Below are 48,149 nucleotides of genomic sequence, written 5' to 3'. Positions count from 1 at the left end.
AATACAAATAAAGTTTGTGTGGATTGGCGTTTTCGTACAGAAGACGCTAGAGTTAAGCTTTCAAAAATTTACCCAACCCAGCAAAATTAATGCGATAGACCACTAGTAGTCTATCGCATTAATTTTGCTAGGTAAACTCATTTTCGATTTCTCTTCTTTTCTTCTTCCTTAGCGTTCTTTGCGTCCTTTGCGGTTCGTTATTTTACCCCTCATAATTAATGCGACGAACCACTAGCTTTGAGAAGGCAGCTATGCGGAGGGCGAAGGTTTTATTAAGAAGGGGATTCAAACCCCTCCAAAATTCGAGTGACCAAATTAAAGATTTGGTCGGGGTTTTAAAACCTTGCTCATTTTGGTCACGCTTCTAGGTCAGAAGTCAGAATTCCATAAAAGCCTTCTGCCTTTCTTCGATAATTTCACACTCTGCATATTTACATCACTTGCATACGATTTGTGTGTCATTCTTTTGGCCACTATTCTATTGCTTTAAAAGCAATTTTCATTTCTAGCGATCGCCTGATACAATTTCAGGAAATGGCTGATACAAATGATTGGTCTTTAATTCTTCCCAACTGCTCCCTATTTGTATTAATCTTCAAGTGAAATCGTATTACTTTGCTCTGTTTACATTTCTTTAGAGACAGCCTCTTAAAAAAAAACTGTAATCTGCATAAATCTCTGAACTACAACCGATAAGTTAACCAAGTTTGCAATTAGGGACACCTATTGCATACTTTGATAGCTGCAACACCAAGATGAATTTGATTGTTGCAAATTTAGGTAGTTTTTTAGCTTAACTAGTTTTTCTGAAAAAAGCTGCATGTATCGAAATTTATGGTTAAAACAGCTGTTTTAATTGAAGAGATTTCCCCAAGTTACAAATGTCCTGATTGTTGTGCGTTATTGCAGCAATTGTTAGATGGTCAATCGCTTACAGTTTCTCAAGCTGGGGATTTAATGTACGGTTGGCTAACAGAAGCTATTCCTCCTGTGTTGTCAGGTGCAATTTTAGCCGCAATTCAATCTAAGGGAGTGTCAACTGAAGAATTATTGGGTATGGTCAAGGTTCTATACTCCCAGTCATTAAAAGCTACTTTGCGCGATCGCGTTGTTGGTACATCACCACTAGTTGATACTTGTGGTACTGGTGGAGATGGAGCATCAACATTTAATATTTCCACAGCTGTTGCCTTCGTAACGGCCGCAGCTGGAGTTAAAGTTGCAAAACACGGCAATCGTTCGGCATCCGGTAAAACAGGCTCAGCAGATGTATTAGAGGCTTTGGGTTTAAATCTCAAAGCTAGTAGTAAGAAGACTCAAGAAGCTGTTGAGGCGGTTGGGATAACTTTTCTTTTTGCACCAGATTGGCATCCAGCTTTGAAAGCGATCGCACCACTACGAAAAACCCTCAAAGTGCGAACAGTTTTTAACCTTCTTGGCCCGTTACTCAATCCCTTACAACCAACAGGACAGGTTGTTGGCGTCAATAACCCAGCAATGGTTGAGACTTTTGCTCAGGTTCTACATCAACTTGGAACTCGGCGAGTAATTACACTATACGGACGAGAAAAATTAGACGAAGCAGGTTTGGGAGATAAAACTGACTTAGCAGTAATATCCAACCAACAAATGCACCTATTGACAATCGATCCCCAAGATTTAGGTCTTAACCCAACCCCCATCAGTGAACTCAGAGGTGGGGATGTCCGAGAAAATGCCGAGATCCTCAAAGCAGTCTTACTTGGTAAAGGTACTCCAGCTCAGCAAGATGTAGTGGCTTTAAATACAGCTTTAGCTTTGTATGTAAGTGAGTCATTACCTGAAAATAGTAATTATTTTGATACGCTCACTAAAGCTATCATTTTGGCCAAAGACATTCTCAAAAGTGGTATTGCTTGGGAAAAATTGGAACAACTCGCTCAGTTCCTTCAGTAATAACACGTTTAGTGTTGGTATTTTTAAATAGTAATTTGCAGGACTTAGAAAATGGACACCAAGACAATACTTCATCTGTGTAAAATCGCAAATTCCCAAGAAAGCAAGCGCATAACCATTCTAGGGGCTGGCATTGCAGGTTTGGTAGCAGCTTATGAGCTTGAGCGCTTAGGTCACACAGTCGAGATTATAGAAGGCAGTTCGCGCATTGGGGGTAGAATCTGGACTCACCGCTTTGGAGACGATCCGAAGGCTCCTTATGCAGAACTCGGAGCTATGCGTATTCCCAGCGAACATAAGCACGTCCTACACTACATACACGAGATGGGACTGGATAAAAAACTGCGTAAGTTTGTCACAGTATTCGAGGAGCAAAATGCTTTGATGAATATCCAAGGAAACATCTTCCGTATGAAGGATGGGCCTCGGATATCCCAGCAACACTATCAAGGAATTTTTCTAGATACTCGCTACAGTGAGAAAACTCGGCTATTTGGAGCCTGGCTAAAAACTATTGTCAATACCATATCTCCTGGAAATTTGCGCGAAAGTCTAGATCGAGACTTGAACTCGCACTTAATGGATGAACTAGAAAGGTTGGATTTGGAGCCTTTTTTCAGTGAAGATGGCGAAAGCATTGATTTTCATGGATTCATCAAAGCCAACCCAGGTTTTCGAGCTAGGTGTAGCAAGGCACTTGATATGTTCTTCAGCGACATCCTCGTTGAAACTAGCCACGATTTATTGCAACTTGAAGGAGGTATGGATCAGCTCATCCACTCTTTAGCAGCCGCAATCAAGGCTCCGATTAAGTGCAACCACAAGGTAGTAGGTTTGCATGTGCAGGAAGATGGGGTTGAAGTGTCTTGGTTAAAAGATAAACAACTGCATACACGTCATTGCGATTATGTCTTATGTACAATCCCGTTCTCAATCCTACGCAAAATGGATTTGAGGGGGTTTGACAAAGATAAACTCACTTCAATTGACAACACTATTTACTGCCCAGCTACCAAAGTTGCTTTTCACTGCGCCCAACCCTTTTGGGAAAAGCATGGAATTAAAGGCGGGGCATCTTTCAGTGGTGAGGGCATCCGCCAGACATATTACCCTTCAGTGAATACCAACTCCTCTTTAGGTAGTGCTTTATTAGCTAGTTACACCATTGGCGATGATGCCGACCATTTAGGGATGATGTCCGAGCAAGAACGCTATGGCTACGTCAAAAAAGTAGTGAGCCAGATTCACCCTGAAATTGAAGCACCTGGCATGGTTATGGACATGGCTAGCATCGCCTGGGGCAACTACGAATGGAGCGATGGAGGATGCTCTATACCTTGGGGTGACGATGTATCTAGTGAATCCAATCACCATATTCATTATTTAGAAGCTGCTAGACCGCAGAATACACTCTTATTTGCTGGCGAACATTGTTCTAGGTTCCCGGCGTGGATTCAGGGAGCTATTGAGTCAGCACTGGAAGTTGTGTATGAAATTGTCACCCATAAACCATTGAGAGAATCGACGACAACACTACCAATAATGTCTGCAAAGAAGACCAAAACCCCTACAGTTCGAGAAACAAGCAAAACAAGCAGGTAGCTTTGGGTAAAATATTGGGGAATTGAGGGTTGAAATTTAAACGCAAAGGTACGCAAAGGTACGCAAAGGTACGCAGAGAATTCGCTACGAATTAATTGCGAATTGTCTTGAGGCGGGAATTGTGTAAACAAATATAAAGTTACTTGCAGGTTGCATAAATTGTTAGATTACCTCCGATAAGTACGCAAAGGTTTAAATCAAGCCTGGTACGTAGCCTTTAACTCGTTAAGCATGAAAGAAGGCACATCTAAGAGCCTCGCCTGCGTCCTGCTTTGTTAGAAAGTTATTCACTTTCAAAGTGGCATTCTGTAATGCCGACAGGAAAAGCCAGGTCACGCAAATATCGCCATTTCTTTCTCAGGAATCTGCTATGAGCATTTTGGATTTTCCCCGACTCCACTTTCAAGGCTTTGCCCGCACTCACGCCCCTACAGGACACAAAAATGGGCTGGTGGATCTCACTACCAATACAGTGTATATGAATGGCGATCGCTTCGATCCCCACCGTTCTATATCTGAGTACCACGAACACCTCTACCAATTGGGCCCCCGGTTTAACAGTGAAGGTCATTGGGATGAAAATGGCCCCTTCAGTATGGCGATGGGATGGGACTTCGGGGGAAATGGTCATTTTGCAATTGAAGCACAAATTGTCAGCGCTCAAAGAATGCCGGGACAAGTTGACCAGCACGACCCAGCGGTGGGACGCAGCGTCGATATGTGGGGTCATTACAACGAATATCTAGCGACTACCTTCAATCGGGCCCGCATCTTTGACTGCGATCCGGCCTCCAACTGGACTAGCACAATCATGGTAGGTCAACTAACCTTTGGCCGCCTTGGTGGCTCCCACGAAGTCTCAAATATGCTCTCAGCACCTGTGGAGGGCGTGCAGCCAGCGCGTTGGCAGAACTTTAACCACATCCACGAATTGTCTGCACACTGTCTGAACAATGAGTTTGGGCGTGCAGCTGTGCATCAGTTTACCATCTCCAAAGCTGCGACAGATTTATTGTGGGGCGAAGAAGCAACGCTTTCACCAACAGTTTCCTTATTGCGCGAGGCAATGACTAGGGACGATGTGTTGGGGCTAGTGGTGCAGTTCGGCTTGAGCAACATGTCAACACCGCAGCAACCAGACTCGCCTGTGTTCTGGGAACTGCACGGAACCATCGGTTTGTGGTGTGAGGGAGAACTTAGCACCTACCCATATGGCCGACTACTGACTCCCCGCCACTTGCCAGGTAATTCAAAGACACTATCCAATCTTACTGTCCAGGTGACTCCCCAAGGGGCAAGCCTGAATATGGTTACAGCAGTGCCGTGTCTGGGGCGAACGACAAAACCAGGCCCTGGACCAACTCATGCGATCGCTGCTAAGCTTGACCTTGGCGAATTGGAATTGCGTACACTCAAAAGTCTGCGGCTAGTAGCACGAATCCCTAAAAATGCCTATCAGCAAGCAGCACATCAACTTACCAGCGGCATTGTAGACGTACCACTAGCGGCACCCTTTGAAGACCTGGCTGATGAAATTTTACAGCAGGGTTTATGCATCATTGCAATACAGCCTGATGGACAACCACAGATTTTGCTTCAGGAAGAGGAGATTAACCTCCAGATAGATCCAGCCTGCTTGTTCGTGGAATTCCCCGATTGGCAACGGGGCGAAGACTATGCTGTGGAACTGGAGGTGCGGTCTTTTGTGCGGGGGCGTCCTGCGCCAGTTGAGACCGTCTACCTGCAACAGTTCTACAATCCGAAAGCATTGCCTCATCTACGCTACGAATTTGAACGCGACCCCGCTAACGTTGGTCAGGCTTTCCACTTTCCCCACAGTTGGGAACTGGAAATTGTACATTTCAAACCAGGGAAACGGCAAGCAGGCGGCGAATTCAGCCCTACTTGTGTTGTCTCCACAGATGATAAGGGATGCGGGTGGGTAACTTTACGTGGTGCCCAACCTGGAACTACGCGAGTGTTGTTGTCGGCTCGACCCGATGAACGACCTAGCGATCGCAATCAACTAGACGAGGCAATAATCGCCTACGATAACGATGATTTACTCGGCTTTTGGTCTGGTGCCGGTTCCTTTGCTGTGCGAGTGTTGACCAACGATTGGCACTTAGAGGAAATTGAGGATGAGAAAGTAGATTTTCACCTCATTTATGAGCAAATCCTAGCTTACTACGAGTTGGTCTTCTCCTTTATGAAAGCCGAGGTTTTCAGCCTCGCTGACCGTTGCAAGGTAGAAAACTATGCGCGGTTGATGTGGCAAATGTGCGATCCCCGCAACCAAAACAAAACTTACTATATGCCACCAACGCGGGATATGTCCCGACCCAAAGCTATGCTTTTACGTAAATTCTTGGCTAATCAACAGCGAGTTGGTTACATTCCCAATGCAGTACCAGAGCCAAAGCACACCCAGCGCACTATCCAGACCCGCGATGAATTAGTTGTTGCTTTGCGACATGCTGCGGAACTGGAGATAGCAGTCATGCTGCAATACATCTATGCGGCATACTCCATCCCCAACTACGCAACAGGTCAGGAGTACGTGCGTCGGGGTTTGTGGACAACCGAGCAGCTGCACCTAGCTTGTGGTGACGGTAAAGAAGTGCGTGATTACGGTATGCGGGGTGTATTACTGGAGATATCCCGTGAGGAAATGATTCACTTTTTGATGGTGAACAACATCCTCATGGCCATGGGTGAGCCTTTCTATCCAGCGACCCCTAACTTCAGCACCATCAATCGCCGTTTCCCTATTGAAGTAGACTTTGCTCTCGAACCCTTAAATGCTAGCACCCTACAGCGATTCATGCGTTTCGAGTGGCCTGACTTTTTGGAAGAAGACCTCGTTGGCGAACCTGTCTTGAACGATCCCACAGTCGATCGCCTCCACGGTTATGGTTCTTTAAGCGAACTGTACCGTCAAATCCGCTCGGCGCTGGAGACAATTGGGGATTTAATTGTAGTCAAGAAAGGTCGTGTTGGTGGCGAACATCACTTGTTTTTGCGTGAGGATTTTAACAAAGTTCACCCAGATTACCAATTCCAAGTAGACGATGTTAACAGTGCGCTGTTTGCAATTGATTTAATTGTTGAGCAAGGCGAAGGATGCGACTCATCCTCACCTAAGTTTGAAAAATCCCACTTTCAGCAATTCCGACGCATGGCTGAGGCTCTGGTTAAACAGCAGGTTACTGAAGCTGGAACTAGCCGCCAGGTTCCCTGGAATCCAGCATACCCAGCGATGCGGAATCCCACATTGCAGCATCAAGATTACAACACCAATATTGTCACAGTTTCCCAAACTCGCAAGGTGATGGAAATCTTTAATGAGTGTTACTTGTTAATGATGCAGATGATGGTACAACATTTCGGGTTAACGCCCAATGGTAGCCTACGGCGATCGAAGCTGATGAATGCTGCTATTGACGTGATGACAGGTATGATGCGCCCTCTAGGCGAGTTGCTGATGACTATGCCTTCAGGAAAGCGAGGCAAAACCGCAGGCCCATCCTTCGAGGTCGCAACTCCACCCGCGTATATTCCCACACCAGAAATAGCATATCAGGCGATCGCTCGTCGGTTTGAGCTGCTGGGCAATCAAGCTAGGGAATGCGAGGCGATCCACAGCACTGTTTATGAAATGTTCGATTTCTATACGAACTTCTTTGAAGACCTAGCTAAAAATCACGAGTAACTGTTTGACATAAATGTGAGTACACCTACACAAATGCTACTAAAAAATTCCGCCCAAAAAACCAATTTGTTAAAAATTAAATCAAAAAATTGAGACGCTCATGAAAGTTGAAACAGTTGAAATACTTAATGAATTTGACTCGCAACAAATATCAAAGACTCTCTTAAACCAGTATGAAATTGAGGAGTATAGGCGTAGTTTTCTTTGGCATGGGTTCTTTCTATTTTTTCTCGGATGTATAATCCCCTTATTCATTCCTTTGTATACTAATCCACGCGCAGGACTAGCCGCCCATACCATTGGACTTTCGCTGGGAACTTTTTTAATCTGCGTTGGTTTGGCGCTTCCTTATATCCAGCTTTCAAAATTGCTTGCCAAACTGACGTTTTGGTTTCTGCTGTTGAGTTCCTATGTTGGTCTTGGTAGTCAAGTTTTAGGAGCAGCAATTGGCTTAACAAAGACCTTATTGATTACCGCAAAGGGGTTTCCTCAAGGTCCCTTGTGGATAGAGACCAGTGTGGAAATAGCCGTAAAGGTTATTACTAGCTTCGTATTTTTAGCTTGTATTATCATCCTCTTCGGTTTAAGGCGAGTCAAAGTTGAGCAACGTTGAGATCGTCTGAAAAGTTCAGTTAATAAGTGGTCGCTCAACACAAATTTTGCAAAAGCTATTAATCAAGTAGCAGCAAAGCTTTCAAACTTCCATACACCATCAAGAGTTTTGTATTATTAGGAGTTCAATCAAAATGGTAAACGACGTAACTCTCAAAAACGACTGGCATGTAGTAGCGAAATCGGAAGATGTCACACCAGGCAAAGTTCTTAGCGTTCGCTTGTTAGGGGAGGATTTAGTGGTGTGGCGCAGTGGCGACCAAGTTTTAGCTTGGGAAGACCGTTGTCCACACCGGGGAGCCAGCTTTGCACAGGGATGGATTAAGGATGATAACCTTGTTTGCCCTTATCACGGTTTTGCCTTCAACAACTCAGGAAACTGCGTACACGTTCCGGCTCACCCAGATTGGATACCATCAACACGGTCACGGGCTTGTGTGCAGACATTCCACGTTCAAGAGCGCTACGGGTTGGTGTGGGTCTGTTTGGGAACACCACAATATGAATTACCTGCTATTCCAGAGTTGGATGACCCTAGCTACTACAAGTGTTTCTTCGGCCCCATTCACTATCACTCCAGCGCTTTTCGTGCTATAGAAAACTTCCTAGATTTCAACCACATACCCTTTGTCCATGACGGACGTTTGGGCGAATCTAACCATGCAACCATAGATGACTATAAAGTAAAAGTTAATTCCGATGGGATTCACGTTACCGATCTCAGCGTTTGGCAACTTAATCACGAGACTGGACAAGGAGAATACGTCAGTGCCAGTTATGATATTTTCCGCCCTTTGACTGTATGCTTACGTGTACGTAGCAAAGTCGTCGATGAAATTATGACGATGTTCTTCACAGTAACACCTGTGGAGGAGGAAAAGTCCATCGTTTGGAGATGGTCATGTATCAATTATGCTGACAAAGTTCCAGAAGATGTGTTCAGAAACTTGGCACATATAGTTTTCGATCAGGACGTTGCGATCGTCGAGTCTCAACGACCACGGCGTATACCGTTGGACTTGGAAGCTAATTTTCATGTGCCAAGCGATCGCTCTTCCATTACCTACCGCAGATGGCTAAAACAGCAGGGTGTTACTTTTGGCACTGTATAAATTTATAGTCTATATTCCGTTTTAGCTACGCAAAACATTACTCAATAAAACTTTCGGGAGATTTTTCCAATGGATAACCAGCAAGTAAAATCGTGTTTCAATTTGGTTTCGGATAGCTATGATAAACTCGCACTACGTACTGCATCTGTATCTGCTCAGCACTTAGTTGAGTTCGCCAGAATACATACCGGACAAAAGGTTCTTGATGTGGCAACCGGTACGGGAAATGCTGCGATCGCTGCTGCATATGCTGTTGGTGAAAGTGGAGAAGTCATAGCAGTTGACATAGCTGAAAATATGCGTGAAGAAGCACAGCGAAAAGTGTCTGCGGTGGGTCTGACAAACGTTAACATTCGTGAGGGAGATGCATTAGCTTTGCCATTAGGTGACAACAGTTTTGATGTAGTCATCTCTGCTTCAGCCGTCTATTGCTGGCCTGATATACTTACTGGTTTACGAGAATTGCAGCGTGTTACTAAACCTGGTGGACGAGTTGCGTTCTCTAGTTGGGGGGAGATCGGCGACAATTCCGTGGTTGGAGTTTATAAAGCATGTCTGCAAAATTTTGGTATTGCACTTCCACCAGTGATGCCATTGCAACGAGTTGATACTCCTGATAAGTGTCGCCAATTATTACAGGACACGGGTTTAGAGAACATTGAAATATTTACCGAAGAATTGGGCTATTATGTCGAGAGTGTGGAAGAGTGTTGGGATTTTATCTGGTACACTGGCAACCGTATGCACTTAGCACAACTAGAGCCTGAAAAAATAGAGCAGTTTAAGGTTGAATTCCTCAAACAAGTCAAAGTGTTAAAAACAGACAAAGGGATTTGGATGGATAGTCCAGCTATATTTGCACTCGCGCAGAAATCCGTAAATAGTTAAGCTGAACCCCCAATCTTTATTCTCAACATATAGCGATTTTTATTTGAGTAGAATACACCTTTGTGTACCTTCTAGTCTTACCTCCTAGTTTAAAATCACAAGGATTGTATTCTATTTGAGTGAAAACCGCTATATTTTTGACCAACACAACCTTTTTGACTAGTGGTTAAAAATTATTCTCCTTACCAACCTTGCATAATACTATATGAAGCTCTACTATGCCCCGGCTTCATCCTACTCCCAGCGAGTCCTCATCGCCCTCTACGAGAAGAACATAGATTTTATACCCATCCAGGTGAATCTTTTCGAGGCGCGATCGCGCGAAGATTACATACAAATCAACCCCTTTGCTAAAATTCCAACGCTAATCGCAGACTCTGGGCAAGTACTTTTTGAGGCTTGTATCATCATTGAATATCTTGACGAAGACTTTAAAAACGAACCTCGTCTGATTCCTGATGACTCGAACCTGGCTTTAGAAGTCCGTTTCTGGGAGCGAATTCTGGATGTATACATCAATTCGGGACGCGAGGCGCTGTTTGCCGATACCCAACGTCCGGCCGAGGAGCGAGGCAATAAAGAGGTTCTCAAAGCAAAGCGGCTATTGGAGACGGCTTGCACTCTCCTAGATGCGCGGCTTCAGGGGCGTACTTGGCTGGTGGGCGAACAGTTTTCCTTAGCCGACTGTGCAGCAGCCCCGATTTTAGCCTACCTACGTATGGTTTACAACTACCAGCACCTGCCTCTGCTAACAGATTACGTTAGGCGTCTTGAGTCCAGGCCATCTGTAGCGCAGGTACAGCATCAGGGGAATGAGCAGATGAAGCAGATGCTAGCTACGTTAAAGTATCCACTTGATTTAGTGCCTATTGATACTTATAGAACCAGTGTTATTGCATGATTAACGGAAATTCTGAGTTTTTGAGTAAAAGCTAACGCTATTTTTAGGCTAAAAGACAAATACATTTTCTCAAAATTTTCCAGATATAATTCATTCCCAAAATTGGTTTTAGGAGAAATAATTATGTTGTCAACAGCTATTGTTCAAACAAACATCAACAATCAAAAAGACGCCACGCCGCCTTCAGCAATAATAATGCAAATGCTGAACAGTCATTACCTAACTCAAGGAATTTACGTAGCAGCAAAACTGGGTATTGCTGATTTACTCAAAGATGAGGCAAAAAGCATTGACGATCTAGCCAAGTATGTAGAAGTTGATGCCCAATCTTTATATAGATTACTACGCGCCCTAGCAAGTCATGGTATCTTTGCCGAGATTGATAATTACTACTTTGAATTGACACCACTGGCAAAATGTCTTCAGACAGACACTCCTGATTCAATGCGCTCTGTGGCACTTTTGGAAGGTGAGGACTGGCTGTGGCAATCTTGGGGAAATATGTTCAACGCTGTGAAGACAGGAATTTCTGGATTTGAACATAAGTTTGGCATGAAGGTTGGTGACTATTTTGCTCAGAATCCTGAAGTTAGTAAGAATTTTAAACAAGGGCTGAATAAATATTCTGCAATCATCAATAATGCTGTCTTAGAAGCTTATGATTTTTCCTCATTTTCTTACTTGGTTGATGTTGGTGGTGGATATAAAACTCTATTGCCTACTGTCTTAAAGGCGCATCCTGCCATAACGGGTGTTCTCTTTGATTTACCATCTGTGGTTGAACGCTTCAAAGAAGAACATAATTTACAGCTAAAAGAACTTGTGGGACGATATCAAATACTAAGCGGAGACTTTTTTGAGTCAGTACCCAGTGGGGGAAATGCCTATATTCTTAAACAAATGATTCACAATTGGGGTGATGACCGCGCAATTGAGATTTTGCAAAACTGTCACCAAGCCATGCCTGAAAATGGAAAACTGCTTGTAATTGATCCAGTAGTTTACTCTAATTCTGAGCCATCTTTTGCTACGTTCCTAGATTTGCAAATGCTGGTAACTAACTCTGGGACACGTATTCGTACTACAGATGAGTTTGAAAAACTCTTTACGAAAGCAGGCTTTCGACTGACCAACATCATCCCCACCAAATCGCCATGCAGCATTATTGAAGGCAGTAAAAGCAGTTAGATAACACTAGGACTTTTGTATGATTGAAAGATTAAATCCGTTTCTACCTGAAGTCATCGCAGATCCCTACACAGTCTACCGTCGCTACAGAGAAGAAGATCCTGTTCATTGGGGAATCTCCTCTAATCCCAAACTACCAGGTGCTTGGTATCTCTTCCGTTACCAAGATGTGATGCAGGTGCTTGAAGATAATAGGTTCGGCCGTGAAGTTCGACGAATTCGTGAGGACGGCGAAGGCGCACCAGTACCAGCAGCTTATAAAGGATTTCGCTCGATGGTTAGCAACTGGATGGTTTTTCGAGATCCTCCAGACCACACGCGACTGCGTTTGCTAGTGAACAAGGCTTTTGCCCCAAGAGTGGTAGAAAACATTCGTCCAACTATTTTCAAGATTGCAGACAACTTGTTAGATCGGGTTCAGTTTCGTGGAGAAATGGATTTGATAGAGGAGTTTGCTTTTCCTCTGCCGGTTATGGTAATTGCCGCTCTGCTGGGTGTCGATCCTGCGGATCGCCCGTTATTCCGACAGTGGTCTGTGGCCTTATTGGAAGCTAGCACCTCACGTTTATCAGCAACACCAGAAACATATAATCGGGCCGAAGAAGCAACCCGATGCTTGATCGATTATTTCAGCACGGCGATCTCAGAACGGCAGAAACAGCCGCGCCAGGATCTGATCACGGCGCTGGTAAAAGCTCAAGATCAGGGCGACAAACTCAGTGAAGAAGAAGTTCTCTCAATGTGCATCCATCTGCTGACAGCAGGCCACGAAACGACGGTCAACCTGCTTGGCAAAGGCACACTGGCATTGCTACGGAATCCAGATGCACTCAAACTGTTGCGTACTCATCCCGAACTTATTCCTGCGGGAGTTGAAGAACTGTTACGTTACGACAACCCAGTCCAGTTAGTGACACGGTGGGCTTTTGCAGATGTCGAGATTGGTGGCAAACTGATTCGACAGGGGGACAGTGTGGGATTGATGCTTGGCTCCGCCAACCGAGATCCTGCAATCTTTCCAAACCCCGAAGTTCTAGATTTCCAGCGCCAGGACTCCCGACACTGCGGTTTCGGCGCTGGTATCCACTTCTGCATTGGTTCAGCACTAGCCCGCGCCGAGGGTCAGATTGCCTTAAATATCCTACTCAACCGTTTGCCCGATCTTTGCCTGATAGACGAGAAAGTTGAATGGACAAACAATATCGTGTTTCATGGGCCAAAACACCTACAGGTGGGCTTTAGTCGGCCTAATGTTTCCATTAATAGTTTTCCGCTTTTGGTCTAATTCCGTAATTAAAGTTAGTTCGGTATCTGATGCTACAGTTGCGGCGTTGAAATTAACTTCGATTAGACATGACTTTACTTGTTTAAATTTGAACTGTTCTGGTATGCAATCTGTTTTATTGGGGGTTATGCTTAAACTGCTGGAACACTTGTGCAATATAGATTTTGGCAGTTTTTGACCCCTATTTTTTATTCTTTGTGAGAAATCCGGGCTTAGTAGCCTAATTCATCTCTCAACAAGAGCACCAACCTGCACTTGATTCTTTTGGTGAGTTTGATACTCTTTGGCGATCGCCTGTGTAATTACATAGACTGTTTTCCATCACAAGCATCCCTAGTAGTCTGCCAAGGAAACTTTGCGTTGTGGTCAGCAGAGGAGCAAAGGGGCAGAGGGGCAGGGGGGAAAGACTTACTGCAAGTTTCTTCCCTGCTCCCTTGCTTGGCTCCACGTAGCAATTTTGCGTTGGTACACTACTAGCGCCAGAGCCAGTTTCTTGGTTGTTGGGTTAATTGACCTCAGTTTGCTGGATCGCATGAAAAGTATATCCTCATCATTTCAAAAAAAATTGATTTGTAAACTATTTATATCTATATAGTTGTAAATTAAGAGACTTAATATTTTACTAAGAGTCATAGCAGCGAGAAGCAGGTAATATCGGGCTAAAGCGACGGAACTCTGCTAAGTACTGCTCTAGAACAACAAATTGCGGCAGATTAAGGCTGTAGTAAATCCAGCGCCCTTCTTGTCTAGAGCGAACTAAGCCAGCTTCTTTAAGCGTTTTCAAGTGAAAAGACAGTTTAGACTGAGTAGTACCAAGATGTTCACATAAATCACACACGCATAGTTCTTGAGAGCGCAGCAGTTCTAAGACCCGAATCCGCAAAGGTTCAGACAGGGCATGAAAGCCAGTAGCAATAATATCTGGAGTGAGAGTGTAAGCGGAATCCATCAAGATTTATTTAAACGTTACTTTTATGTTAACCAAACTAGATTAGATTCAGTTCAATTTTTATTTCACTTTTAGTAGATAGCCTTAACTACAGCCGGCTTGAACTAAGTCATCAATCTCAAAAATCGCTCTTATATATTATTCTGTCACTACTTGCACCTCCATCAAGATAATCACTATCTCCACCAGTACTATAGTCAAAATCTGGAAATCACCACTAGATTGTGATGGATTTTTATTCATACTTGTTATTTCTAACGGTACAAGACAAATCACTAAAAATGGTGCAATTTAAGAGTAGTGCAAATATCGTAAATTATGGACGCTGCAAAACGCCTTGCCACTCTAAATCGCATCCGCAAACTCAGCCGCTTGATGGATACATCTATACGCATTCCTCTAACAGGTTTTCACATTGGAATAGACCCAATTATCGGTTTAGTTCCAGGTGCTGGAGATTTAATCAGTACAGCGTTTTCGGCTTACATAATATTTTTAGCTACTCGCTTCAGCATCCCACGCCAAGACTTAGCCAAAATGATTTTTAATGTTGGTTTGGAAACAGTTGTCGGTACTGTGCCTTTTGTGGGTGATTTGTTTGATGCTTTTTATAAATCCAATATTCGTAATTTGGCAATTTTAGAGCAACATTTAACAGTGGTTGAACCAGAACTTAAAGAAGTGTCTGATGAAGTTTACTCTCGTCAGTTCAGCGAAGTTTAAGTAGGAAAGGACATAGAGTTTTCAATAAAATCACTATTGATTTATCAAAAATAGCGCTCACTTAACTAGAGTGAAGCGCTAGTATTTTAATTAAATTCAAGGTAAAATATAGTGATATCATGTTCGATAGAAGACTTACCATTAAGACTGACGCGGAAAGATTTTAATAATAAGTAATTATCCGAACTTGATATGAAATCTATTCCCTAGTTGTTACTATTAATTAATTACAATTTAATTTTTTAGATTGCACTGCGAAATTTAAGGAACGCTGGACTACAACACCTGTAGAAAGCAGTCACTACACAACTGTGGGGCGGGTTGTGCCCATCAATACTGCGATCTTGGAGGTACGGGTGCGATGGGGCGATCGCCTGTCTGCTAGATTTCCTCTAAGAACAAAAGCAGCGATCGCTACCAATAATTCGAGACAAATTGTACAGTGAAAAATAAAAAGTCACTGTACAAAAATAAAGGGCAGAATTCCTAACTCAACAGTCAACACTCCCATCCAAGACGTTAAAACTGTTAACAAAACTTCAAATTTTTACTTAGTAGCTAACATCTGTACAATTTTGTCTAGACGATCTAAGTCTCCAACAATTCGGCGAATTGGGTGAGGCCAAACCTTAACAAGAGTAGGAGTAGCAGAAACCTGATTAATTTCTGCTTGTTCTGGATGAGTTAAAACATCAATCACCTTTAAAGTATAAGGGTGTCCGAGCGATCGCTCCAACAATTCGTGTAGATTCTGAAGGATGCGTTCGGTAGTTCCGCTATGCCCTGCAACAAACAACCGCAGGACATAGCCTTGTGTGGTTAATTGCTCTTTTTGTGCTATTACTGGCTGGCGATATTTTGGCACAGGTTCAGAAAGATCTAAACGTACAATTAAATCGTGATCTTCCCAAAGTTGCGGGAATGAGGAACGATAAGTAGATAGCACCATGCGATCGCACAATCCTTCTTGCCAAGGAGCTGCTTGCCATACTAACTCCTCTGTACCAAAAATGGCATTTAACAAAGGTTGATATCTCATCACAGCCGGATAAGCTTCAGCAAAAGTTCGCACTCGTTGAGTACGCGGATCTAACCAGTGGTCAATAGTGGCAGTATAACAAGGCACTAAAAAGTGCGGAGGTTCTGGTAAATCTAGAATTTCCTGCAAAGCAGAACACAAATGCAAATGCCATCGACCTTGCTTGCTAGGATCGATGCAGTAAATTAAATCTCCTCCAGGTGTAAATAGCGCAATGCCTTTGAACAACTGGGGTGTAGATAGTTTGTTTGTCGTCAAGTTATTCACAGGAGGCTAAGGAACTAAAAAGTAAAAAACTTTCTCTTTTACCTTTTACCTTAGCGATAACTGCAACCAGGAACACAAAGATATTTGAGTATGGGGCATTGGGCATGGGGCATTGGGTATTGGGCATGGGGAGGTGTGGGAGGTGTGGAAGGTGTGAGAGGTGTGGGAGGTGTGGGAGGTGTGGGAGGATGGGGAAGAAATCTTTCCCCCCACACTCCCCACACTCCCCCATCTTCCCAGTCCCCAGTCCCCAGTCCCCAGTCCCCAGTCCCCAGTGTTAAACCCGACCTCGGAGAAATTGTGCCATTTCGTTAGGAGTTGGTGACATTTCTAAGGCAATTTCTTCAGTAATGCGACCGTCTTGATAAAGATTGAGCAAGGATTGGTTCATTGTGATCATGCCGTCAAAGCTGGCTTGTTTCATCAATTCGGTAATTTCATCATATTTACCATCTTTGATCCATTCCTTGATTGCCTCAGTGTTAATCAAGATATCGTGGAAAGCAGCCCGCTTGCCGTCTGTTGTACGGCACAAACCTTGGGCAATTACAGCCACTAAAGACTCAGAAATTGCCACGCGCATTGCATCTTGTTCTTCACCAGAGTAGAGGTTGAGTATCCGCTCAATGGTTTTTACAGCGCTATTGGTGTGCAACGTTCCCATTACCAAGTGACCAGTTTGAGCAGCTTTGAGGGCAGTGTTGACTGTTTCTTTATCCCGCATTTCCCCCACCAGAATCAAATCTGGGTCTTCCCGTAAGGCTGCTTTCAAAGCGTTGTCAAATTTCCGGGTATGCATTCCCACTTCCCGCTGTTTGACTAAGGACTTACGGCTTTGATGGACAAATTCTATGGGGTCTTCAATGGTAATGATATGCTTAGCCATCTCTTTATTGATGTAGTCAATCATCGCCGCCATTGTTGTGGACTTACCAGAACCAGTCGGTCCGGTTACCAAAATTAAGCCTTTGTGATGATGACAAATATCCCGAAAAACTGGAGGTAATCTCAACTGTTCCATAGTTAAGATTTTCAAGGGAATCAACCGCAACACCATTGCAGGCCCTTTTAGGGAGCCAAAGACGTTAATCCGCACACGAGCAAATTCGTACTGAGTTGCTCCATCAAATTCTAGATGTTCTTCAAAGCGTTGAATTTCTGCCTCCGTCATCACCTCCCTCAACCAACTCATCAAAGTCTCTTTATCCGTTTCTGGATATTCTGTTGATTGAATTTCTCCTCGGTTGCGGAAACGGGGTACTTCGCCTACACCCAGGTGAATATCGGAATATCCTTGATCGTAAGCTTCCCTGATAATCTGTGCTAAAGTCAGTCCCGGAGGGCTACTTTTAGGGCGAGCTGAACTAGGTATTGGTGGTGGTGTACCTGGACGATGACCTGATACAGGCGCAGAATTAACAGCAGGATTAGCACTCATATCCAATGTTTGTGTCATTTGACGTTGCGTACTCATGCCTGGTGGTGGTGGTGGTGGTGCTGGTGGTGCTGGTGGCATATTACGACCGGCAGCAGAGTTAGAATTTAATGGAGACTGTGATTCTGTCATATATCTTCACATTTGGCAGTTCAGAAGTTGAATTAGTGAGAAGTCAAGTAACTTTCTGAGATGAGTTCTGAAAGACGCTGGCATATAAGCTCTAAGGGCAATGCAAGGCGATTGAAACTCTAGAACCACGGTCAATACATTTCATCCCCCTGGACTTGTATCTTTTTTATCGGGAATTTGACTACTCATAAGTTTTATAAAAACTATTTAGCCTGTATAACCTGGTTTAACACATGCAAGGCTACACGCTACCTCAGTAAATACTCTAAAATAAAAGTTCTATAAAGCACTAAAAAGCTAGAAAGTAAATATTCTAATTTTATTAAATGAGAAATTTATTGCAACTATCGAGTTTAATTGCTAGCAGCTAACAACACAAACATTAGCAGTTCATGAATTCAGCGAATCTTCCAATTATGAGAAGAAGTCCTAGTTTTTATAAGAAATGTTAAGTTGAGTCGGAATGATGCCCTGGGGATCAAACTTGAAAGCTTATGCCTTTTACCTTCTATTCCTGAAGACAGATGAAGTAAGCAAGCTTTTTGAATAAAAAGCAACTTGACTTTACATTCATAATTACAAAAAATTAACTGTAAAGTTTAGTAAAAAAATGCTCATTTTACTAATTAGGTTTTATATACTGAACTTCACTGAAATGATTCAGTTTATTCGCAAAAAAGCGTAAAAAAACTGAAAATTAAAACTTGCTGTGTATTTTTGGGAGGAAAAGTCATGGTTTCGGCTCAGAGCTCTAATCTAGGAAAGACCTACTCCTTGATGATGATTAAAAGCTTTTTAATATGGACTTTCACATTGGGAGTATGCTTGCTGGTTGTCGGTTTTCCATTAGTTGTTTTGATGGCTACGGTCGGATGTCTGTTGTCGATTGTTTTGCAATCTGTAATGCCTGTTAGTGCTGTTTTGCTGGTTGCAGGCGCTTTAGTGATGTTCAATGTTATGGCAGTTGTATTTGCTGCGGGTGTGCTAACTGCTAAAGGAGTTCATCCTAGCGATGTTAAATGGTTAAGCTGGCTGCATGGAGAGGCAGACCAAGCGCAGACTACTGTTTACGCATCTTGCCCTTTAACCTGTGAGATTAAAATCTAATCATTACAATTTAATTCGACAAACAGTGCGTCTGCCCGGTTAAGCCGGGTTTTTTCATTTTTAATAAAAATGTTGATGGTTGACTGTTGACTGAAGAGTTAGGAGTATTAGGTGCAGATTAACTCAGAATCTCTGTTAGCAAGGAAGTCTTTTCCTAAACCTGCCCATACAGGGATTAAGAATTATTCTCCTAGTCTCCCTTGTCTCCCCATCTCCCTCATTACATTTCGCCAGTGAAGCCAGGTTTTTTGATATTTTTTATGATTTATACTTTGATATTTATGGTTTGTGTGATGATTGGCAGTTAACTATTGACTATTGAGCATAGACCGTTGACCATAGCTTTTGACAAGTTACAACGGACAAATGACTAATCGAAAGCAAGTTTGCATTATTTTGGGTACACGTCCGGAAGCGATTAAACTAGCTCCGGTAATTCAGGTCTTCCAAAAATGTTCAGATTTTGAGTCCCAAGTAATTTTAACTGGACAACATCGCGAAATGGTTGAGCAAGTCATGGAACTGTTTAATATCAAAGCAGATTATGACTTGGAAATTATGCAAGCTCAGCAATCTTTAAATGATATTACTTGTCGCAGTTTACAAGGTTTAGAAGCATTATTCCACCAGAAAAAACCCGATTTAGTGGTGGTGCAGGGAGATACTACCACGGCTTTTGCCGCAGCTTTAGCAGCTTTTTATCAAAAAATTCCTGTTGGTCACGTAGAAGCAGGGTTGAGAACTGATGATATATTCAATCCTTATCCAGAAGAAGCTAATCGGCGGTTGATTTCTCAAATTACTCAGTTACACTTTGCGCCAACTCCTTGGGCTGTAGAAAATTTACAGCGTTCTGGTGTTTTAGGTGAAATTCACTTGACTGGTAACACTGTAATTGATGCTTTGTTGAATGTTGCAGCAAGCCAAGTTAGCTGTAATGTACCAGGCTTAGACTGGAATTCACATCGTGTTTTGTTAGCAACGGTGCATCGTCGGGAGAATTGGGGAGAACCACTAGAAGCGATCGCTGCTGGTTTTTTACAAATTTTAGACAAGTTTCCCGATACAGCATTACTGTTACCATTACATCGCAACCCAACAGTACGAGTACCATTACAACAACTTTTAGGAAATCATCCCCGAATTTTCTTGACAGAACCTCTCGATTATGGTGAATTAGTGGGAGCAATTGGGCGATCGCACCTTTTACTGACTGATTCTGGTGGATTGCAAGAAGAAGCCCCCAGCTTAGGAAAACCAGTACTCGTTTTAAGAGACACCACAGAAAGACCAGAGGCTGTTACAGCAGGTACCGCCAAACTTGTGGGAACTGAGAGTGCAAATATTTTTGCAGCTGCTAGCGAGTTACTCAGCAACCAAGCCGCCTATGAAGCAATGGCAAATGCTATTAATCCTTTTGGCGATGGTCATGCAGCAGAACGCATCTTGCAGATTGTTCAAAATTATTTGGGTCTTTGATTATTAACATCAATTTAGGAAGCTAAATTAAATAAAATCCTAAGTTTTTAATTTATTAGGGTGCATTCTTCAACACCGTCAGTCAATGAAAGCACTCTCGTATAGTGCGTTAACTTCATAACATGCTATATGAGAGTGCTAATTTATGCGGATATGATAAGTAGTTCAACTAAAATAGGACTTACGCGCTGAAGCCTGAAACCTAGATCCCCCCTAGCCCCCCTTAAAAAGGGGGGAACTTCTAAAGCCCCCTTAGAAAGGGGGTTGGGGGATCTGAATGCGTAATTTTTGTAAAAAATGTAACATGTAACCTGAGTTCGGGATAAGCTCAAACCCTGATTCTGTTGTGAGCTTCATTTAGCTGAAAAACGCTGTATCTCGTAGAAATAATAGAAAAATAGCCTTAACTCAAACTGACGTTAAATACCCAGAGCTAATCTAGTTTCGGGGCCGACGACACCATCTACAAGTAAACCTTTACTTGCTTGAAAATTTCGTACTTGACGAACAGTTTCTGGGCCGTAAATTCCATCAACTCTCAGGTTACCTAAAGCTGTTTGAAGGTCTCTGACAAGCTGACCTCTAGAACCAGGGGTGAGAATAAATGAACCACCAACCCCACCAGGTCTACTGATAGTCGGACTATTAGGTTTATCACCAACCCATCGGGCAAAAACATATCTACCTGTAGACAGCCTAGCAAAACCGTTTTCATACCCTTGAATTGCTGGAAGTGGCGTTCCATTTTTTACACAGTCTACATAGGAATAGCTAACGCTTGGGCCTGTACGAATACGTAGACAACTGCCGTTAGTTCTGACATATGCTGCTGAAGCTATTTGAATTTGGTTGACAGCAATAAGTAATACACCAACACCAGCTAAAGCTAACCAAGCGGAAGATTTAAGGAGTTTTTTCCAATTGAATTTAGACTTGAGCAAATTAGATTTGCTGTTTGTAGACGCGTGTTTTTTAGTAATAACCACAGAAGAAGATTTCAGAGGTTTTTGCCAACTAAATTGAGGTTTAGGAAGTTTATATTCAATGTTTCTAGATGCCTCTTCTTGAGCAATAAACATGTGAGAATAAGCAAGATATTCCATAATGCGCTCCTGTATATGAAAAAATGAGTGCTGACAGAGAGTTACTTGTTTTGTCTCTGTATTTATTCTTAGTATATTTTATAGCAATTACTATAAAAAATCTTTTACTGGTAGTAAAATTCACAAAAAATAAAATTATTAAAAGGCAATAGGGGAATCCCTATAATCAAAATTAAGGGATTTTAAAAAAGACGCATTAAAACATATAAAACATATACAGAAGATTGCAATTTGGTGAGGTACAGATCATCGTAGGGGCGCACAGCTGTGCGCCCCTACCCATGTACTTAATTTACCTGAAAAACGCTGTAGATAAGGCATCTCGTATCAAATGCTTAATTTTATCCCTAATTAAAATTAGGGATAAAGAGTCCGATTATTCGGGCAGGTTCTTTTCCCCATTGCCTATTCCCTATTCTTAATCAAAGAGGTAATTTCATGTAAAAACTGCTGCCTACTCCTACGGTACTTTCAACCCACATTTGTCCGTTGTGTTGCTCTACGATATTGCGGCAAATAGCTAGACCTAAACCCGTTCCCCCTTGTTTGCGGGAATCCGAGGCATCTACTTGATGAAAACGCTCAAAAATAGCTTCTATTTTGTCAGCAGGAATACCTCTACCCCGATCTTGTACCTTAAATAAAGCAGATGCAGTTTCAGCGTCCTTTGCTGGGATTTTTTCTACTGCCATACATACAGTAGAGCCTGGAGGGGAGAACTTAATGGCATTACTCAGGAGATTTGTGAGAACTTGAATAATGCGATCTTTATCAACTAACAACTCAATTGATTGAGGAGAAACTGATAAATTAATTTCAGCTTTTTGGAATATTATTTGCATCAAATCTGCTGCTTGTAATAATAATTCACTAGCATCAATTTTTTGCTTATTTAAAGTGACTCTTCCTGATTGTAATCTCTCTAAATCTAAAATTTCGTTAACTAATCTAACTAAGCGTTCGGCATTCTCTGATGCGATTTGAATAATGCGCTTACCTTTATCGGAGTCAAGTTTTACTAATCCTTTGGCTAATAAATTTAATCCTCCCTGAATTGAGGTCATAGGAGTACCAAGTTCATGGCTAACAACTGATACAAACTCGTTTTTAATTTTATCTAATGCCTGGCGTTTAGTAATATCTTCACCAATAGTCATAGTACCGATGATTTGCTCTTGTGAATCTCGCAACAGTGTATTGTTCCAAGCAATTACTCGTGGTATTTGGGATTTAGTGAGAAGCGAACTTTGATGGTGAGGATTTAATCCTTGACCTAACATTTCTAGAAACAATTTGTGTATTTGCTGTTGTTGGTCTTGTGGGATAAAATCTCTTATCCAATCCTTACCTAAAACTTCTTCTTGGGTATATCCAGTCAATTCTAAAAAGAAAGGATTGGCATATTCAACTTTACCTGTGCTATCAAGTCCTACAACTAACAACTGGACATTTTCTAATAAGCTACGCCAACGACGTTCTGCTTCACGCAATTGAGCTTCAATTTTGGTCTGTTGATTAATAGTTGTTGTTAAAATATTGATTAATCTATGTAGGTGTGTATTTGCTTGTGATAATTCAGCAGTTCGTTGTGCAACTTGAATTTCAAGTTCTGCTTTGGAACGTTGTAAAATTGCTTCTGCTTGCTTGCGATCGCTAATATCCATAACAGTACCAAGCATCCGTACTGCTTGACCTTCATCATCATAGAAAAATTTGCCTTTACCCGCAATCCAGTGCCGGCTACCATCAGGCCAAATAACTCTATATTCGTGATAATAATCGCATTTCTTGTTTTGAGACAATATAATTCCTTGCTGAAGTGCTTTTCTATCTTCTGGATCAATGCAACTAATAAAAGCTTTATAGTTACCCACAAATGTACCTGGTACTAGACCAAATAACTGCTCATGTCTAGTTGACCACTTGATTTTGTTAGTGAGCATGTTCCAATCCCAAGTTCCCATTTGAGCCGCTTCTAAAGCCAACCTTAAATGCTCCTCACTTTCTTTTAAAGCAATCTCAGTTTGCTTTTGCTGAGTTATTTCTTTCAAAAAAATTGATACACCATCTCCAGAAGGATAAATGCGATTTTCAAACCAACGCTGACTTGATGGATAATATACTTCTAACTGAACAAAACTTTTCTCAGTGAAAGCTTGAGCATAAGCTTGGTAAGAATGCTGTCTAAATTCTTCACTAACTTCTTGCCAAATATTTTTACCAATTAAATCTTCTGGTTTTCTACCAAAAATTTCTGCTGCTTTTTGGTTAACGTAGGTGTAACACCATTTACTATCTACAGCGATAAAAGCATCACTAATACTTTCTAAAATATTTGATAAGTGTGTTTTAGTTGCTTCTGCATCTGCACAAGCAGCTTGCTCGCGCATCACCATCTGTGCCATTTGTTCTTCTATTTGTTTGCGCTCGGTGATATTTGTCAATGTCACCACACTACCAATAATCTGGTTTTCTGAGTCTAATAGTGGGGAAGCACCCAACAATAAATCCAATTCTGTGCTGTCTTCTCGACTTAATAATACTTCTATTCCTTCAAAAGATTGACCTTGCAGTAAGCTAGATAGTGAAAATCCTTGTAAATTTTGCTTTTGAGATACTGCTTGCTCATGACTAAAAAAACAAGCTTCTATTTTTTGAAAGCTACTGCAATGATTACATTGCAGAGGAAATACCACATCAAATTGTTGAAATAATGGATTCTTGCCACACACTTGCTGTGCTGCTTGATTGGCGCGAATAATTTGTCCATTTCCATCGCATACAATGATTGCTTCAGCAGCTTGTTCGAGAATCGAAGTTGCTAGCCTTTCAGAAGCAACAATTTCTGCGTGAAGTTTTTGCTCCGTTAAATCTGTTACTACTAAGCAAGTCACTGTTACATTGTCTATTTGCAATTCTTTAAAAGATAAATAAACGGGTATTTGGATCTCATCATCAGTAATTAAGTTTAATTCACCGCGATTAGCTGCTGGCTTTTCTTGCTGAAATAACCGTCTAAACACCTGTTTTTCTAATGGTGCTATGTACTCTTCAAAATTAGAACCAATAATTTTCTGTAGTGGCTTTTTGAGCATCATTGCTAAATGGTGATTACAGTAAAGAATTGTTCCATGCTCATCTAAAGTCACAGCACCTTCGTGCATTTCTTGGACAAAAACACGGTAAGGATAATCAGCATCTTCCAAGGTGAAAACTCTTTCGCCTTGAGGGCTAGATATAACTAAAGCATCTACTTCACCCATTTTGATGGCTTTAAACATCTCTTCTAGAGTTTGTATTTGCTGACGTAGAGCTATATTCTCATTTTCAAGTTCTTGGACTGTTCTCACTGTCATCAACCTATTAACCTACAATCGGACATCAGAAAATTTTGAACAAGAAAGAATTCAGGAGTCACGAGCCAGAATTAATTTTAGAGGATGTTTGAAAAGTCATAATTAATGTATCAAATATTTTTTACCCCTCCCTAGCCCTCCCCTTGTGAAGGGGAGGGAACCAGATTTTCCTTGTTTCCCCCCTTTATAAGGGGGGATTAAGGGGGGTAATAATGCGATTAAAATCACACCAAAAAACTTTTCAAATAACCTCTTATATGACTGACGGATTGATAACCGATGAAATACCACGCCAAATTTAAAATTTTAAATTTGGTGGTCTAAAACTAGTAGCGAATTTAAATTTTACACTAATTGATTCTGAATTGTGTTTTAAGCAATATCTAAAGCAACGATTACTTTATCAACATTTGTCAGATCGCCAATTAACTTCTGTAAAGGTGGTGGTAGCTCTTTGATCAGAGTAGGCACAGCAAATACATGGTCTTTTTCTAAAACTTCAGGCTGTTGGTATATATCAATAATTTCAATTTCATAATGTCCTGACAAGTATTTTTCACAAATTTTTTTCAACATGGCAATAGCACGCATAGAACGGAGACTATTACCAGCGACATACAGACGTAAAACATATTTTTCTAAATCTTTTTTTGCTATCATTTTTTCAAATTCTTCTGTAGATTCTATAATCATCTCATCATAATTCTCATTGCTTTGGTTTAAATTATTCATGGCTCACCTTTGCTTAGATTTACAGAACATGACGCAAGTCCAACCCTACTAAAACTTTTTCAGTATTGGATAAATCTCCAATAATTTGCTTTACAGGCTCTGGGAGTTTTCGCACTAAAGTTGGGAGAGCTAGAATTTGGTCTCCCTTAGCTAATTGGGGATTTTCTATGAGGTCAATTACTTCAATGCGATATTTACCTCCAAGATGCTCTTCGCAAATTTTCTTGAGATTGGTAAATGCCTTTAGAGATTTAGGAGTTTGCCCAGCTACATACAGTCTTAACTCCCAAGTATCTATTTCTGCGCTGCTAGATTTATCTTGGTAATCTATGGACTCCATGATTAAATATCACCTTAATAATTAAGAGTCAAGTTGACGTAGTTTTGCTCTTTTATGTTTTTCTGCCATTAAAAAACTTTGTTGATTTTCTTCGATCTCAATTAGTCTTTCAATTTCTTTCTGTTCAATTTCAAATTGGGCTTCTATAGCTTGAATCTGCGCTTGCATTAAAAAACGTTTGCGTTCAATGTCACGCTGTTTTTGCTCAATTTTTTGCTGCTGGGCTAGGGCCGCAGCTTTGTCTTTCGCTTCTTGTACAATTCTCGCTGTACCTGTGAGTACTCCTTCTGCTCCTAGATAAACATCTAATAATTGCACTCCTTGATTTGTCAAAAGAAATTCCCGCACTTGGTTAGAGTGTGATGTCCCGCGAGATTTTAAGATATGAATTAAACGGTTGCGCTCACCATTGCTTTCTATGGCTCGTAGTAATATCCAAGTATCTGCTAAAGAAGAAACTCCTATTTCTGTATATTCTACGAAAGCACTATTACCTTCGTTTAAATTGGTAAATATTGTTGTGATGTTTTTGCTTTTTAAATAATCAATTAGGCGCATCATAAACGTTTTAATCTGAATATCATTACTGCCGAATGTGAGATTAGATATGGGGTCAAGAATAACTACATCAGGTTGAAATTCATTAACTATACTGAGAATATTTACGAGGTGCATTTCTAAGCCGTAAAACGTCGGACGTAAAGCTTGAAACTTTAGTAACCCATGATTAACAGCAGCTTCTAAATAAATCCCAATGGAACGCATATTGCGAATAATCTGTTGTGGAGATTCTTCAAATACGAAAAATAGGCATTTTTCTCCCCTTTGACAAGTAGCATCAGCAAAATGAGCAGAAAATGAACTTTTTCCAGTTCCAGCCGTACCAGAAATTAAGATGCTACTACCACGAAAGAAACCTTTTCCTCCCAACATTTGATCTAGGCGTTTGATACCACTAGAAATCCATTCGTTGGTGACTGAATAATCTAAGCCGACTGAGGTAATGGGAAGAACAGAAATCCCATTTTCCTTAATTAAAAATGGATACTCGTTTGAGCCGTGCTTAGAGCCACGATATTTAATAATTTGTAACCGCCGAGTTGAAAGTTCATTAACGACGCGCTGATCGAGCTGGATCACACAATCGGAAACATATTCTTCCAAGCCGTGGCGTGTGAGGCTATTGTCGCTACTTTCGCTGGTAATGATGGCTGTGACACCTTTGGATTTCAGCCAGAGAAATAGCCGCCGTAATTCCGATCGCACGATCGCCGCATTATCCAACCCACCAAACAACACTTCTAGAGTATCAATAACAACTCTTTTAGCAGCGATCGCATCAATTTCAAATCCTAATCTAATAAATAGTGCTTCTAAATCGTATTCCCCTGTTTCTTCAATCTGACTACGTTCGACCCGAATATGATCGATGGCTAATTTTTTTTCTTTGATTAGTTCTGCTAAATCCCACCCTAAAGAAGCAACATTTTCTGTTAATTCCTCGGCAGTTTCTTCAAACGCCATGAATACACCCGGTTCGTTAAACTGAGTAGCACCCCGCACTAAAAATTCCATTGCCATCAGCGTTTTGCCACACCCTGCTTTACCACACAGTAATACTGGTCTTCCTTGTGGCAACCCTCCAAAAGTAATTTCATCTATCCCTTGAATTCCTGTCGGGCATTTGGCGAGCATGGTTATTTTTGTTTGTGTATCAGTTTTTGCTTTATTCATGTTCAGCTAAATACTTATTGGCGAGAAATAACAATAAATACTCAGGATTGAAGTCGTTACTATAATCGAACTCACTCTTCCACGGTTAACCTATACAATTTTTGTGAAGAATTTGTGAAGAAATACATTGATTTACAAATCTCAAATTTTATGATGAGATAAATATCTGATTTCGTCCTGCTGCTTTTGCTTGATACAATGCAGTATCAGCAGCATGATAAAGCATTTCCACACTATGGCCATCTTTGGGATACTCTGCCATACCTCCGCTGAAGGTTATACCAAAGGTTTGATGATTATTCGTGTTAAATTTTAGTTTCTGCACAGTTTCTAACAAGTCATTGAGTCGTTTTAAGGCATTTTTTGAGGTGATGCCATAAAATCCAATGACAAATTCTTCTCCTCCCCAACGCGCCACGACATCTTCACTGCGAAATGACTGCTTTAGGAGTTTTCCTAATTCACTTAAAACGCGATCGCCGATGTCGTGACCATACTGGTCATTAATTTGTTTAAAGTGGTCTAAATCCAAAATTACAAAATAGAAAGGTTTACCTTGTCGTTGTGCTAAATGCAGCAATCGGGTGATATCCTGCACTGATTTGCGACGATTAGAAATTCCAGTTAAGGGATCGATTTCTGCCAATTTACGATGAATTTGGCTGCGTTCTAACCGACATAGGACACGAGCTACTAATTCCGGTTCGAGAATTGGCTTATGGATATAATCATCAGCGCCAGCCGCAAATACCTGTTGTACTGTCTGAGCATCTGTCTGTGCAGATATAAATAGCACAGGTAAATTGCTCCAACGGGGGTCATTTCGCACCACTTGACACAAATCGATACCACTAAAGTTTGGCATTTGTGCATCGAGAATTAACATATCGGGGGCCGATTTTTCTAAGGTGTCCCAAAACTGGCGCGGATCGTCTAACAGATAAAGTGTAAATCCCCAAGGTTCTAGTAACGTGCGGATAATATCTAATATTTGTGCGTCGTCATCTACAACCAAAAGCTTGCCTTCTGGTGCATGAGATTTTTGGAAAATAGAAGCGATCGCTTCCATAATTTGAGAGGGAAATACAGGCTTTTGTAAAAAGCTTTTGCCCCCCATTCTTGCTACTTTCACCCGTTCTGCGAAACTTTCTTGAGATGTAATTACTAATACAGGTACAGGTGGATGCAAGGCTGTTAATTCTGCCAGCAATGCAAAACCATTTTCTGCGGATTCTGGAAAGCACAAATCTAACAATACTACATCTGGTCGAGCGCAAACAATTTCTTCTCTAGCCGCAGATATACAATCAGCAATTACAGATTCGATTCCCCAAAGTTTAGCTTCTGTGGCTACTTGTTGGGCTAATGTGGTATCGTCATCTACAATTAGCAATCGATATTGCTGGTCTAAATGAGAGCGTTGAATTACTGGCTGTTGTTGAGTTTCTGTCAGTTGTTGCTCCAATACTTGGCGTAATTCTAAAATCAGTGCTTGCAGATTTTGTGCCTCTAGTTGACCTAGTTTTGCTTCTGATTTCAAAATGTTTTCCATCTCACGACACAAGCGGGTAGCACTATCAAAGCCGAAACTACCTAAAGATCCTTTTAAAGTGTGTGCTTGTTGCTGTGCTTGTTGTCGCAAATCTTCAGTTAAAGTGTTTTCTAACAAAGATGTTGCTGCTTGCTCAATGACAGCCATCCGAGCCGCATATTTATCCTTAGTTCGTTCCCAAATCGCAGCTAATTGCGAGGTCTTTTTTTGTTGATCCCTACAATTAGCGATGGGGACTGAGTGTTTCAGAAAAGAGGAAACTTGCTGCTGATTTGTTTTTTTACTAGCTGTTTTTTGTTCTGTTGCTGATTTTTTGAGTTCTTTAATATTTAACCGATACCCAAATCCATAGACCGTTTCAATTAAATCGCCCTTAGCTCCGGCTTCCCTTAGTTTGGCTCGCAAACTTTTGATGTGCGCTCTGACAGTATTTTCGGTTGGAGCTTCATCGAAAGACCATAAATTCTCCAGTAGAGAAATTTGGCTAAATATGCGTTGGTGATTGCGTAAGAATAGTTCTAATAAAGCGTATTCTTTAGCAGTCAGAGGCAAAAGTTTTCCTTGATAAGTTATCTGACAGCCAATAGGATCGAAGCGCAAAGCTCCTAATTCAATTATCGGCGTGGTTATGTCACTACTTCGGCGCAGCAAAGCTCTGATTCTGGCAAATAGTTCCTCCAAATTAAAAGGTTTGATGATATAATCATCAGCCCCAGCATCTAATCCAGTTATTTTTTTTGTATTACTATCTTCAGCTGTTAATAACAAAATAGGCGTTAGACAACCTTGGCTACGTAGTTGTTGGCAAAGAGTTATACCATCAATTTCTGGTAGCATGACATCCAGCAGAATTAAATCGTAAGCAGAGGCTAAAGCCATTTCTAAGCCTTTTTGACCATCATTGGCTACCTCGACTAGATAACGCTGGTCTGTCAGTTTTTTCCTCAGCAGATCGAGAATATGTGTATCGTCTTCTACTACAAGAATTTTCAAAGTCAATTTAGGTTAAATTCTCAGTTTTGATTAATATTTTGCCATTAGCGATCGAGCTTCACAACTATTTCACAATTACTATTTACTCTTTTGTAAGTATAGGAATCCGATTTGATTAATGAACATACTTGTGTCGGGAGGGAACAGGCAACAGCAAAGGAGACAGGTAGAAATGTACTGAGTTTTTTCATGCAATCAAATACGAGTCCTATAGAACAAAAGTAAGGCTTTTCGGCTTTTATGAAGTGAAGTAAAAATGTAAAGAATAACTAGTCTATTTTGAGTTAAATTTCCTGTTTTTTGCCCCAAAAGTCTGGTTAATGAGGAATAACAACATGACAAAACGAATTTTAGTAATTGATGACGAAGATGGTGTAAAGGAAATTATTCAAATCTGCTTGGAGTCAACGACTAACTGGGAAGTGTTAACAGCATCTTCTGGTAGAGATGGAATAAAAGTTGCCCAATCTGAGTATCCTGATGCTATTTTGTTAGACGTGATGATGCCCTACATGGATGGCCCAACAACTTTTAAGCAGCTACAAGCAATTCCTGGAGTTTCTGATATTCCTACTATTTTGGTGACAGCTAAGGCTCAAAGCTATGAACAACAGGAGTTTCTTGATTTAGGTGTAGCAGGGATAATTACGAAGCCCTTTCTTCCTGAAAATTTAGTAATTGATATCTGCAAGATTCTCAACTGGAATGACGTGGACTGTATAAACGAAAACTAACATTTTTGTACCTAACAAGCTAGGGCAGTTTTAGCGTTTGTATTACCAAGTGCCAACTTTCTAAATAAAGTTGTAAGTTGCGTTGAAACAGAATCTTCTTACTTCTTATTCACGTACAAATGTGTTCGATCGCGTTTGTACGTATTACCTACTCCCAGCTTACTATACTTTGGCTGCAACTTCGTATCATTTCATCGCCAATCACAAAACTAGCTTCTGTACTAATGCAAGCATTAGCACTATAAAGATTTATTAAGACTTAATTTTAGAACAATCTTAAGACTTTCTGATATACTACTGTAAATAGACTGGCTTACCGTAGTATGCACTCAGGCTAAAAAAGTCCATATCCACAAAAACTTCCTTAAAGCAAGTATTTTGTATTACATTTTTTGATTTTTTATTGCTCCGGCTTAGCTTACTTATGTGATTAATTTATGCAAGAATGAACAGCTACACTGCTTTAATACTTACTGTAGATTGCTTTACCGTTATCTCAGAATTATGCCTGTTTTTGCCGTTGAAATTCTGCATGGAAATTCTAGCACCCTCAGTTTATTAACGGGAGCATCGGGACTTAGAGCATTATGTAGCGGTATTTATTTGAGCTATGGAAGAAGTGCAATAGAACTTGAGAAAATTATTGCGATCGCACCTGTTATATTTGGCATAACACTAATTACTTTTTCACTCTCAAATAATTTTGGATTTTCTTTAATGACCATTACAATAGTTGGATATTTAGGCTGTATTATTAATTCGATTATTTTTTATATAAAACTATCAAAAATAGAAAAAATTATACTAAAAATAGCATATTTATGAAATAATTTTTTAGGAAAAATAATCAAAACACTTCCCTATCATTGAACTGAAAACTGATACAAGAATATGAAGTACAACCAACTTGGTAATAGTGACTTAAAAGTTTCTGAAATCTGTCTGGGCACTATGACCTATGGACAGCAAAATACCATTGAAGAAGCACACCAACAGCTAGATTATTCTATTGGTGAAGGAGTCAATTTTATTGATGCGGCTGAGATGTATCCAGTTCCTACAAGTGGTGAAACTTATGGATTAACTGAAACTTACATCGGCGAATGGTTAAAGCATCAACAAAGAGATAAACTTATCATCGCTACTAAAATTGCCGGGCCTGGTAGAGGCTTTAAATGGGTGCGTGGTGGAGCCAAAGCAATTGACCGTGATAATATCAAACAAGCTGTAGATGATAGCCTCAAAAGATTACAAACAGACTATATAGATTTGTACCAAATTCACTGGCCCGATCGCTACGTGCCACGGTTTGGACAAACGGTTTTCGATCCAACTCAAGTAGGCGAAACAGTTCCCATAGCCGAACAGCTAGAAGTTTTTCGCGATGTGATTAAAGCAGGTAAAATCCGCTATATTGGTTTGAGTAATGAAACTCCTTGGGGAGTCACCCAGTTTAGTAACATTGCCAAACAGCTAGGATTGCCCAAAGTTGTTTCAATTCAAAATGCTTACAATTTACTCAATCGAGTATTTGACGGACACTTAGCAGAAGCAGTTTATTACGAAGAAATTGGGTTACTAGCTTATAGTCCTTTGGCGTTTGGCTTCTTAACTGGCAAATATTTAAACGGCAAACCAGAGAAAGCAAGAGTGACTTTGTTTGAAAATTTTGGTCAGCGCTATCTAAAACCAAAAGTCAGCGAAGCAGTAAAAGCTTATGTGGAAATTGCCAAGCGCTATCAACTGAGTCCAGCACATCTAGCTTTAGCATTTGTGCGGAGTCGTTGGTTTGTGGCTAGCACAATTATTGGTGCCACAACACTCGAACAACTCAAAGAAAATCTTGAAAGCGTTGATGTAGTTCTCAACAAAGACATTTTGGAAGAGTTAGATAAAGTTCATTCTCTGTCACCGAACCCAGCACCGTAAGGGTGGGGAGATGAGGGAGACATCGTTGTAGAGACGCTGCGCTAACGTAATACTCGCCAAGGCGTGAGAAGCAAGCTATGTAATTCGTAGTTTTTGGGTTTAAATCTCCACCAAGAAAGACTTTCTTGGTTGTCTGGAATTAGTTGGAGTTTAAATGGCCTGCGTTATAAATTACGAATTAATTTAAAATTTGGGATGTTGGATTAAAGTTCAATTCTCAATACTGCTCAATAAGTCCTAATTTTCAAAGGAACTTAAAATGGCTGAAATCAAACTATACAGTGCAGTTGTTTGTCCTTATGCTCATCGTACCCGCTTGGTACTTCAAGAGAAAGGCATTGATTTCGATTTGATTGAGATTGATTTGCAGAATCGGCCGGAGGGCTTTACGAAGGTTTCGCCATATGGAAAGGTGCCGGCAATCACTCATAATGATGAGCGAGTTTGGGAGTCAGCAATCATTAACGAGTATCTAGATGAGGTATTTCCTAATCCACCGCTGTTACCCAGCGATCCTATTGCTAGGGCCCAGGCTCGTATCTGGATTGATTTTGCTAATACCAGGTTTGTTTCTGCTTTTTCTGACCTGCTGCGAAGTTCAGATGTCCAAAAACAAGAAGAAGCTAAGCAGCAATTATACAAACACTTGGAATTTATTGAAAACGAAGGTCTAGGAAAACTATCTGGGGAAGGCCCCTACTGGTTTGGTGAATCCATCAGTTTGGTAGATTTGACCTATTTCCCGTGGTTTGAACGCTGGGCTGCGCTCAAAGAGTATCGTGGCTTTAGTTTACCCGCTGAATTTACGCGTCTGAAACAATGGAAGCACGCCCTCAAAGAACGTGAGTCTGTAAAAGCGATCGCTAACTCTAAAGAATTTTACATCCAGCGATATGCTAAATACGTTGCACCTACTCCTGTTGGTGTTTAATCATTGACACTCTCGCCACCATACTCTTCAGGTGTGGTGGCAGATTCTTGCTTCATTTTATGTGCTATTTTCAAAAATCAAAGCAGATTAATATAGTTAAAATCTAAAAATTTTCAGAACGAATTCGACTGCCATTTTGCCACACTTCTACTCTTTGATGAGTGACTACATAAGAAAAACTACCATTATCTGCTTGATATTTATCTTTACCAACATTCCAAGCAGGTATTTTTATAGGCTGATTTGGGTTTTGTTTCATCTGCCCAATATAAAATAACTGACCATTTTCTTCGCAAACTTTGACACGAAGTTTTGCGGTCTCGCCTCCAATAATCGTAACTCCATTGCATTCAGTATTACTATTTAAAGGCGCAGAATTTATTGTAATTCCTTGTGAAGGTGAAACTTGCTTTGCTACTGGAAGTGTTGAGACTGGGCGGTTAGAGTTGCCAACTTGCTGAACTTTAGAAGCAGGAGTAACATTTGCGGTTGAGGATGCAAATAGACGAAGCGGATCGACTGCAATTCGACCTTGTGGATGAAATTCAAAGTGGAGATGAGGTGCTGTACTATTGCCTGTAGATCCCATCTCGGCAATAATTTGACCTTGAATAACTTGTTGGCCTTTGCTCACTAATAAACGGCGATTGTGACCATAAACAGTAACACTGCCATCAGAATGTTTAATACTTATGGCATTGCCTAATCCCCAATTATCCCAACCTGCTTTAATAACTGTACCGGATGCCGCAGCAACAATAGGAGTCCCGGATTCCCCAGCTATATCGATTCCTTCATGTTGATATTTACGAAAGCCTTGAGAAATAAAGCCTTGAGTCGGCCAGATAAAGTTATAAGCAGGGATGGAATTTTCTTGAGTTGGGGAATTGCTGACTAATTCTGTTAGGGCAGATGTAGTTGTACTTAATACGGTGGTTAAGGATATTAACCCAATTAGTCCATAATTACGGTATTGATAAAAATTATATTTTTTCATAAATTACGTTTTATATGAATTCAGGAGGCAGAAGGACGTTCGCGCAGCGTCCCGTAGGGAAGGCAGGAGGAACCCACCCTTAAAAACGTGGCATTGAAGCAAGGATATTTTATACTTATAGCGATTCCCAGTTAAGTGAGGTATGGAAAATGTTTTTAACGCAAAGGGCCCCAGAGTCAAGCGCAAAGGTACGCAGAGATTATTAGCAATGTATTCAGTACCCTGTTTTTATTTGTAAAAGATATGATTAGGCTTAGTTTGAAAATATTGTTTACTGTTGACTGTTGACTGGGAAAGAAATATTTTTGTGCCTTGTTTGTGGAATTTTCCCATGATTAGCTACCTTGAAAGTCGGGAGTTATTAATGGGTCGATACTCGATTAATCACGTCTGTACGGAAATTGATATATTTGAAAAGCTTTTTACGCTTTCAAGGGATTTACTGTCATCCGTGATGCTGCTGGATTGCAGCTATCAACTGATAGTGAAACCCTGATATCAATAGACTTTGTTTGCCTATTGCCTGATATATAAAAAACTTGCGATCGCATTTTTCAGGCATCAAGCTAATCTGAAAATGCGATCGCGAGTCACAAAAAGTAGTTATTTAGGGGGTTGAGGAATTACTAGTAGCCACTGCCTCGTTTAATACCAACTCTGGCTGTGGTGTTTCCTCTTCTTCTGGCAAGCCGTAAATTGACCTGTACAATTTCACGTACTGCTTTGCAGATTGATACCAGCTAAAGTCTTCACTCATGCCCCGTTTTTGTAGTTCTTCCCATTGGGGTTTGAAACGGAAGGCTTCCCAAGCCCGAATCATACAGGTGAAAAGGTCTAGCGGTTCGTAGCGGTCAAAGCAGTAACCGGTGCCTAAGCGATTTATGGGGTCGTTGTGTGATACGGTGTCAACTAATCCACCTGTGCGGCGGACAATGGGCACGGAACCATAACGCAAAGCCATCATTTGGCTAATACCGCAAGGTTCAAAACGGCTAGGCATTAAGAAGGCGTCAGTGCCGGCGTAGATGCGTCGAGACAAGGCATCGTTATACAGCAGGTAAGTTGCCATGCGTCCGGGAAAGCGCGACGCTAATTGCCACATCTGAGTTTCATAGTAGCGATCGCCTGTTCCTAACAGTACAAACTGTGCATCGGTATAGGCCATAAAGCGATCGAGAATTTGCAATATTAAATCGATGCCTTTTTGTTCTACTAATCGCGTGACAATCCCAATTAAAAATGCACTGGAATTAACTTCTAATCCTACTTCTTCTTGCAAGGCAATTTTGTTAGCTTTGCGTTTCTCCAAAGTATCAGCGGTGAAGTTTTGGGCAATGTATTTATCATTTTCTGGATTGTAAACTTCGACATCAATCCCATTAATAATCCCAGATAACTTACCGCTAATAAAAGACAACAAACCTTCTAATGTTTCACCATAGGCAGGTGTCTTGATTTGCTCTGCATAAGTAGGCGAAACAGTATTTACTTTATTGGCAAATTGTACTGCTGCTGCCATTGTGTTGTGTCCTTGCATATACCAAGGACACCAAGTAATTTTTTCTAAATACCAACGCCACGGCCCCTGATAAGCTAAGTTATGAATCGTAAAGACGGTGGTAATATCAGGATCTTGGTGCATCCATACAGGAATCATTCCTGTATGCCAATCGTGGCAGTGAATAATTTCTGGTTTCCAGTAATTCCAGGCAAACTCCGCTGCACCATTGGCAAACAAGGTGAACCGCCAATCTTCATCTTCTCCTGAATAAATGCGGCGGGGCATGAAGGCGGGATGTCCAAATAAGTATAAGGGAACATCAGTACCAGGCAAAACACTTTCGTACACTGCAAAGTGCTGGAACATGGCATCTCCCCACCAAATAGGTTCTTTGGGAATTTCCATTTTGTCTGGCAAGAAGCCGTAGTAAGGCATGAATATTCGTACATCATGCCCCATTGCTCTGAGGAATTTGGGCAATGCACCAACAACATCGCCCATTCCGCCTACTTTGGCAATGGGAGCTGCCTCTGCTGCAACAAATAAAATCCGCATGGTAAGTTTTGTTTCCCCGGTGCCTATACAGCGATTCAGTTATCAGTTTTTTACTGTTTACTGACTACTGATGACTGTTTATTGATTACTTACTTATCTAATCACATCCGCTTGTGCAATTGCTTAGGAACCCCGTTGAATCACCGCAAAAATTTCTTCTAAAATTTCTTTGGCTCCTTTCTCCCGCAACAGATGTGCTAGTTGTGTACCTAGTGCTTCGGCTTTATTGGCTTCTCCAGTGACGCTATCTTGTACCAGCTTTTGGCCATCTATGCTGGCAACTATGCCTGTTAAAGTTAATTGTTCGCCAGAGATTTCTGTATTTACACCGATAGGTACTTGACAACCACCCTCTAAATCACGTAAAAAAGCTCGTTCGGCGAGACAGCGATCGCGTGTTTGGGGATGTTCGATCGCTTTGAGTAGGGAAATTAATTCGCTATCATCGGCACGGCATTCGATTCCTAATGCGCCTTGGCCAACGGCGTGGAGGGAGATGTCTTGAGGTAAGATTTGATGAATGCGATCGCTCATTTCCAATCGCCCTAATCCTGCGGCTGCCAAAATCAAGGCATCGTATTCACCAGCATCCAATTTTGCCAACCGTGTAATCAAGTTTCCCCGGACATCCTTAAAAGTGAAGTGGGGGAATCGGTGGCGTAACTGCGCTAACCGCCGCAGAGAAGATGTACCGATGACTGCACCCTCTGGTAAAGTCTCGATTTGTTTATCTTTGTGCTTTTCATGCACCACTAGCGCATCAGCTGGGTTTTCCCGTTCGGTAATTGCTGCCAATGTTAACCCTTCGGGTAAGTTTGTCGGCAGATCTTTGAGGGAATGAACTGCAAAGTCAATCTCGCCATTGAGCATTCCCAACTCAAGTTCTTTAGTAAAAAGTCCTTTATCGCCAATCTTGGCTAATGCTACATCCAAGATTTTGTCGCCTTGGGTAGACATGGTGTGGACTTCAAAAGTGATATCTGGATAGCTTTTTTGCAGTTGCTCCTGTACCCAATAAGTTTGAACTAGAGCAAGTTGGCTTTTGCGTGAACCGATACGAATTGTGCGCGGAGGACTAGAAACAGCTGATGTCATAAAACAATATATCAAACCAGGGATTAATTCACTCTCATCTAGACTACCGTAGTGAGTGACTTGTACCAATTTTGGATTTTAGATTTGGGATTTTAGATTACAATTCTTTACGAAAATGAATTACGCCAAGTTTGGCTGAGGCGACACTAGACAGTAGCTAAAATGTAGTAAATGTAACATGGTTGTGGGATTTAATTTGTGGCGATCGTTGATAAACTAGATGCAGGAATTTCGCAGCCGCAGAAATCATGAGTCTTGCCAAGTCTGCATCCCTAACCTTAGAGGAATTTCTCAAGTTACCAGAAACCAAGCCTGCAAGTATTTATATTGATGGTGAGATTATCCAAAAACCAATGCCAAAAGCCCGCCACTCGCGACTTCAGGCTAAGTTGATTAATGGGATTAATGAAGTCACAGAGAAAAGACAAATTGCTTATGCTTTTCCAGAGTTGCGTTGTACTTTTGGTAGGGGGTCAATTGTTCTGGATGTAGCGGTGATTCGTTGGCAACAAATCCAATTCGATGACGACGGAGAACCTATAATAGATGATATGTTAATTGCTCCTAACTGGACAATTGAAATTTTGTCTCCAGAACAAAGTTCTAACCGAGTTATCAGCAATATTTTGCACTGTTTAAAATATGGTTGTGAATTAGGATGGTTAATCGATCGTGATGACCGTTCCATTATTGTTTTTCAACCACATCAACAACCAGAATTTTGCCATAAAAGCGATAAATTGATTGTTCTGGATGGTGTTGATTTAGAATTGACAGGAGAAGAGATATTTAGCTGGTTAAAGATGAAAGAGCAATATTAATAGTCGGATTTAAGATATTCCTGTAATTGTTGGGTACGCTCTTTTGTGAGATTTTCTAGGCAGCCAAGGTAAATTGACGGGGCTATAGTTCCACCTTCATATTCGCTTCTTTCAAACTCACAACTGGCATCTCGAAACTTAATCCATGCTTGCTGGGCAGCAATCAATTTTTGTTTTCTAGTTCTATCTAATTTAGGCACTAGTTTTTGATAAGCTGCATTCAATTTTTTATCGGCATTTTGATAGGACAAGTTACTGCATTGATTGATTTCTACTTGAGTTTGAGGATTGTTACAGTTTAGCTTTTGAGCTAAATGCATTTTTGGTAAATCCGGCGTTGTGCTGGCTGCTGTCAGACTGGGAGTGTATGAACTGCTGAAAGCTAGTAGATTTACTAATAGTGGAAATAAATAATACATTATTTTGCGTTGTACGTAACAATTTTAGCGATTTTTCAATTGGTCAAACATCCAGTATTACTCAGCCATGAACAAATCAAGGTTGCACAAAAGCCCTTGAAATTTCTAAATCTGATAATTCAGAGTAATGGTTGGTTTGTATACTGAGCAAGTTTTCACCTCGACTTTATCCTACGCAGATGCATAAACTAGTTATTAAGTCAAGAATCTTAATTTAGTCTATATGGCTAGAGAGATGACGATCGCTTGTGACTTTACGTAAGCAAGGACAAAGCCTGCATAGATTTTAGGGGATCGAGGTACACAAAAGCGATCGCTTGTGCATATACTTTTTGTATAAATCGGTAAAAAAGACAAAATTTTTCTTTGCCCTTTGCCCTTTGCCTACAAATGTGCAAAAATTACTTTTGCAAGAGATATTGAGAAACTATAATTGACAAATCCCAATGAAAGTACCTTATCCTCCGTTGGTTATTCCCCACTCTCTAACCTCAAGATATGCCTGATTTAGTTGTTTAATTTCAAGTCTAAGTAATTAAAAGTCCAGAAAATTAAAAAGGTTAGCTCTTTTAATATCAGTTCCATTTTATGGTATTGAATGTTTGCTAATGCTTAAGTAAAAAGTTGAAAACTAAAGTTTCTCTTTGAAAATTGAAAGATTATAAACAATTAAGATATAAGCTTTTTTTAGAAGTATAATAACTTGTTTTCCTACACTATTAGGTTTAACAGCCCATTCTAAATATTAATTGACAACAGTATCGGCTAGATTTTCAGGGTTTCCTCTCTCTAATCGGGGCAAGAAATCTGTTCTGTGCTGGCTGAAGAAAGGGATTTCATGCTCACTTTATCAAGGAACCGCGACCAGTAAAAATTATGACCTCTTTAGATCCTAATTTTTTTGACATTCCAGCTAAAAGCCTAATTATCATTGACCAAGCTGTTGATGACAATAAAAAGCAAAATCATCACAACTTGGAAGTCACCTTAGAAGACATAGCAAATACAGAAACAAAAACGGTAGCGTTGAAAGCACACAAACTACCGAAAATTCCGCCGAAGGAACTTTTAGGGCCTCCTGGCGATTTCAATCCTACCCTACTGCTATTTTTGGCAGCTTTGGGAACATTGGTTTTATCTAACTTTGGTTACTGGCTTTGGCAATGGCCGGACTGGATATGCTTTTGCCTTAATACTATTGCTTTGCATTGTGCGGGGACAGTAATTCATGATGCATGTCATAAATCCGCCCACCGCGATCGCATAATTAATGCCATGCTAGGGCATGGTAGCGCCTTAATGCTAGGGTTTGTTTTCCCAGTATTTACGCGTGTGCATTTGCAGCATCATGCTCATGTAAACCATCCCAAAGATGACCCAGATCATTATGTTTCTACAGGCGGGCCGCTGTGGCTAATTGCATTTCGGTTTTTGTACCACGAAGTATTTTTCTTTCAGCGACGATTGTGGCGTAAATATGAGCTATTGGAATGGTTTATCAGCCGTTTAATTGTCGTTGGAATTTTTTATATAGGAATTCAAAATCATTGTTTAATGTATCTTCTGAATTTTTGGATTGTACCTTCTGGTATAGTGGGGTTAATACTAGGCTTCTTTTTTGATTACTTGCCCCATCGTCCTTTTAGAGAACGCGATCGCTGGAAAAATGCTCGCGTATATCCTAGCCCAATTCTTAATATCCTAATTTTGGGACAAAACTATCATTTAATTCATCATTTATGGACTTCTATTCCCTGGTATAAATATCAATCTGCATACTATCAAATGAAACCTTTATTAGATGAAAAAGGCTGTTATCAAACTTCAGGCTTACTACAAAAGAAAGATTTTTTAGAGTTTATTTATGATATTTTTATAGGAATTCGCTTTCATCATCAAACAACAAACAACAAAGATGAATCACAAACTCATGAATAAGCTATAGGAATCAGATTTGATTACTGAACTGACCTGTGTAGACAGGGAAGAGGGAACAGAAAAAAATCAAGTTATACCAATTTTTTATGAAGCTGCATAGAATTCGATCCCCCCTAGCCCCCCTTATAAAGGGGGGAACCAGAAAAACATATCAAAGTCCCCCTTAAAAAGGGGGATTTAGGGGGATCTAGATATGTGCAACTTCACATTAAATTGGTATTAGAGATCTACTGATTTTTTTTCATAAATCAAATATGAATCCTATATATTCTACAAAAATTAAATATTAAATAATCATTAGTCATTGGAAACGCTGACTCTTGACTGTTGAGTGTTGAGCTAAGAGTTATTCTCTTCACACTTCCCAACACCCCTACACTCCCTCATCTTGCCTTATTTCCAATGCCCAATGCCCCATGCCCAATACCTATGTATGAGTTTTATTTACATAATTAGGGTCTTCAGTACCGAGTAGTTTGTCCCAGAACGTAAAATACAAACCGTAGTGTACCTTATACTTGCGATGATGTATTGAATGATGCATAGAACCAACCAGCCACTTGCCAATCCAGTTGGTCTTAGATGAAGGGGGAAATACCTCAAATCCGAGATGGGTAAACACTGCCCAAACTGTCATAGTTATAAGTGCGGCCACTAAGGTGATAAAATGTAGTGGAACTATGTAGATTACACCTACAAAAAAAAGTGCTTGTACGATCGCTTCCGGGAAATCAAATGCAGAAGAACTCCAAGGCGTTGGTTCTCCTGAACGGTGATGTCCGTAATGCATCCATTTAAAAATTAGAGGGTGGTGAAATATCCGATGGATAAAGTAAAAATATGTATCCTGAAGAATTAACACCACAACAAAACTAGCTAGCAAATACCACAGCCCGTACTCATACAAATTAGTGTATAGTAGCGTTTTTCCTAAAATATATTCTGAAATAATAAACGCTCCAGAAATACCAAAAACGGCTGCTGAGAATACTGATAATTGAATATCCTTTAGAATAGAAGAATTCATCAAAGGTTTCAAACGCAAACTCTTGTTAGCAAGGGACTTTCCCAACACTGAATAAAAGAGCAAGTATGCTCCCCCAGCTATCAGAAAATATCGGGCAAGAGTGATAACAAAGAAGAAAAACCAATAATAGAAAAATGAGTGGTTTGTCAATTAGACCTATCCGTAAAATTAATTAATTTACTTAAAATGAAAGTGCTGATTATATCAGCAATAGCTAAGTTTCTCCTAATTTATTAATCGACAAAATTCACTGCTAATTTTACAATACTAAATACTCTAAGTATTTTATATTTAAATTTCTTAATAGAATTTAACTTTGCTTTGTTGCTACATATACTACAATTCTCGCTATTTATCAAAAATAGTTCTTGCTCAAGTTAAATTTGAGACGATGTTTTAAAAAATGTTGGTCAATTGAACGAAAAGAAACCCAACAAATACAAAAATGTTGGGTTTAATGATTTTAACCTGACTAGGATAAATGCATTTTTTAACTATCTCTTAGCTTTCGCTATTTTCTCAGAAGAAACCCATTCACAGTGGAAACCAAAGGGAATTCGTTGGGGGATAAGTACGCGGGCAACAGGTTCAGCAGTGATATTCTGGGCATCTAAAACTATTAATTCCGATCGCTTTTCCACGGCATCGTAAACATAAGTCAATACCCAGCCGTCATCTTCAGCTTGGCCGCCAGGACGAGGAGCAAAGACACATTCACCACCAAAACGTCCGCGACCGAAATGCTTAGTTTCTGCCGTTCCTGCTTGTAAATCGTACTTCTTGACTCCATCAAATAAGGGGCGTTCCATGTACACGGCTGCCAGCCCAGAGTACACATAACGCATCTTGCGTCCTACATAGTTATCGTTAATGCGGGGGAATTCAGCAACTTCATCGTCAAGTACTTCCTCTTTAACTTGACCAGTGGATAGATTAAACCGCCAACGATACAATTTTGTGAGTTCCGGTTCGACTTTTTCCAGTAGGGCATCAGTGCTGGGAAAAATCAGGGGGTTTTCTATGTCACGGATAAATAGTTGCGTCCAATCCATACGATAGGCGACTAAAATCACCTCATTGCCTTCTTCGTAGGCATTGACGATGTGATAGACCATGCAACTTGGCACACTAAACCAGCGCATTTCACCACCATGTCGAGGAATGATCCCAAAACGACTGGGTTTATTGCGTTCAAAAACCAGAGGAATTTTGCCTTGCATGACTCGCATTGGTTTGAGAGCCAAAGGCATATCCAAGAAAATCGTGTATTTTTCAGTAATGGCGAAATCGTGGGTACTAATAGGGGAAGGGATGTCAATAGGCATAGTTTTGACAATTTTTCCCTCTGGTGAGACGATACCGTATTGGATGTAAGGTTTAGCTAAGGGTTGATAACCAAAGAACATCATTTCTCCCGTTTGGGGATCGATTTTCGGGTGGGCGGTGAAGGGAAATGTCAACTCATCATTAAAGGTATAAGGGCCAACGGTTTCTAAGTCAGGAACCCGCAGTTCGTAAGGTTCTCCTCCTTCCCAGAGGGCGAGTAAGCGCCCATGATGCCAAGCTAAAGCCGTATTGGCAACATTTTTCATCATCATGCCGTGGGGTTCATCGAAGCGGGGTAAATTCAGTAACCCTGGCCAAATGGCTCTACCTTCTTTTTCTTCAATTTTCAGCCCTTCGGTACGGACGTAACGATTTCGATAACTGGCAGTACCATTTTTGATGTTTACCCCATGAACCATGCCATCCCCATCAAACCAATGATACAGACCCAAGGGAGCGAAGCGGGGGTTAGGCCCAATGCGGAAAAACATTCCCGATAAATCTTGTGGCAGTTTGCCGATGACTTCTAGGTTATCCGCCGTAATTTCTTTCCGAACTGGGGCAAAATTGAGAGTCAAGAAGCGATAGGCTAAATCTTCTTTGACTTCTGGATTGGTTTGTGCGCTAGTGAATTTGCTGATAATTGCTTGGGGAACACGAGCATAGGCAAAGCCTTTTTTCAGATTTTTACGAGCTGTTTCTCGTGAATCTGGGGTATCAGGAGTTACTTTAGCGATGAAGTTAGCATCGAGGAAGATACTGCCCAAGCGTTGCTGGAGAGTAGTTTTGCGATTTTCTTTGTCAGCAAAAGCCGCTAACAGTTCCTTTTCTTTTTCATCAATTACTGTATCACTAGCTACTAAGCTTTCCAGAGCTTCATCCAATTCCACAAATTTTTGTGGACTCGGATTTGTACCTAAATAAGCTTGTACCCAGTCATAAGCTTGTTGAGCAGAAACAGTTTGTTTATTCGATAATAAGCTGGCGATTTCTGGGTCGTTGCTGAGTCCTTTTGTTGTGGCGAGTTGTTGGAGATATGTCACTTCGCCAGGTTCAAGTTCTCCATCAATCCAAGCAACGCCAATTAAAAGTTTTAATAACGGTTTAGCATCGACAGCATCTGCATCTAATATTTTTTGGGGAATTGGTATATCAAAATGTTCGTTTTTACTAGCTTGACGACGAATTGTTTTCTGAGTGCTGTGTAGAATCTTAGAGGCATCAGCAGTTTTGACAACAATATATATATCCGGATTTACTTCAAATAATTGATCTTGAAAATCTTTTTCAGAATAAGTAATTGTAAATTCACCTTGCTGATTAGTAGTGGTTTCTCCAAGGCGATCTGGTTGACCAATTAAGTCATGATCGAATGCAGTGATGACAAGATTAGGGATTCCTTGAGTATTTTCAGCTTGGTAAACTTTTCCAGTAATGATGTATGACATATCTTAAAACCCCTAAAAACTCTATTTCTTAGTCTTTTTCAAAGATTTGTGACAAAATGGACATTTTTCGCTAGCCGCAACCAGCAAAAAAGCTTGCTTAAATAGGCATGGTTAACTACCACAAAATTAGAGTCTGAGGCTAGTTAAGACTTCTGTGAAAGATCTATTATTTGGCGATCGCCTGAATCTAATATCAGGCAATTCGCACTCTATAATCTCAGGCTTTGAGGGAAAAATCAAGGACAGATAAGACACTTAAGAGACAGATAAGACACTTATTGAAACAATGAGAAGATAGTTAAGACATTTAAGCTTGCTCAAAGACAGCTTCACGCTCAGTGCAATCAAGCCAGTAGAAGGAAGTCAAAATTTTACGAGAATGCTAAAAATAATTTGATATATTAGCAATTCAAGATTAGTACTTATTCCCTATGAATCGTTCCGCCTGCCTCATCTTCAATCCAGTAGCGGGTCAGGGTGACCCAGAATTAGAACTGGCAGAAATTCGATCGATATTAGAGCCAGAAATTGATTTAGATATTTATTTAACAACTGAGGAAGTTGGCGCTGACGCCTTGGCGTATGCAGCAGTAGAGCGAGGGGTAGATGCCATAATTGCTTCTGGAGGAGATGGCACCCTCTCGGCGGCGGCGGCGGCAGTAGTCGGTACTGACATTGCATTTGGTATAATTTCTAGAGGTACAGCAAATGCATTTGCCACAGCTTTAGGAATTCCAGACACCATCGCAGGTGCATGTCAGACAATTTTGCAGGGGGGAACCCGCAATGTAGACGTAGCTTATTGCAACGATTTGCCAATGGTACTGCTAGTAGGTGTTGGGTTTGAGGCTGAAACCGTAGAACTAGCAGACAGGGAAGCTAAAAATCGTTTTGGGATGATGGCCTACGTTTTAGCAGGAATTCAGCAACTGAGAAACTTAAAGAACTTTGATGTTGAAATTGAAACTGAAGACAGAATAATTAAAACTAGCGCTTGTGCAGTAACAGTCGCCAATGCCGCGCCTCCTACATCAGTATTAGCACAAGGGCCAGCAGGTCTAATTTATGACGACGGATTGCTAGACTTAACAATTGTAGCTCCAACTAGTAAAGCCGGAGCGATCGCTGCAACATTTCATCTCTTCCAAACAGCTTCTACAGGCAACGCCGCAGAACGCAATGATATTGGTTATTTGCGAGCCAAACAATTTAAAATTACTACAGAGCCACCACAAAAAGTTGTTTTGGACGGCGAAATCATCGGCACAACACCAATAGAAGTAAAGTGCGTACCAGCAGGCTTAAAAGTTTTTGTGCCACTAATAGAAGAAGTTGAGCCTACAGAAAAACTAAACGGACTGCCTAATTTGGTTATTGAGATGAAAAATCCACCAGAAGAGTGAGGAAATGGGGCATTGGGGCATGGGGCATTGGGCATTGGGCATGGGGCATTGGGCATGGGGCATTGGGCATTGCCCTCCAATTGAATATTCAGGAGTTAGGTTGCCTTGAAATTAGTATCCGATCCATCTATTGCTAAAAAAGTTCGCAAAATGAGTCAGCGGGTACGATGGCAAGATCCGTTGATTATCGAACGCAACATCGACCAAACTCGATTAGTGCTGGATGATGGTCATGCAGATGATTTGGAGTTTTCGTTTTTAGTTGTAGGTGATAGTGGTTCTGGAAACCATCAGGGACAGAATCCCCAGCGACAGGTGGCTGAACTCATGCTGCCCCATCACGATGAATGTCGTTTTATGCTACACACTGGGGATGTGATCTATTTAGTGGGGTCGAGTGAGTACTACCAGCAGAACTTCATTCACCCTTACCGAGAGTTTATCGTCGGTGGAGAGCATCCTAGAAATATTGCTTATGACCAGATGGTTTTTAAGCTGCCGATTTTACCCGTACTGGGAAATCATGATTATTATGACTTGCCGATTGTCTTAGGCTTAGCATCCCTGACAACATTACCGCTTCGTAAACTGTTGCGATCGCGGTTAGATTTAGATGTAGGTTTGCATGGTTCCCGAACCGGTGACGCTTACGCACGGGCTTTTTTAGACTATCTCAAAGCCTTTGAGCTTCCAGGAGCATTAGACGCTCATTTAAATCGCTACTACACCGCCAAAACAGACACAGGTAATTGTCTTTGCTATCAACCAGGGCACTTTACCCGCCTTCCCAATCGCTACTACACTTTTCGCTATGGCGGTATTGATTTCTTCGCCTTGGATTCTAATACATTTAACGACCCACCACCCCTGCCGAAGACAAGGAAAGGTGAAGCAGACCGCAAAGTCTTGGAAAAACGTCGTCAGGATTTAGAGCAAGAAAAAATGCAAATCATGGAAACCTCAACCAAGCTCAATCCTGAAAATCTTAGTGATGCCGATGAGTTAGAGGACTTCCAAGCCAAGCTATCGCAAATTGAAGAAATTATTGTTGATATTGATAAGCAACTAGCCACAGACCGACCAACGCAGATTGACATTGAACAACTTGATTGGCTCAAGCACAGACTAATTGAATCTTGGAATACTGACGAAGTTCGGGGACGGGTGATTTATTTCCACCATCCTCCTTACGTGACTGAAGCGACAAAGTGGCAGCAAGCACAAACTTTGACAATTCGCAAGCACCTACGTGATGTTCTGGATGGAGTAGCTCAAAAAATTGGTTCTTTAAATCAAGGGCGTCCTGTGGTCGATTTGGTATTGAATGGACACGCCCACTGTCTAGAATATCTGCAAACAATGGATACGGGACACGCAGATTCTCATATCCCCTGGCTTGTTTGTGGCGGTAGCGGCTTTAGCCTGCGACGCCAGCGGATTGAGGGAGCCAATTTGATGGAGGAGAATAAATTAGTAGCGCGATCGCATTTGTTCGTAGGTCGCAACGGCTACGGTTCTCAAAAGCGACGCCCTTATTCAAGTTTACGCATAGATGTCAAAGGCGAAGGTCAGCCCAAATTTATTGTTCGTCCCTTGATTGCCGAATGGTATCAGCGGCAATGGTATAGCCATGAACTCGAACCGTTGGTAATTTAGGGAATGGGGAATGGGGACTGGGGACTGGGGAATGGGGACTGGCGAGACAAGGGAGACAAGGGAGATAAGGGAGATAAGGGAGACAAGGAGAATAATTCATAACCAATGCCCAATGCCCAATGCCCAATGCCCAATGCCCCATGCCCCATGCCCCATGCCCCATGCCCCATGCCCCATGCCCAATGCCCAATGC

Annotated in this window: 38 protein-coding genes; 22 read left to right on the top strand and 16 right to left on the bottom strand. The window is 41.1% G+C overall.

Annotation, left to right across the window (positions count from 1 at the left end):
- Window positions 1–834 precede the first annotated feature (834 nt).
- From trpD to H6H03_RS31815, 9 genes are all read left to right on the top strand, one after another.
- Window positions 835–1,935: an anthranilate phosphoribosyltransferase gene (gene trpD, locus H6H03_RS31855; protein WP_190959042.1), complete on the top strand. Its 1,101-nt coding sequence runs from the start codon at window positions 835–837 to the stop codon at window positions 1,933–1,935.
- Window positions 1,936–1,986: 51 nt separating this feature from the next.
- Window positions 1,987–3,537: a flavin monoamine oxidase family protein gene (locus tag H6H03_RS31850; RefSeq protein WP_190959041.1), complete on the top strand. Its 1,551-nt coding sequence runs from the start codon at window positions 1,987–1,989 to the stop codon at window positions 3,535–3,537.
- Between the two features lie 370 nt (window positions 3,538–3,907).
- Window positions 3,908–7,249 (top strand): ferritin-like domain-containing protein, encoded by a 3,342-nt coding sequence (locus tag H6H03_RS31845; protein WP_190959040.1) that lies wholly within the window; start codon window positions 3,908–3,910, stop codon window positions 7,247–7,249.
- Between the two features lie 100 nt (window positions 7,250–7,349).
- Window positions 7,350–7,862 (top strand): hypothetical protein, encoded by a 513-nt coding sequence (locus H6H03_RS31840; RefSeq protein ID WP_190959039.1) that lies wholly within the window; start codon window positions 7,350–7,352, stop codon window positions 7,860–7,862.
- A 133-nt stretch (window positions 7,863–7,995) separates the two neighbouring features.
- A complete protein-coding gene (locus H6H03_RS40705) occupies window positions 7,996–8,973 on the top strand; it encodes an aromatic ring-hydroxylating dioxygenase subunit alpha (RefSeq protein WP_190959038.1) in 978 nt (325 codons plus the stop codon).
- A 69-nt stretch (window positions 8,974–9,042) separates the two neighbouring features.
- Window positions 9,043–9,861 (top strand): class I SAM-dependent methyltransferase, encoded by an 819-nt coding sequence (locus H6H03_RS31830; protein WP_190959037.1) that lies wholly within the window; start codon window positions 9,043–9,045, stop codon window positions 9,859–9,861.
- A gap of 205 nt (window positions 9,862–10,066) precedes the next feature.
- Window positions 10,067–10,762 (top strand): glutathione S-transferase family protein, encoded by a 696-nt coding sequence (locus H6H03_RS31825; protein WP_190959036.1) that lies wholly within the window; start codon window positions 10,067–10,069, stop codon window positions 10,760–10,762.
- A gap of 123 nt (window positions 10,763–10,885) precedes the next feature.
- Window positions 10,886–11,950: a methyltransferase gene (locus tag H6H03_RS31820; RefSeq protein ID WP_190959035.1), complete on the top strand. Its 1,065-nt coding sequence runs from the start codon at window positions 10,886–10,888 to the stop codon at window positions 11,948–11,950.
- 19 nt (window positions 11,951–11,969) lie between these two features.
- Window positions 11,970–13,235 carry a cytochrome P450 gene (locus tag H6H03_RS31815; RefSeq protein WP_190959034.1) on the top strand — a complete coding sequence of 422 codons (1,266 nt, stop codon included), beginning with the start codon at window positions 11,970–11,972 and terminating at the stop codon, window positions 13,233–13,235.
- A 622-nt stretch (window positions 13,236–13,857) separates the two neighbouring features.
- On the opposite strand, the gene H6H03_RS31810 is transcribed toward H6H03_RS31815, so the two are convergent.
- Window positions 13,858–14,184 (bottom strand): ArsR/SmtB family transcription factor, encoded by a 327-nt coding sequence (locus H6H03_RS31810; protein ID WP_190959033.1) that lies wholly within the window; start codon window positions 14,182–14,184, stop codon window positions 13,858–13,860.
- 318 nt (window positions 14,185–14,502) lie between these two features.
- On the opposite strand from H6H03_RS31810, the gene H6H03_RS31805 reads away from it, so the two are divergent.
- Window positions 14,503–14,907: a DUF4112 domain-containing protein gene (locus H6H03_RS31805; protein WP_190959032.1), complete on the top strand. Its 405-nt coding sequence runs from the start codon at window positions 14,503–14,505 to the stop codon at window positions 14,905–14,907.
- A gap of 323 nt (window positions 14,908–15,230) precedes the next feature.
- Window positions 15,231–15,353: a hypothetical protein gene (locus H6H03_RS41565; protein ID WP_277926211.1), complete on the top strand. Its 123-nt coding sequence runs from the start codon at window positions 15,231–15,233 to the stop codon at window positions 15,351–15,353.
- A 101-nt stretch (window positions 15,354–15,454) separates the two neighbouring features.
- Here H6H03_RS41565 and H6H03_RS31800 read toward each other — a convergent pair whose 3' ends face one another.
- Window positions 15,455–16,213: a circadian clock KaiB family protein gene (locus H6H03_RS31800; RefSeq protein WP_190959031.1), complete on the bottom strand. Its 759-nt coding sequence runs from the start codon at window positions 16,211–16,213 to the stop codon at window positions 15,455–15,457.
- Between the two features lie 90 nt (window positions 16,214–16,303).
- Here H6H03_RS31800 and H6H03_RS31795 point away from each other — a divergent pair, with 90 nt between their 5' ends.
- Window positions 16,304–16,528 (top strand): hypothetical protein, encoded by a 225-nt coding sequence (locus H6H03_RS31795; protein ID WP_190959030.1) that lies wholly within the window; start codon window positions 16,304–16,306, stop codon window positions 16,526–16,528.
- Here the strand turns inward: H6H03_RS31795 and H6H03_RS31790 are convergent.
- Window positions 16,491–17,780 carry a type IV pilus twitching motility protein PilT gene (locus H6H03_RS31790; RefSeq protein WP_190959029.1) on the bottom strand — a complete coding sequence of 430 codons (1,290 nt, stop codon included), beginning with the start codon at window positions 17,778–17,780 and terminating at the stop codon, window positions 16,491–16,493. The two genes, H6H03_RS31795 and H6H03_RS31790, sit on opposite strands and share 38 nt — an antisense overlap.
- 732 nt (window positions 17,781–18,512) lie before the next feature.
- Between H6H03_RS31790 and H6H03_RS31785 the strand changes: the two genes are divergently transcribed.
- On the top strand, window positions 18,513–18,887 hold the full coding sequence (locus H6H03_RS31785; protein ID WP_190959028.1) for a hypothetical protein: 375 nt from the start codon (window positions 18,513–18,515) through the stop codon (window positions 18,885–18,887).
- A 366-nt stretch (window positions 18,888–19,253) separates the two neighbouring features.
- The gene (wecB, locus tag H6H03_RS31780) at window positions 19,254–20,366 is read left to right on the top strand and encodes a non-hydrolyzing UDP-N-acetylglucosamine 2-epimerase (protein ID WP_190959027.1); all 1,113 of its coding nucleotides are present in this window, start codon (window positions 19,254–19,256) and stop codon (window positions 20,364–20,366) included.
- 419 nt (window positions 20,367–20,785) lie between these two features.
- Here the strand turns inward: wecB and H6H03_RS31775 are convergent, their stop codons facing one another.
- From H6H03_RS31775 to H6H03_RS31750, 6 genes are all read right to left on the bottom strand, one after another.
- Window positions 20,786–21,469 carry a peptidoglycan-binding domain-containing protein gene (locus tag H6H03_RS31775; RefSeq protein WP_190959026.1) on the bottom strand — a complete coding sequence of 228 codons (684 nt, stop codon included), beginning with the start codon at window positions 21,467–21,469 and terminating at the stop codon, window positions 20,786–20,788.
- Between the two features lie 422 nt (window positions 21,470–21,891).
- Complete coding sequence (locus tag H6H03_RS31770) at window positions 21,892–24,825, bottom strand: PAS domain S-box protein (RefSeq protein WP_190959025.1); 2,934 nt, start codon at window positions 24,823–24,825, stop codon at window positions 21,892–21,894.
- 372 nt (window positions 24,826–25,197) lie between these two features.
- Window positions 25,198–25,557, bottom strand: a complete 360-nt coding sequence (locus H6H03_RS31765; protein ID WP_190959024.1) for a circadian clock KaiB family protein — start codon at window positions 25,555–25,557, stop codon at window positions 25,198–25,200.
- A 19-nt stretch (window positions 25,558–25,576) separates the two neighbouring features.
- Entirely contained in the window at window positions 25,577–25,897 is a 321-nt protein-coding gene (locus tag H6H03_RS31760) for a circadian clock KaiB family protein (protein ID WP_190959023.1), read from the bottom strand.
- Between the two features lie 21 nt (window positions 25,898–25,918).
- A complete protein-coding gene (gene kaiC, locus H6H03_RS31755; protein WP_190959022.1) occupies window positions 25,919–27,631 on the bottom strand; it encodes a circadian clock protein KaiC in 1,713 nt (570 codons plus the stop codon).
- 148 nt (window positions 27,632–27,779) lie between these two features.
- Window positions 27,780–30,182 carry a response regulator gene (locus H6H03_RS31750; RefSeq protein ID WP_313931974.1) on the bottom strand — a complete coding sequence of 801 codons (2,403 nt, stop codon included), beginning with the start codon at window positions 30,180–30,182 and terminating at the stop codon, window positions 27,780–27,782.
- A gap of 329 nt (window positions 30,183–30,511) precedes the next feature.
- Here H6H03_RS31750 and H6H03_RS31745 point away from each other — a divergent pair, with 329 nt between their 5' ends.
- The 4 genes from H6H03_RS31745 (at window position 30,512) to H6H03_RS31730 (ending at window position 33,770) form a co-directional block, all read left to right on the top strand.
- Window positions 30,512–30,910, top strand: a complete 399-nt coding sequence (locus H6H03_RS31745) for a response regulator (RefSeq protein ID WP_190959021.1) — start codon at window positions 30,512–30,514, stop codon at window positions 30,908–30,910.
- Window positions 30,911–31,414: 504 nt separating this feature from the next.
- Entirely contained in the window at window positions 31,415–31,735 is a 321-nt protein-coding gene (locus H6H03_RS31740; protein WP_190959020.1) for an MFS transporter, read from the top strand.
- A 66-nt stretch (window positions 31,736–31,801) separates the two neighbouring features.
- On the top strand, window positions 31,802–32,839 hold the full coding sequence (locus tag H6H03_RS31735; RefSeq protein ID WP_190959019.1) for an NADP(H)-dependent aldo-keto reductase: 1,038 nt from the start codon (window positions 31,802–31,804) through the stop codon (window positions 32,837–32,839).
- 259 nt (window positions 32,840–33,098) lie between these two features.
- The gene (locus tag H6H03_RS31730; protein ID WP_190959018.1) at window positions 33,099–33,770 is read left to right on the top strand and encodes a glutathione S-transferase family protein; all 672 of its coding nucleotides are present in this window, start codon (window positions 33,099–33,101) and stop codon (window positions 33,768–33,770) included.
- Window positions 33,771–33,873: 103 nt separating this feature from the next.
- On the opposite strand, the gene H6H03_RS31725 is transcribed toward H6H03_RS31730, so the two are convergent.
- The 3 genes from H6H03_RS31725 to hemC form a co-directional block, all read right to left on the bottom strand.
- Window positions 33,874–34,767: a M23 family metallopeptidase gene (locus H6H03_RS31725; protein ID WP_190959017.1), complete on the bottom strand. Its 894-nt coding sequence runs from the start codon at window positions 34,765–34,767 to the stop codon at window positions 33,874–33,876.
- A 607-nt stretch (window positions 34,768–35,374) separates the two neighbouring features.
- Entirely contained in the window at window positions 35,375–36,823 is a 1,449-nt protein-coding gene (gene glgA / locus H6H03_RS31720; protein ID WP_190959016.1) for a glycogen synthase GlgA, read from the bottom strand.
- A gap of 123 nt (window positions 36,824–36,946) precedes the next feature.
- Window positions 36,947–37,918, bottom strand: coding sequence for a hydroxymethylbilane synthase (gene hemC, locus H6H03_RS31715; RefSeq protein ID WP_190959015.1), 972 nt, complete (start codon window positions 37,916–37,918; stop codon window positions 36,947–36,949).
- A gap of 248 nt (window positions 37,919–38,166) precedes the next feature.
- Here hemC and H6H03_RS31710 point away from each other — a divergent pair, with 248 nt between their 5' ends.
- Window positions 38,167–38,739 (top strand): Uma2 family endonuclease, encoded by a 573-nt coding sequence (locus H6H03_RS31710; protein WP_190959014.1) that lies wholly within the window; start codon window positions 38,167–38,169, stop codon window positions 38,737–38,739.
- Here H6H03_RS31710 and H6H03_RS31705 read toward each other — a convergent pair.
- The gene (locus tag H6H03_RS31705; protein WP_190959013.1) at window positions 38,736–39,158 is read right to left on the bottom strand and encodes a lysozyme inhibitor LprI family protein; all 423 of its coding nucleotides are present in this window, start codon (window positions 39,156–39,158) and stop codon (window positions 38,736–38,738) included. The two genes, H6H03_RS31710 and H6H03_RS31705, sit on opposite strands and share 4 nt — an antisense overlap.
- Window positions 39,159–40,034: 876 nt before the next feature.
- Between H6H03_RS31705 and crtR the strand changes: the two genes are divergently transcribed.
- The gene (gene crtR, locus H6H03_RS31700) at window positions 40,035–41,096 is read left to right on the top strand and encodes a beta-carotene hydroxylase (RefSeq protein ID WP_190959012.1); all 1,062 of its coding nucleotides are present in this window, start codon (window positions 40,035–40,037) and stop codon (window positions 41,094–41,096) included.
- Window positions 41,097–41,523: 427 nt separating this feature from the next.
- Here the strand turns inward: crtR and H6H03_RS31695 are convergent, their stop codons facing one another.
- Entirely contained in the window at window positions 41,524–42,123 is a 600-nt protein-coding gene (locus tag H6H03_RS31695) for a sterol desaturase family protein (protein WP_313931973.1), read from the bottom strand.
- 494 nt (window positions 42,124–42,617) lie between these two features.
- On the bottom strand, window positions 42,618–44,897 hold the full coding sequence (locus H6H03_RS41865) for a carotenoid oxygenase family protein (protein WP_190959010.1): 2,280 nt from the start codon (window positions 44,895–44,897) through the stop codon (window positions 42,618–42,620).
- A gap of 431 nt (window positions 44,898–45,328) precedes the next feature.
- On the opposite strand from H6H03_RS41865, the gene H6H03_RS31685 reads away from it, so the two are divergent.
- Window positions 45,329–46,300, top strand: coding sequence for a YegS/Rv2252/BmrU family lipid kinase (locus tag H6H03_RS31685; protein WP_190959009.1), 972 nt, complete (start codon window positions 45,329–45,331; stop codon window positions 46,298–46,300).
- A gap of 105 nt (window positions 46,301–46,405) precedes the next feature.
- A complete protein-coding gene (locus tag H6H03_RS31680) occupies window positions 46,406–47,956 on the top strand; it encodes a metallophosphoesterase (RefSeq protein WP_190959008.1) in 1,551 nt (516 codons plus the stop codon).
- Here H6H03_RS31680 and H6H03_RS31675 read toward each other — a convergent pair.
- On the bottom strand, window positions 47,953–48,149 hold a 197-nt coding region (locus H6H03_RS31675; protein WP_206757997.1), incomplete at its 5' end, for a hypothetical protein. The genes H6H03_RS31680 and H6H03_RS31675 overlap by 4 nt on opposite strands.

Source organism: Nostoc paludosum FACHB-159 (assembly GCF_014698835.1).
Taxonomy (GTDB): domain Bacteria; phylum Cyanobacteriota; class Cyanobacteriia; order Cyanobacteriales; family Nostocaceae; genus Nostoc; species Nostoc paludosum.
The sequence above is the reverse complement of the archived record's forward strand: the minus strand, read 5'-3'. Positions and strand labels throughout refer to the sequence as shown.

Excerpts from the sequence above, each read along its gene's own strand:
- trpD (WP_190959042.1), top strand. The coding sequence starts at position 835 with ATGGTTAAAACAGCTGTTTTAATTGAAGAGATTTCCCCAAGTTACAAA.
- H6H03_RS31850 (WP_190959041.1), top strand. The coding sequence starts at position 1,987 with ATGGACACCAAGACAATACTTCATCTGTGTAAAATCGCAAATTCCCAA.
- H6H03_RS31845 (WP_190959040.1), top strand. The coding sequence starts at position 3,908 with ATGAGCATTTTGGATTTTCCCCGACTCCACTTTCAAGGCTTTGCCCGC.
- H6H03_RS31840 (WP_190959039.1), top strand. The coding sequence starts at position 7,350 with ATGAAAGTTGAAACAGTTGAAATACTTAATGAATTTGACTCGCAACAA.
- H6H03_RS40705 (WP_190959038.1), top strand. The coding sequence starts at position 7,996 with ATGGTAAACGACGTAACTCTCAAAAACGACTGGCATGTAGTAGCGAAA.
- H6H03_RS31830 (WP_190959037.1), top strand. The coding sequence starts at position 9,043 with ATGGATAACCAGCAAGTAAAATCGTGTTTCAATTTGGTTTCGGATAGC.
- H6H03_RS31825 (WP_190959036.1), top strand. The coding sequence starts at position 10,067 with ATGAAGCTCTACTATGCCCCGGCTTCATCCTACTCCCAGCGAGTCCTC.
- H6H03_RS31820 (WP_190959035.1), top strand. The coding sequence starts at position 10,886 with ATGTTGTCAACAGCTATTGTTCAAACAAACATCAACAATCAAAAAGAC.
- H6H03_RS31815 (WP_190959034.1), top strand. The coding sequence starts at position 11,970 with ATGATTGAAAGATTAAATCCGTTTCTACCTGAAGTCATCGCAGATCCC.
- H6H03_RS31810 (WP_190959033.1), bottom strand. The coding sequence starts at position 14,184 with ATGGATTCCGCTTACACTCTCACTCCAGATATTATTGCTACTGGCTTT.
- H6H03_RS31805 (WP_190959032.1), top strand. The coding sequence starts at position 14,503 with ATGGACGCTGCAAAACGCCTTGCCACTCTAAATCGCATCCGCAAACTC.
- H6H03_RS31795 (WP_190959030.1), top strand. The coding sequence starts at position 16,304 with ATGGGGCATTGGGCATGGGGCATTGGGTATTGGGCATGGGGAGGTGTG.
- H6H03_RS31790 (WP_190959029.1), bottom strand. The coding sequence starts at position 17,780 with ATGACAGAATCACAGTCTCCATTAAATTCTAACTCTGCTGCCGGTCGT.
- H6H03_RS31785 (WP_190959028.1), top strand. The coding sequence starts at position 18,513 with ATGGTTTCGGCTCAGAGCTCTAATCTAGGAAAGACCTACTCCTTGATG.
- wecB (WP_190959027.1), top strand. The coding sequence starts at position 19,254 with ATGACTAATCGAAAGCAAGTTTGCATTATTTTGGGTACACGTCCGGAA.
- H6H03_RS31775 (WP_190959026.1), bottom strand. The coding sequence starts at position 21,469 with ATGGAATATCTTGCTTATTCTCACATGTTTATTGCTCAAGAAGAGGCA.
- H6H03_RS31770 (WP_190959025.1), bottom strand. The coding sequence starts at position 24,825 with ATGACAGTGAGAACAGTCCAAGAACTTGAAAATGAGAATATAGCTCTA.
- H6H03_RS31765 (WP_190959024.1), bottom strand. The coding sequence starts at position 25,557 with ATGAATAATTTAAACCAAAGCAATGAGAATTATGATGAGATGATTATA.
- H6H03_RS31760 (WP_190959023.1), bottom strand. The coding sequence starts at position 25,897 with ATGGAGTCCATAGATTACCAAGATAAATCTAGCAGCGCAGAAATAGAT.
- kaiC (WP_190959022.1), bottom strand. The coding sequence starts at position 27,631 with ATGAATAAAGCAAAAACTGATACACAAACAAAAATAACCATGCTCGCC.
- H6H03_RS31745 (WP_190959021.1), top strand. The coding sequence starts at position 30,512 with ATGACAAAACGAATTTTAGTAATTGATGACGAAGATGGTGTAAAGGAA.
- H6H03_RS31740 (WP_190959020.1), top strand. The coding sequence starts at position 31,415 with ATGCCTGTTTTTGCCGTTGAAATTCTGCATGGAAATTCTAGCACCCTC.
- H6H03_RS31735 (WP_190959019.1), top strand. The coding sequence starts at position 31,802 with ATGAAGTACAACCAACTTGGTAATAGTGACTTAAAAGTTTCTGAAATC.
- H6H03_RS31730 (WP_190959018.1), top strand. The coding sequence starts at position 33,099 with ATGGCTGAAATCAAACTATACAGTGCAGTTGTTTGTCCTTATGCTCAT.
- H6H03_RS31725 (WP_190959017.1), bottom strand. The coding sequence starts at position 34,767 with ATGAAAAAATATAATTTTTATCAATACCGTAATTATGGACTAATTGGG.
- glgA (WP_190959016.1), bottom strand. The coding sequence starts at position 36,823 with ATGCGGATTTTATTTGTTGCAGCAGAGGCAGCTCCCATTGCCAAAGTA.
- hemC (WP_190959015.1), bottom strand. The coding sequence starts at position 37,918 with ATGACATCAGCTGTTTCTAGTCCTCCGCGCACAATTCGTATCGGTTCA.
- H6H03_RS31710 (WP_190959014.1), top strand. The coding sequence starts at position 38,167 with ATGAGTCTTGCCAAGTCTGCATCCCTAACCTTAGAGGAATTTCTCAAG.
- H6H03_RS31705 (WP_190959013.1), bottom strand. The coding sequence starts at position 39,158 with ATGTATTATTTATTTCCACTATTAGTAAATCTACTAGCTTTCAGCAGT.
- crtR (WP_190959012.1), top strand. The coding sequence starts at position 40,035 with ATGACCTCTTTAGATCCTAATTTTTTTGACATTCCAGCTAAAAGCCTA.
- H6H03_RS31695 (WP_313931973.1), bottom strand. The coding sequence starts at position 42,123 with ATGAATTCTTCTATTCTAAAGGATATTCAATTATCAGTATTCTCAGCA.
- H6H03_RS41865 (WP_190959010.1), bottom strand. The coding sequence starts at position 44,897 with ATGTCATACATCATTACTGGAAAAGTTTACCAAGCTGAAAATACTCAA.
- H6H03_RS31685 (WP_190959009.1), top strand. The coding sequence starts at position 45,329 with ATGAATCGTTCCGCCTGCCTCATCTTCAATCCAGTAGCGGGTCAGGGT.